General features: G+C 72.5%; 47 protein-coding genes, 1 tRNA gene and 1 pseudogene (2 of these 49 running past the window's edge). 14 read left to right on the top strand and 35 right to left on the bottom strand.

Annotated features, from left to right (window positions below):
• From GXW83_RS09780 to GXW83_RS09765, 4 genes and pseudogenes are all read right to left on the bottom strand, one after another.
• Nucleotides 1-5, bottom strand: the start of a protein-coding gene (locus GXW83_RS09780; RefSeq protein WP_182442685.1) for a hypothetical protein. 3976 nt of this gene lie to the left of the window's left edge; 5 of the gene's 3981 nt are visible here — the first part of the coding sequence; the start codon lies at nt 3-5; its stop codon lies off the left edge, out of view.
• Nucleotides 6-729: 724 nt separating this feature from the next.
• Nucleotides 730-1443, bottom strand: a complete 714-nt coding sequence (locus GXW83_RS09775; protein WP_182442684.1) for a 3'-5' exonuclease — start codon at nt 1441-1443, stop codon at nt 730-732.
• Between the two features lie 119 nt (nt 1444-1562).
• Nucleotides 1563-1868 (bottom strand): annotated as a pseudogene (locus tag GXW83_RS09770) (exonuclease domain-containing protein); the annotation flags it as partial.
• A gap of 120 nt (nt 1869-1988) precedes the next feature.
• A complete protein-coding gene (locus GXW83_RS09765; protein WP_370466623.1) occupies nt 1989-3239 on the bottom strand; it encodes an SAV2148 family HEPN domain-containing protein in 1251 nt (416 codons plus the stop codon).
• A 339-nt stretch (nt 3240-3578) separates the two neighbouring features.
• Here GXW83_RS09765 and glgX point away from each other — a divergent pair, with 339 nt between their 5' ends.
• From glgX to treZ, 3 genes are all read left to right on the top strand, one after another.
• Nucleotides 3579-5807: a glycogen debranching protein GlgX gene (gene glgX / locus GXW83_RS09760; RefSeq protein ID WP_182442681.1), complete on the top strand. Its 2229-nt coding sequence runs from the start codon at nt 3579-3581 to the stop codon at nt 5805-5807.
• A 32-nt stretch (nt 5808-5839) separates the two neighbouring features.
• Nucleotides 5840-8164 carry a malto-oligosyltrehalose synthase gene (gene treY, locus GXW83_RS09755; RefSeq protein ID WP_182442680.1) on the top strand — a complete coding sequence of 775 codons (2325 nt, stop codon included), beginning with the start codon at nt 5840-5842 and terminating at the stop codon, nt 8162-8164.
• Between the two features lie 94 nt (nt 8165-8258).
• Complete coding sequence (treZ, locus tag GXW83_RS09750; RefSeq protein WP_182442679.1) at nt 8259-10043, top strand: malto-oligosyltrehalose trehalohydrolase; 1785 nt, start codon at nt 8259-8261, stop codon at nt 10041-10043.
• A 35-nt stretch (nt 10044-10078) separates the two neighbouring features.
• On the opposite strand, the gene coaE is transcribed toward treZ, so the two are convergent.
• The 3 genes from coaE to rpsA form a co-directional block, all read right to left on the bottom strand.
• On the bottom strand, nt 10079-10678 hold the full coding sequence (coaE, locus tag GXW83_RS09745) for a dephospho-CoA kinase (protein WP_182442678.1): 600 nt from the start codon (nt 10676-10678) through the stop codon (nt 10079-10081).
• Nucleotides 10679-10700: 22 nt separating this feature from the next.
• Entirely contained in the window at nt 10701-12953 is a 2253-nt protein-coding gene (locus GXW83_RS09740; protein WP_182442677.1) for an MMPL family transporter, read from the bottom strand.
• Nucleotides 12954-13173: 220 nt separating this feature from the next.
• Nucleotides 13174-14694 carry a 30S ribosomal protein S1 gene (rpsA, locus tag GXW83_RS09735; protein WP_182442676.1) on the bottom strand — a complete coding sequence of 507 codons (1521 nt, stop codon included), beginning with the start codon at nt 14692-14694 and terminating at the stop codon, nt 13174-13176.
• Nucleotides 14695-15083: 389 nt separating this feature from the next.
• Here rpsA and GXW83_RS09730 point away from each other — a divergent pair, with 389 nt between their 5' ends.
• Nucleotides 15084-15926 (top strand): class I SAM-dependent methyltransferase, encoded by an 843-nt coding sequence (locus GXW83_RS09730; protein ID WP_182442675.1) that lies wholly within the window; start codon nt 15084-15086, stop codon nt 15924-15926.
• Between the two features lie 18 nt (nt 15927-15944).
• Here the strand turns inward: GXW83_RS09730 and polA are convergent, their stop codons facing one another.
• A complete protein-coding gene (gene polA, locus GXW83_RS09725) occupies nt 15945-18683 on the bottom strand; it encodes a DNA polymerase I (protein WP_182442674.1) in 2739 nt (912 codons plus the stop codon).
• Nucleotides 18684-18857: 174 nt separating this feature from the next.
• Between polA and GXW83_RS09720 the strand changes: the two genes are divergently transcribed.
• Entirely contained in the window at nt 18858-19322 is a 465-nt protein-coding gene (locus tag GXW83_RS09720) for a PaaI family thioesterase (protein ID WP_182442673.1), read from the top strand.
• Nucleotides 19323-19388: 66 nt separating this feature from the next.
• On the opposite strand, the gene GXW83_RS09715 is transcribed toward GXW83_RS09720, so the two are convergent.
• Complete coding sequence (locus GXW83_RS09715) at nt 19389-20066, bottom strand: ANTAR domain-containing response regulator (protein WP_182442672.1); 678 nt, start codon at nt 20064-20066, stop codon at nt 19389-19391.
• A gap of 92 nt (nt 20067-20158) precedes the next feature.
• Here GXW83_RS09715 and GXW83_RS09710 point away from each other — a divergent pair.
• From GXW83_RS09710 to GXW83_RS09700, 3 genes are all read left to right on the top strand, one after another.
• Nucleotides 20159-20242: transfer RNA gene (locus GXW83_RS09710), tRNA-Leu, on the top strand.
• A 527-nt stretch (nt 20243-20769) separates the two neighbouring features.
• A complete protein-coding gene (locus GXW83_RS09705; RefSeq protein WP_182442671.1) occupies nt 20770-22422 on the top strand; it encodes an APC family permease in 1653 nt (550 codons plus the stop codon).
• A 483-nt stretch (nt 22423-22905) separates the two neighbouring features.
• Nucleotides 22906-24549: an APC family permease gene (locus GXW83_RS09700; protein WP_182442670.1), complete on the top strand. Its 1644-nt coding sequence runs from the start codon at nt 22906-22908 to the stop codon at nt 24547-24549.
• A gap of 79 nt (nt 24550-24628) precedes the next feature.
• Here the strand turns inward: GXW83_RS09700 and pyk are convergent, their stop codons facing one another.
• Nucleotides 24629-26074, bottom strand: coding sequence for a pyruvate kinase (gene pyk / locus GXW83_RS09695; protein ID WP_182442669.1), 1446 nt, complete (start codon nt 26072-26074; stop codon nt 24629-24631).
• A 227-nt stretch (nt 26075-26301) separates the two neighbouring features.
• On the opposite strand from pyk, the gene GXW83_RS09690 reads away from it, so the two are divergent.
• The 3 genes from GXW83_RS09690 to GXW83_RS09680 all read left to right on the top strand — a co-directional run bounded on the left by GXW83_RS09690 (nt 26302) and on the right by GXW83_RS09680 (nt 30768).
• Nucleotides 26302-27525 (top strand): EfeM/EfeO family lipoprotein, encoded by a 1224-nt coding sequence (locus GXW83_RS09690; RefSeq protein WP_182442668.1) that lies wholly within the window; start codon nt 26302-26304, stop codon nt 27523-27525.
• On the top strand, nt 27522-28772 hold the full coding sequence (gene efeB / locus GXW83_RS09685) for an iron uptake transporter deferrochelatase/peroxidase subunit (RefSeq protein WP_182442667.1): 1251 nt from the start codon (nt 27522-27524) through the stop codon (nt 28770-28772). Before GXW83_RS09690 ends, efeB begins: the two co-directional genes overlap by 4 nt.
• 169 nt (nt 28773-28941) lie before the next feature.
• On the top strand, nt 28942-30768 hold the full coding sequence (locus GXW83_RS09680; protein ID WP_182442666.1) for a phospholipase C: 1827 nt from the start codon (nt 28942-28944) through the stop codon (nt 30766-30768).
• 267 nt (nt 30769-31035) lie between these two features.
• Here GXW83_RS09680 and GXW83_RS09675 read toward each other — a convergent pair whose 3' ends face one another.
• The 6 genes from GXW83_RS09675 to GXW83_RS09650 form a co-directional block, all read right to left on the bottom strand.
• Nucleotides 31036-32499, bottom strand: a complete 1464-nt coding sequence (locus tag GXW83_RS09675; protein ID WP_182442665.1) for a glutamate synthase subunit beta — start codon at nt 32497-32499, stop codon at nt 31036-31038.
• A complete protein-coding gene (gltB, locus tag GXW83_RS09670) occupies nt 32492-37096 on the bottom strand; it encodes a glutamate synthase large subunit (RefSeq protein WP_182442664.1) in 4605 nt (1534 codons plus the stop codon). The genes GXW83_RS09675 and gltB overlap by 8 nt, the downstream gene beginning before the upstream one ends.
• Nucleotides 37097-37458: 362 nt before the next feature.
• On the bottom strand, nt 37459-38181 hold the full coding sequence (locus GXW83_RS09665) for a VIT1/CCC1 transporter family protein (protein ID WP_225447459.1): 723 nt from the start codon (nt 38179-38181) through the stop codon (nt 37459-37461).
• 147 nt (nt 38182-38328) lie between these two features.
• Nucleotides 38329-39675: an acyltransferase gene (locus GXW83_RS09660; protein ID WP_182442663.1), complete on the bottom strand. Its 1347-nt coding sequence runs from the start codon at nt 39673-39675 to the stop codon at nt 38329-38331.
• 51 nt (nt 39676-39726) lie between these two features.
• Entirely contained in the window at nt 39727-40461 is a 735-nt protein-coding gene (locus tag GXW83_RS09655) for an ABC transporter ATP-binding protein (RefSeq protein WP_182442662.1), read from the bottom strand.
• Entirely contained in the window at nt 40458-41546 is a 1089-nt protein-coding gene (locus GXW83_RS09650; RefSeq protein WP_182442661.1) for an FtsX-like permease family protein, read from the bottom strand. Before GXW83_RS09650 ends, GXW83_RS09655 begins: the two co-directional genes overlap by 4 nt.
• A gap of 181 nt (nt 41547-41727) precedes the next feature.
• Here GXW83_RS09650 and GXW83_RS09645 point away from each other — a divergent pair, with 181 nt between their 5' ends.
• Both GXW83_RS09645 and GXW83_RS09640 read left to right on the top strand, forming a co-directional pair.
• Complete coding sequence (locus GXW83_RS09645; RefSeq protein ID WP_225446869.1) at nt 41728-42909, top strand: sensor histidine kinase; 1182 nt, start codon at nt 41728-41730, stop codon at nt 42907-42909.
• Nucleotides 42906-43550, top strand: a complete 645-nt coding sequence (locus GXW83_RS09640) for a response regulator transcription factor (RefSeq protein WP_182442660.1) — start codon at nt 42906-42908, stop codon at nt 43548-43550. The genes GXW83_RS09645 and GXW83_RS09640 overlap by 4 nt, the downstream gene beginning before the upstream one ends.
• A gap of 69 nt (nt 43551-43619) precedes the next feature.
• Here the strand turns inward: GXW83_RS09640 and GXW83_RS09635 are convergent, their stop codons facing one another.
• From GXW83_RS09635 to hisI, 12 genes are all read right to left on the bottom strand, one after another.
• Nucleotides 43620-44474 (bottom strand): thioredoxin domain-containing protein, encoded by an 855-nt coding sequence (locus GXW83_RS09635; protein ID WP_225446868.1) that lies wholly within the window; start codon nt 44472-44474, stop codon nt 43620-43622.
• Between the two features lie 51 nt (nt 44475-44525).
• Nucleotides 44526-45026, bottom strand: coding sequence for a MauE/DoxX family redox-associated membrane protein (locus GXW83_RS09630; RefSeq protein WP_225446867.1), 501 nt, complete (start codon nt 45024-45026; stop codon nt 44526-44528).
• Between the two features lie 70 nt (nt 45027-45096).
• The gene (locus GXW83_RS09625) at nt 45097-45912 is read right to left on the bottom strand and encodes a thioredoxin domain-containing protein (RefSeq protein ID WP_182442658.1); all 816 of its coding nucleotides are present in this window, start codon (nt 45910-45912) and stop codon (nt 45097-45099) included.
• 195 nt (nt 45913-46107) lie between these two features.
• A complete protein-coding gene (trpA, locus tag GXW83_RS09620) occupies nt 46108-46914 on the bottom strand; it encodes a tryptophan synthase subunit alpha (RefSeq protein ID WP_182442657.1) in 807 nt (268 codons plus the stop codon).
• Entirely contained in the window at nt 46914-48131 is a 1218-nt protein-coding gene (gene trpB / locus GXW83_RS09615; protein WP_182442656.1) for a tryptophan synthase subunit beta, read from the bottom strand. Before trpB ends, trpA begins: the two co-directional genes overlap by 1 nt.
• Before the next feature lie 49 nt (nt 48132-48180).
• Entirely contained in the window at nt 48181-48369 is a 189-nt protein-coding gene (gene trpM / locus GXW83_RS35310) for a tryptophan biosynthesis modulator TrpM (RefSeq protein ID WP_370466869.1), read from the bottom strand.
• A gap of 269 nt (nt 48370-48638) precedes the next feature.
• Nucleotides 48639-49448: an indole-3-glycerol phosphate synthase TrpC gene (trpC, locus tag GXW83_RS09605; RefSeq protein WP_182442655.1), complete on the bottom strand. Its 810-nt coding sequence runs from the start codon at nt 49446-49448 to the stop codon at nt 48639-48641.
• A 184-nt stretch (nt 49449-49632) separates the two neighbouring features.
• Nucleotides 49633-50046: a DUF2752 domain-containing protein gene (locus GXW83_RS09600; RefSeq protein WP_225446866.1), complete on the bottom strand. Its 414-nt coding sequence runs from the start codon at nt 50044-50046 to the stop codon at nt 49633-49635.
• Between the two features lie 8 nt (nt 50047-50054).
• A complete protein-coding gene (locus GXW83_RS09595; protein ID WP_182442654.1) occupies nt 50055-50303 on the bottom strand; it encodes an HGxxPAAW family protein in 249 nt (82 codons plus the stop codon).
• 93 nt (nt 50304-50396) lie between these two features.
• Complete coding sequence (locus tag GXW83_RS09590) at nt 50397-51083, bottom strand: TIGR02234 family membrane protein (protein WP_370466622.1); 687 nt, start codon at nt 51081-51083, stop codon at nt 50397-50399.
• Nucleotides 51080-52627 (bottom strand): anthranilate synthase component I, encoded by a 1548-nt coding sequence (locus tag GXW83_RS09585; protein WP_182442653.1) that lies wholly within the window; start codon nt 52625-52627, stop codon nt 51080-51082. The genes GXW83_RS09590 and GXW83_RS09585 overlap by 4 nt, the downstream gene beginning before the upstream one ends.
• A 40-nt stretch (nt 52628-52667) precedes the next feature.
• Complete coding sequence (gene hisI, locus GXW83_RS09580) at nt 52668-53063, bottom strand: phosphoribosyl-AMP cyclohydrolase (protein ID WP_182442652.1); 396 nt, start codon at nt 53061-53063, stop codon at nt 52668-52670.
• Between the two features lie 89 nt (nt 53064-53152).
• Here hisI and GXW83_RS09575 point away from each other — a divergent pair, with 89 nt between their 5' ends.
• Nucleotides 53153-53785 carry a TIGR03085 family metal-binding protein gene (locus GXW83_RS09575; protein WP_182442651.1) on the top strand — a complete coding sequence of 211 codons (633 nt, stop codon included), beginning with the start codon at nt 53153-53155 and terminating at the stop codon, nt 53783-53785.
• Between the two features lie 52 nt (nt 53786-53837).
• On the opposite strand, the gene hisF is transcribed toward GXW83_RS09575, so the two are convergent.
• The 7 genes in view from hisF to GXW83_RS09540 are tightly spaced (at most 41 nt apart) and all read right to left on the bottom strand, a layout consistent with a single transcriptional unit that may run on beyond the window.
• Complete coding sequence (gene hisF / locus GXW83_RS09570) at nt 53838-54608, bottom strand: imidazole glycerol phosphate synthase subunit HisF (RefSeq protein ID WP_182442650.1); 771 nt, start codon at nt 54606-54608, stop codon at nt 53838-53840.
• Nucleotides 54609-54621: 13 nt separating this feature from the next.
• The gene (locus GXW83_RS09565) at nt 54622-55059 is read right to left on the bottom strand and encodes a RidA family protein (RefSeq protein WP_182442649.1); all 438 of its coding nucleotides are present in this window, start codon (nt 55057-55059) and stop codon (nt 54622-54624) included.
• 16 nt (nt 55060-55075) lie between these two features.
• On the bottom strand, nt 55076-55819 hold the full coding sequence (priA, locus tag GXW83_RS09560; protein ID WP_182442648.1) for a bifunctional 1-(5-phosphoribosyl)-5-((5-phosphoribosylamino)methylideneamino)imidazole-4-carboxamide isomerase/phosphoribosylanthranilate isomerase PriA: 744 nt from the start codon (nt 55817-55819) through the stop codon (nt 55076-55078).
• Nucleotides 55816-56448: an imidazole glycerol phosphate synthase subunit HisH gene (gene hisH, locus GXW83_RS09555; RefSeq protein WP_182442647.1), complete on the bottom strand. Its 633-nt coding sequence runs from the start codon at nt 56446-56448 to the stop codon at nt 55816-55818. The genes priA and hisH overlap by 4 nt, the downstream gene beginning before the upstream one ends.
• 41 nt (nt 56449-56489) lie before the next feature.
• The gene (locus GXW83_RS09550) at nt 56490-56654 is read right to left on the bottom strand and encodes a hypothetical protein (protein WP_182447742.1); all 165 of its coding nucleotides are present in this window, start codon (nt 56652-56654) and stop codon (nt 56490-56492) included.
• Nucleotides 56655-56658: 4 nt separating this feature from the next.
• Nucleotides 56659-57252 (bottom strand): imidazoleglycerol-phosphate dehydratase HisB, encoded by a 594-nt coding sequence (gene hisB / locus GXW83_RS09545; protein ID WP_182442646.1) that lies wholly within the window; start codon nt 57250-57252, stop codon nt 56659-56661.
• Nucleotides 57249-57671 carry the end of a histidinol-phosphate transaminase gene (locus tag GXW83_RS09540; protein ID WP_182442645.1) on the bottom strand. 684 nt of this gene lie beyond the right edge of the window, so the window shows 423 of its 1107 coding nt (coding positions 685-1107); the start codon falls outside the window, past its right edge; it ends in the stop codon at nt 57249-57251. The genes hisB and GXW83_RS09540 overlap by 4 nt, the downstream gene beginning before the upstream one ends.

The following is a 57671-nucleotide window of genomic DNA, read 5'->3' as shown; positions in this document are numbered from 1 at the left end:
GCCATGAAAACACGTTATCACGGATTTCATGGTTTGACTGGAGGAGGCGGGTCGTGACGGTATGTGATCGCCTCCCGGCTTGCGTCCTGTGTCCGATACAACACCGCCAGACTTGACAGGGAAGACGTTTGCCTGGACAGCTGCATCGGCAAGGCAGCGCTCGTGGTACTCCGGCGGCACGACCGAGTGCCCGGAACGCGTTGCCGCTGCCCATACCCGGGGATCTGGATCGGAGAGCGGCGCGAGTTGGACGGCTATCGGTCGGTCCCAGCACACCTGGGCGACCATCGCACGCAGCTTCGGGTCCGAAGCACCTGCGAGTTCGGCAGGTGTCAGGTCGTAAGCATCTGCGAGATCTTCGATGCCCATGGTCGCCCCCGCTCCACCATGGTCCGGACAAAGGTCCGCGTGGGCATCGCGGATGGCCGCGTTGGGATGCTCGGCGATCCGGCGGCGCATCGCCGACGACACCCGCGGTCTGTGTATGAGGACAGCCGAGTCCCTACCACCGTGCGTCAGCAGGGCCTCGACCACCTGGTCGAGCAGCTGCCCCTTGCGCAGGGCCAGCCCGTGCCGACCCGCCTCGTGCGCGGCCAGACGCACCAAGACGTCCCCCGGGGCAGCGGGGTTCTACCCCAGGCCGGACAACCGCGGCTGCTTGAGATGGACCATGGCTTCACGCTACTCAGAAATCTGTGGCTCGGACGAAGAAGGGAGCCAGGCGATCAGTCACCTCTGCCGTGGAATAACAGGCCAAGCCTGCTCGACAACTGCCTCGGGCTTCCCAGTGCGCCGCAGGTACGCCTGCAAGGACGCGGACTGCTCGGCTGCGGCGCGCACCTGAAGATCATGTATGTCTGTCGACGCGATCAGCCCGACGGAGGGGTACTTCTCGCCCAAGCGTCGCGCCACGCGAGCCGCAGCCACCGCATCTGCGGTCGCGTTGTGCGCCTCTTTCAGTGAAACTCCATAGAGGGAACACAAGGCGTGAAGGGCCCGCGTGCCCTTCCGATACCGGTCCACGTGCTTGTCCAGCACCAACGGGTCGATCACAGGCGAAGGCGACGTGCCAAGCCGCTCACCGACCGACTTGACCTCGTACCGCCGGCATTCCCGATCCAGCAGCGACAGGTCGTACCGAGCATTCATGACGACCAGGGGTGTTACGGACCTCAAAACCTCGGCGACAGCGTCCGCGATCTCCTCGATCGCTCCAGCGGGCTCAGCCCCGTGCTCGCGGGCCCGGTCGGTCGAGATGCCATGGATCGCCGACGCCTGCTCAGGAATCGCTACCCCGGGGTTGAGTAGCCAGGTCCGCTCGTCGGATACCGATCCATACTCGTCCAGCCGAACAACGGCGGCGGTGACGATCCGATCGGTCTCGATGTCCGTACCCGTGGTTTCCAGGTCGAACGCCACCAAAGGCCCAGCGCTCCAGCTCATCACATGGCCCCCTGTCGGACCGCAGCAACCGATCCTCGGCCGGCGGCATCCAACCAGTCGGACCCTCCATCCCACTTCTTTACACGAGACACATGAGACGCCATCCGCGTGCGTGGATAAAAGGGCGCATTGAAGACGACCACCGGCACGCCCGCCCGCCAGTGGTAGCAGAGCGCCGCGGCGACCTCGTCGGCGACCTCGACGACGGGCCTGCCCTCGGCGACGGCGCGGGCGGTGGAGACGCCGTGGATGGCGGCGGCCTCCTCGGGGATGGGCACGCCGGGGTCGGCGAGCCAGCCGCGCTCGCGGACCACCTCACCGCCCTTGGCCTCCACCAGCGCCGCGGTGACGATACGGGACTCGGCCGGGTCGGTCCCCGTGGTCTCCAGGTCGAATCCGACCAGGGTTTCGTTCAGCCAGCTCATGTCGTGCGGTCCTCTCGTCCTGTTGCCGCACCATCATCGCCTGCACCACTGACAGCCCAGGGGGCGGCCCCGGGGCGGCAGCTGGGGCCGACGGAGGGCGGCTGAGGGCGGGGCGACCGTTCAGGACACCGGCCGGGAGTCGGACCAGACCCCCTCGAACTCCTCCTGGTAGACCTGGAACAGGCCCGGCTCGGGCGGCCGGCCGGAGAGGATCGGGCCGGGCGTGCCGCCGCGCACCACCAGCGCGGGCGACTCCATCCCCCGGGCCCGGCGCAGGTACGGCTGGACCACGCCGAGGCCGTCCGGGCCGTCACCGTCCACCAGATAGGCGGTGCAGCGCGGCAGTTCGTCGTAGACCCGGATCTCGAACGCCCCGGCGTCGCGCAGCCGGGCCCGGACCCGGCGGACGTGCATGATGTTGGTCTCCACCGACTTCGCCAGTTCGCCCCGGCCGATGCCCAGTTCGCGCTCCCGGCGGCGGACGGCGCTGCTGGCGGGGTTGAGGAAGAGCAGCCGGATGCGGCAGCCGGCGTCGGCCAGGCCGACCAGCCGCCTCCCGGTGAAATTCTGGCAGAGCAGGTTGAGGCTGATGCCGAGCGCGTCCAGCCGCCGGGCGCCCGCGAGCAGGTCCTCGACCGGCAGGTCGCGCTGGAGCCGGACCCGGTCCGCGTGCACGCCTATGACGTCGGCGTAGCGGTCGCCGACCAGTTCCTCCACCACGTCGACCGGCGCGCGCAGGCCGGGGGCGTCCGTGCCGCCGTCGAGCAGCGCCAGCAGCCGGGCCCCGGCGCGCTCGGCCTGGGCGAGGACGTTCTCCGACAGGGCGCGGTTGCGGGAGACGACGTGCCGGGCCACCTCCAGCTCGTCCAGGGCCAGTTCGACCTCGCGCCGGTCGGCCAGGAAGGGCTCGAAGCAGGGCCAGTGCTGGACCATCAGCTCGCGCAGCTGCGGCAGGGTGAGGAAGACCACCAGGCTGTCGTCGTCCGGGTCGAGCAGGTAGCCCTTGCGCCGGCTGACCTCGCGGACGGCCCCGGCGCGCTGGACCCACTCCTCCCCGGCGGGCCCGGCGGCGGCGATCACCCAGTCCTCGCCGTGCACCGGCTCGTAGACCGGGCGCAGCACCTCGGCGACGACCGAGCGCAGCCGCTGCTCGACCAGGTTGAGCCAGACGTAGGCGCGTCCGGCCCGGCGGACCCGGACCCGGGCCTCGTCCCAGGCGGCGGGCGGCCAGGCGAGGGAGGGTTCCAGCGGCCCCGGCTGGTGCGGCGCCGTCCGGCCGGGGCCGGTGCGGGCGACGAGCGTGGGGGCCTCGCCCCGCGCCGTGCCTCCTGCGGCACCGCCGTCGGGGACGACCATCCCGGACCTCACCATCCCTCGCGTGCTCGGTCTGACCCGCTGCTGCCGGAGCGGGGCGCGTCCACAACGTACCCTGTCGGGACGGAGCCGGTAGGCCATCCGGGTGACTCGGGACGATCAAGCGTACTTCGCTGCCACGCTGAGCGCAGCAGTTCGACACCGGGTGGCGGAGCGTCACCGTCCGTCTACCGGAGTTCCGTTCGGGCGACTCGCCGCGGAATCCGTCCGGGCCGCCCCCGGTGTGCGAGACGATGCAGGGGCGTGCGGTGCCGTCCGTGGACGGGAGACGGACATGGGCGACCCCGGGTCCGGGCATATGCATGGTTGAGCAGCTGACGGGAGTGGTGGAGGACGATGCAGGTCTGGCCGGGACATCCGTACCCCTTGGGAGCCACCTACGACGGCGCCGGTACCAACTTCGCCGTCTTCTCGGAGGTGGCCGAGCGGATAGAGCTGTGCCTGCTCGGCGACGACGGCTCCGAGACGTCCGTCGAGCTGCGGGAGAAGGACGCCTTCGTCCGCCACGTCTACCTGCCCGGCATCCAGCCCGGCCAGCGCTACGGCTTCCGGGTGCACGGCCCGTACAAGCCGCAGAACGGCGACCGCTGCAATGCCGCGAAGCTGCTGCTCGACCCCTACGCCAAGGCGATAAGCGGCAGCGTCGACTGGGACGAGTCCGTCTACGGCTACCACTTCGACGAGCCGGGCCGCCGCAACGACCTGGACTCCGCCCCGCACACCATGGCCTCGGTGGTGATCAACCCGTTCTTCGACTGGGGCAACGACCGGCCGCCGCGCACCGAGTACCACCACACGGTGATCTACGAGGCGCAGGTCAAGGGCCTGACGTACCTTCACCCGGGGATCCCGGAGGAGATCCGGGGCACCTACGCCGGGATCGCGCACCCGGCGGTGATCGAGCACCTGGCCAGGCTGGGGATCACCGCGCTGGAGCTGATGCCGGTGCACCAGTTCGTCCACGACCACCGGCTGGTGGACCTGGGCCTGAACAACTACTGGGGCTACAACACCATCGGCTTCTTCGCGCCGCACGGCGCGTACTCCGCCACCGGCGACCGCGGCCAGCAGGTGCAGGAGTTCAAGTCGATGGTGAAGGCGCTGCACGCGGCCGGGATCGAGGTGATCCTGGACGTCGTCTACAACCACACCGCCGAGGGCAACCACCTGGGCCCGACGCTGGCCTTCCGCGGCCTGGACAACTCCGCGTACTACCGGCTGGCCGAGGACCGCCGCTACTACGAGGACACCACCGGCACCGGCAACAGCCTGCTGATGCGCAGCCCGCACGTGCTCCAGCTGATCATGGACTCGCTGCGCTACTGGGTCACCGAGATGCACGTCGACGGCTTCCGGTTCGACCTGGCGGCGACCCTGGCCCGGCAGTTCCACGAGGTGGACCGGTTGTCCTCGTTCTTCGACCTGGTCCAGCAGGACCCGGTGGTCTCGCAGACCAAGCTGATCGCCGAGCCCTGGGACGTCGGCGAGGGCGGCTACCAGGTCGGCAACTTCCCGCCGCTGTGGACCGAGTGGAACGGCCAGTACCGGGACACCGTCCGCGACCTGTGGCGCGGCGAGAACGCGGCGCTGGCCGAGTTCGGCTCCCGGCTGACCGGCTCCTCCGACCTCTACCAGGACGACGGCCGCCGCCCGATCGCCTCCATCAACTTCGTCACCTGCCACGACGGCTTCACCCTGCGCGACCTGGTCTCGTACAACGACAAGCACAACGAGGCCAACGGCGAGGACAACCGCGACGGCGAGAGCCACAACCGCTCCTGGAACTGCGGGGTGGAGGGCGAGACCGACGATCCGCACGTGCTGGCGCTGCGGGCGCGCCAGCAGCGCAACTTCATCGCCACCCTGATGCTGTCCCAGGGCGTGCCCATGCTCTCCCACGGGGACGAGTTCGGCCGCACCCAGGGCGGCAACAACAACGCCTACTGCCAGGACAACGAGATCGCCTGGCTGCACTGGCCCGCCTTCGCCTCGCACAGCGCCTCCGCCCCGCACGCCTCGGCGCACACCTCCGCGCACGCCGCCTCGCACGTGGCCGCGCAGGGCGCACCGCAGGCCACCGCCCAGGCCCTGGACGACGACGACCCGGTGGCGCAGCTGCTGGAGTTCACCCGGCACATGGTGTGGCTGCGCCGCGACCACCCGGTGTTCCGGCGGCGGCGCTTCTTCCACGGCCGCCCGGTCTCCGGCACCCACGACGACCTCACCGACATCGCCTGGTTCACCGCCAGCGGCGAGGAGATGACCGAGGAGGACTGGCGGGCCTCGTTCGCCAAGTCGCTGATCGTCTTCCTCAACGGCTACGCCATCTCCGAGCCGGACACCCGGGGCGAGCGGATCACCGACGACTCCTTCCTGCTGCTGTTCAACGCGGGCTGGGAGCCGCTGGACTTCACCGTCCCGGTCAACCACGGCAAGGAGTGGCAGATGGTGGTGGACACCGCCCAGCCGTGGGCGATCGCCCCGGGCACCGGCCCGAAGGTCCGCGCGGGCGACGTACTGCACCTGACGGACCGCTCGATGATGGTTCTGCAGCGTCCGGCGTGACGGAGGCGGCGGCACGGGGTAGGGCTTACCCCATGACCGCCGCACCCGAGAACACACCGACGGCCACCTACCGGCTGCAGCTCCAGCCCGGCTTCGGCTTCGCCGAGGCCGCCTCGGCCGTGCCGTACCTGGCCCGGCTGGGCGTGTCCCACCTGCACCTGTCGCCGGTGCTGGAGGCCGTGCCGGGCTCCACCCACGGCTACGACGTGGTCGACCACGGCCGGATCAGCGAGCAGCTCGGCGGCGAGCCGGGGCTGCGGGCCCTGGCCGCGACCGCCCGGGCGCACGGGCTGGGCCTGATCGTGGACACCGTGCCCAACCACATGGCCGCGCCGGTGCCCGCCCACCTCAACCGCGCCTGGTGGGAGCTGCTGCGCGAGGGGCCGCAGTCGCCGTACGCCCGCTGGTTCGACATCGACTGGGCGGCGCAGGACGGCCGCGTGCTGCTGCCCGTCCTCGGCGGCCGGCTGGAGGAGGAGCTGCCGAAGCTGCGGGTCGAGGCCGAGGGACAGCCGGACGCGGCCCCGGTGCTGCGCTACTTCGACCACGCCTTCCCGCTGCGCCCCGGCACCGAGGCGCTGCCGCTGCCGGAGCTGCTGGAGCAGCAGTGGTACCGGCTGGCCTGGTGGCGGCAGGCCCGCACCGAGCTGAACTACCGGCGCTTCTTCACCGTCGCCGACCTGGTCGGGGTGCGGGTCGAGGACGAGGAGGTGTTCGCCGCCACCCACCGGCTGCTGCTGCGGCTGTACGCCGAGGGCGTCCTCCAGGGCTTCCGGGTGGACCACCCGGACGGCCTGGCCGACCCGCGCGGCTACCTGCGCCGGCTGGCCGAGGCGACCGGCGGCGGCTACGTGGTGGTGGAGAAGATCCTCACCGGCGACGAGGAGCTGCCCGAGGACTGGGCCTGCGCCGGGACCACCGGCTACGACGCGCTGCGCCGCGTCGACGCCGTGCTCACCGACCGGGCCGGGGCGCAGGCGGTGGCCCGCGTCTACGCCGACCACCTGGGCGAGGACGACCCCGGTGCGGACGCCAGCGCCCGGCAGGGCCGCAGCGACATGGTCGGCCCGCAGGGCGAGCTGGCCGCCGAGGTCAACCGGCTGGACCGGGTGGCCGCCGACACCCCGACGCCGCTCCCGCGCGCCGACATCGCCGCCACCCTGGCCGCGTACCCGGTGTACCGCCCCTACCCGGTGCCCGGCGAGCCCGACCGCCCCGAGGACGCCAAGCGGCTGGCCTCGGCGGCGGCCTCCCCCGAGGTGCTGGAGCTGGCCCTGGGCCGCCGGGGGCGCGGCCCGGCGCAGGACGAGTTCCGGGTCCGGCTGGCCCAGACCGCCTCCGCGGTGGCCGCCAAGGGCGTGGAGGACACCGCCTTCTACCGGCGCTACCCGCTGCTGTCGCTGAACGAGGTCGGCGGCGACCCGGCCCGGCCCGGCCTTGACCCGGCGGGCTTCCACGCCTACTGCGCCCGGATGCAGCAGCAGTGGCCGGCCACCATGACCGTGCTGTCCACCCACGACACCAAGCGCAGTGCCGACGCCCGGGCCCGGCTGGCGGTGCTGGCCGAGGTGCCCGAGCTGTGGCGGGCCGAGCTGGCCGACTGGACCGCGCTGGCCGCCGCCACCGCGCCGGACGGCGCACCGGCGCTTGACCCGCACACCGGCTACCTGCTGTGGCAGACCGCGCTGGCCGCCTGGCCGGTGGACGGCGACCGGCTGGCCGCCGCGGTGCTGAAGTCGGTCCGCGAGGCCAAGCTGCGCACCACCTGGACCGAGCCGGACACCGACTATGAGCAGGCCGTGGAGCGCGCGGCCCGGGCCGTCCCGGCCACCCCGGCGCTCGCCGCCAGGATCAGCGCCCTGGTCGAGCGCCTCGCGCCCTGCGAACGCGTCAACACGCTCTCCGGGACGCTGCTGCACCTCACCATGCCCGGCGTCCCCGACCTCTACCAGGGTAGCGAGTTCCCGCTGCACACCCTGGTGGACCCGGACAACCGGCGGATCGTGCGCTTCGGCGCCACCCCCGCGCCGGGCACCCTGGCCGCCGAGAAGCTGCACCTGACCAGGGTCGCCCTGGGCCTGCGGCGGGCCCTGCCGTTCGACGGCTACACCCCGCTGCCCGCCGACGAGCACCTGGTCGCGTACGCGCGCGGCGAGGACGTCGTGGCGGTGGCCACCCGGCTGCCGCACCGGCTGGAGCAGCGCGGCGGCTGGCAGGAGCGCACGCTGGAGCTGCCCGAGGGCAGCTGGACCGACGCCCTCACCGGCCGGGCGGGGCTCACCGGCAGCGCCGCACTGTCCGAGCTGCTGGCCGACCTGCCGGTCGCGCTGCTGGTCCGCGACCGGCCGCACGCCTGAGCAGCCGCACGCCTGAGCGGCCGTACCGTCCGCACGCCCGCCCGCACGTACCCGCGTCCACCCGCACCCCCGACCCGTACGGCAGGGAGCCCCGATGACCCCCCGTCACCCCGTCCGCCGATTCGAGCTGTGGGCCCCCGCGGCGCGCGACCGCGTCGAACTCGACGTGGACGGCGCCCGGCACGCCATGCGGCGCGACCCGGACCGGCCCGGCTGGTGGCTGGCCGACGCCCCGGCCGACCCGGGCGGCAGCCGCTACGGCTTCCGGCTGGACGACGATCCGGCGCTGCTGCCCGACCCGCGCTCGCCGCGCCAGCCGCAGGGCCCGGACGGCCCCTCGCAGCTGGTCGACCACGACGCCTTCACCTGGACCGCGCCCGCGCCCGTGGGCCGGCCGCCGCTCGGCGGGGCCGTCTACGAGCTGCACGTCGGCACCTTCACCCCCGAGGGCACCTTCGACGCCGCCGCCGCCCGCCTGGGCCACCTGGTCGACCTCGGCGTGGACACGGTCGAGCTGATGCCGGTCTGCCCCTTCCCCGGCGAGCACGGCTGGGGCTACGACGGGGTGTCGCTGTGGGCCGTGCACGAGCCCTACGGCGGCCCGGACGGGCTCAAGCGCTTCGTCGACGCCGCGCACCGGCACGGCCTGCGGGTGCTGCTCGACGTCGTGCACAACCACCTCGGCCCCTCCGGCAACTACCTGCCGCGCTTCGGCCCCTACTTCACCGAACGCCACCACACCCCCTGGGGCGCGGCGGTGAACCTGGACGCGCCGGGCTCGGACGAGGTCCGGGCCTACCTGATCGGCAGCGCCCTGGCCTGGCTGCGCGACTACCGGCTGGACGGGCTGCGGCTGGACGCCGTCCACGCCCTGGTGGACACCCGGGCCCTGCACTTCCTGGAGGAGCTGGCCGCCGCCGTGGACGGGTTGGCCGCCGCCACCGGCCGGACGCTGCCGCTGATCGGCGAGTCCGACCTGAACGACCCCCGGCTGACCACCCCGCGCGCGGAGGGCGGCCTGGGGCTGGCCGCCCAGTGGAGCGACGACTTCCACCACTGCCTGCACGCCGCGCTCACCGGCGAGGCCCAGGGCTACTACGCCGACTTCGCCGTCCGCCCGCTGCACGGCCTGGCCAAGACCCTCACTCGGGGCTGGTTCCACGACGGCACCTGGTCCTCGTTCCGCGAGCGCAGCCACGGCCGTCCGCTCGACCCCCGGCGCACCCCCGGCCATCGGCTGCTCGGCTACCTGCAGACCCACGACCAGGTCGGCAACCGCGCCACCGGCGACCGGATCTCGGCCGCGCTCGGGCCCGGGCCGCTGGCCGCCGGGGCGGCGCTGGTGCTGACCTCGCCGTTCACCCCGATGCTGTTCATGGGCGAGGAGTGGGGCGCGCGCACCCCCTGGCAGTACTTCACCGACCATCAGGACCCGGAGCTGGCCCGGGCGGTGCGCGAGGGCCGGCGCGGCGAGTTCGCCGACCACGGCTGGGCCCCCGAGGACGTCCCCGACCCGCAGGCGCGGGAGACCTTCCTGGCGTCCAAGCTCGACTGGGCGGAGCCCGGGCGCCCACCGCACGCGGCGCTGCTCGACTGGTACCGCACGCTGCTGGCGCTGCGCCGGGCACACCCCGCGCTGGCCGACCCGCAGCTGGCCGAGGTCGGCGTCGACTACGACGAGGACCAGCGCTGGCTGGTGCTGCACCGGGGCCGCTACCGGACGGCGGTCAACCTGGCCGACGCCGAGCGCACCGTCCCGCTGGGCGCGCCGCACCGGTCCACCCTGGCCGCGTTCGGCGCCCAGCCCACCGCCTCCGGCGAGCAGCTCACCCTGCCCCCTGGCTCAGCCGCCGTGCTCCTCACCGCAGCCCCGGCCTGACCGGCGGCCCGGGCCGGTCACCGGCCGACCGCCGGTCAGCCCGCGGCGCGCTCCCGCAGCTGCTGCCACAGGGCCCGCACCTGCGGCTCCAGCCGCTCGAGCGGGCCCTCGTTGTCCAGCACCACATCGGCCACGGCCAGCCGCTGCTCGCGGGAGGCCTGCGCGGCCAGCCGGGCCCGCGCCTCCCCCTCGGCCATGCCCCGCAGCCGCACCAGCCGGTCCACCCGGGTCGCGTCGGCCGCGTCCACCACCACGACCAGGTCGAACAGCGGGGCCAGGCCGTTCTCGGCCAGCAGCGGCACATCGTGCAGCACCACGTCCGCCGGGCCCGCCTGGGCCTCCAGCAGCGCCGAGCGCTCCCGCACCAGCGGGTGGACGATGGCGTTCAGCGCCGCCAGCCGGGCCGGGTCGGCGAAGACGATGCCGCCCAGCTTCGGGCGGTCCAGCGCGCCGTCCGGCAGCAGCACCTCCGGGCCGAACTCGGCCACCACCGCCGCCAGCCCGGGCGTCCCGGGGGCGACCACCTCGCGGGCGATCAGATCCGAGTCCACGACGACCGCGCCGTACGAGCCGAGCAGCCGCGAGACCTCGCTCTTGCCCGCCCCGATGCCACCTGTGAGTCCGACCTTCAGCATGGGCGCAGCATAGCCGCGCCGCTCAGGCGTCGGCCAAGGCGGGCCGGGCCACGGCGGGCTGGATCACGGCAGGCGGGGTCACGGCAGGCCCGGTCAGGGCAGGTGCGGCTGCGGACTCGGGTTCGCGCGGGGCGGGCAGCGGCGGGACGACCTCCAGCGGCGGCAGCGTCTGGTTGTCGTGCAGGCCCACCCGGGCGTGCAGCCGCCTCAGCCAGCCGGGGGCCCACCAGTTGCGGTTGCCGAAGAGGGTCATGGTGGCGGGCACCAGCAGCATCCGCACCAGCGTCGCGTCCACCAGCACCGCGACCGCCAGGGCCAGGCCGATCTCCTTGATGTCCAGCATGTCGCCGGTGGAGAAGCCCGCGAAGACGATGACCATCAGCAGCCCGGCCGAGGTGATGATCCGACCGCTGCGCTGCACCCCCAGCTCCACCGCCCGGCGACAGGGGTGCCCCTGCTCGTGCAGCTCCTTGATCCGGGAGAGCAGGAACACCTCGTAGTCCATCGACAGCCCGAACGCGAAGGCGAACACCAGCACCGGGATCCACGCCTCCAGGCCGCCGGTCGGCGAGAAGCCCAGCAGGCTGCTGAGCCAACCGTCCTGGAACACCAGCGTCAGCACCCCGAGCGAGGCCCCCAGCGACAGCATGTTCATCGCCAGCGCCTTCAGCGGCACCACCACCGAGCCGGTCATCAGGAACAGCAGCAGGAAGGTCGCCGCCGCCACCAGCCCCAGCGCCCACGGCCCCCGGGACGCCACCTCGTGCTTGAAGTCGACAACGGTGGCGGCGTCCCCGGTCACATAGGTGGTCAGCCCGTCCCGGTCGGCGCGCAGCTCCCGCACCACCTGCTGCGCGGTCGCGCCCTCGCCGCCGCCCCGGACGTCCACCCCGACGGCCACCAGCCGCCCGGTGGGCGCGGCGGTGGAGACCGCGGAGACGCCCGGCAGCTCGCGGATGTGCGCCGCGTACGCCTCGGCCTGGGCCCGGTCGCCCTGGACGGCCACGGTGATCGGCGACTGCTGCAGCGCCGGGAAGCGGCTGTCCAGGGCGTCGGCCACGGCCCGGCTGCTGAACGAGGTGGGCAGGACGTCCGCGTCGGCGTTCTGCGGGTGGGCGAAGGCGAACGGCGCGGCCATGGCCAGCAGCACCCCGGCGACGCCCAGCGCCACCGGCAGCGGCCGGCGCTGCACCCGCCGGACCGTCCGGGCGAACACCCCGTCGTCCTTCTCCGGCCGCAGCGGCGCCTTGATCTTCCCGCCGGCGAAGCCCAGCAGGGCCGGGACCAGGGTCAGCCCGGACAGCACGGTGATCACCACCACGCTCACCCCGGCCGCGCCCACCGCCCGGAAGATCGGGCTGACGAAGACGAACAGCCCGGACAGCGCGGCGGCCACGGTGAGCGCCGAGAAGGCGATGGTCCGCCCGGCGGTGGCGCTGGTGCGCTCGACCGCGGCGGCCATGTCCGCGCCGTGGCTGCGCTCCTCGCGGAAGCGGTTCACCATCAGGAGTGCGTAGTCGATGGACAGGCCGAGGCCCAGCACCGTGGCGATCGGCAGCACGCTGGTGTCGATCGGCATGATCCGGGTGAAGCCCAGCAGCGCCAGGAACGCCCCGCCGATGGAGGCGATCGCCCCGATCAGCGGCAGCCCGGCGGCCACGAAGCCGCCGAAGATCAGCACCATCACCAGCAGCGTCACCGGCAGCGTGATGAACTCGCCGCGCTCGGTGTCCTTCTCGGTCTGCTGCTGCACCTGCTGGGTGAGCACCTGCTCGCCGCCCAACTGCACGGTGGCGCCGGGGGCGTCGGCGGCGATCTCCTTCAGCCGCTGCGAGGCCGCGTCCAGGGTGCCGGTGCCGCTGCTGGTCAGATCCACCTGGATCAGCCCGGCCCGGCCGTCGGCGGACCGCAGTGCGGCGGCGCCGGAGGCGCTGTAGGCGTCGGTGACCGTGCCGACGCCGGGAATCCGGCCCAGGTCGGCTGCGGCGGCGGTGACCGCCGCCCGCACCTCCGGGTCGTCCACCGGCCTGCCCTGCACCAGCGCGGTGATGCCGCCGGAGGTCGGGTCGGCGGCGGCCAGCAGCGCCGAGCCGGTGGCCGACTCCGAGCCGGCCGCCTTGGGCGTGGGCGCGGCGGTGTCGAACACCCGGGTGCCGAAGACCAGTCCGGCCACCAGCAGCAGCGTCCACGCGCCGAGCACCCAGCGCCGGTGCCGGAAACTGAATCGCCCCACGGCGGCGAACGGGCCGCCGCAACGGGTGGAGGGTGCAGTCATGGGGCGTTACCTTGCAGCCGGAAACGGGACTGAAATCAACTTTGCCCGATTACCGCAGAATGGGAAGTTTAGTGATCTATGGGCTATGTCATACGGTCTCCGCTGAACAAAAGCCTGCTCACAGGAGCCCCGTCCCGGCAGACGAAAAGGACCCCCACCCGGTCACCCCGGGTGGGGGTCCTCTCAGTTACAGCCCGTCCAGACGCTCAGCGGCAAGCGCTCAGCTCTGGCCGCCCGCGAGCTTCTCGCGCAGCGCGGCGAGGGCCTCGTCGGTCGCCAGGGCGCCCGAGGTCTCGTCGCTGCTCGAGGAGTACGAGCCACCGGAGAGCGCACCCGCGCCACCGGCAGCGGCGGCGCCGGCCTCGGGAGCCGCACCCTCGCCGGCGGCCGCAGCCTCGGCGTCGGCCTCACGGCTCTTGATGACCTGGGCCTGGTGCTGCTCGAAGCGGGCCTGCGCCTCGGCGTACTGGCGCTCCCACTCCTCACGCTGCTTCTCGAAGCCGGGCAGCCAGTCGTTCGCCTCGGGGTCGAAGCCCTCCGGGTAGATGTAGTTGCCCGCGTCGTCGTACGAGGCGGCCATGCCGTAGAGGGTCGGGTCGAACTCGACCGAGGCCGGGTCCGCACCGAGCGACTCGTTGGCCTGCTTCAGCGAGAGGCTGATGCGGCGGCGCTCCAGGTCGATGTCGATGACCTTGACGAAGATCTCGTCGCCGACCTGGACGACCTGCTCCGGGATCTCGACGTGGCGCTCGGCCAGCTCGGAGATGTGGACCAGGCCCTCGATGCCCTCGTCGACGCGCACGAACGCACCGAACGGAACCAGCTTGGTGACCTTGCCGGGGACGACCTGGCCGATCTGGTGGGTCCGGGCGAACTGCTGCCACGGGTCCTCCTGGGTCGCCTTCAGCGACAGGGAGACGCGCTCGCGGTCCATGTCCACGTCGAGGACCTCGACGGTGACCTCCTGGCCGACCTCGACGACCTCGGACGGGTGGTCGATGTGCTTCCAGGACAGCTCGGAGACGTGCACCAGGCCGTCGACGCCGCCCAGGTCCACGAAGGCACCGAAGTTGACGATGGAGGAGACGACGCCGGAGCGCACCTGGCCCTTCTGCAGGGTGGTGAGGAAGGTCTGGCGGACCTCGCTCTGGGTCTGCTCCAGCCAGGCACGGCGGGACAGGACCACGTTGTTGCGGTTCTTGTCCAGCTCGATGATCTTGGCCTCGAGCTCCTTGCCCACGTAGGGCTGGAGGTCGCGGACACGGCGCATCTCGACCAGCGAGGCCGGCAGGAAGCCGCGGAGGCCGATGTCGAGGATGAGACCACCCTTGACGACCTCGATGACGGTACCGGTGACGATGCCGTCCTCTTCCTTGATCTTCTCGATCGTGCCCCAGGCGCGCTCGTACTGGGCGCGCTTCTTGGACAGGATGAGACGACCCTCCTTGTCCTCCTTCTGGAGAACAAGGGCCTCGATGCTGTCGCCGACCTTGACCACGTCATGCGGGTCGACGTCGTGCTTGATGGACAGCTCACGGGACGGAATGACGCCCTCGGTCTTGTAACCGATGTCGAGGAGGACCTCGTCACGGTCGACCTTCACGATGATGCCGTCGACGATGTCGCCATCGTTGAAGTACTTGATGGTCTCGTCGATCGCCGCAAGGAAAGCGTCTGCGTCGCCGATGTCGTTGACCGCCACCTGCGGGGTGGTGCGGGCCTCGATGCTGCTGGTCGTCATTAGGAAAAGGGCTCCGGTACGGACATGAAGTCGTAGGTACTACTACGCCGGGGACCCGTTATCGCTCCACCAAGGACCAGACAGGACAGAACCGGTGTATCGCCACTGTCAGGTCTCCTGGCAGCCGATACCCCGGGCAATGACTGTGGGGTCTTCAACAGATGCGAGCGCGACCTGCTCCGTCCGAGGCGCGCAGGCCCGCAGCGCAACTTGTAGCATACGGGGACAGCCATGCACGGTCAATGCTGGATGCCGCAGGTTGGGGAGGGTCACCGCAGACCGGCGCGAACCGGTCGGAAAGGGCCCTGCACCCGCTCCCGACAGCATGCGAGCACCCACCTCGACGGCGGCACCCGACGCTACTCGCCTAAGGTTACGCTACCCGCGAGATGACTGAGCACACCGCAGCCACCGACGCTGACGACGACGACACCGAGGCCGTGCGACGCCAGGCGGACACCGCCGAGAGCAGCCGGGCCAACCGCAGTTGGTGGGACCGCAACGCCGACGAGTACCAGGACGAGCACGGCGGATTCCTCGGCGACGCCCGGTTCACCTGGTGCCCCGAGGGCCTGGACGAGGCCGACGCCCGGCTCCTCGGCGACCCGGCCGACCTGCGCGGACGCCGGGTGCTGGAGATCGGCGCCGGGGCCGCCCAGTGCTCGCGCTGGCTGGCCGCGCGCGGGGCCCGCCCGGTCGCGCTCGACCTCTCCCACCGGCAGCTGCAGCACGCGCTGCGGATCGACCAGCACCTGGGACTGGTGCCGGTGCCGCTGGTGCAGGCCGACGCCACCGTCCTGCCCTTCGCCGACGGCGCGTTCGACCTCGCCTGCTCCGCCTACGGCGCGGTGCCCTTCGCCGCCGACACCGCGCGGCTGATGCGCGAGGTGCACCGGGTGCTGCGCCCGGGCGGGCGCTGGGTGTTCTCGGTGACCCACCCGGTCCGCTGGGCCTTTCCGGACGAGCCCGGCCCGGAGGGGCTGACGGCGGTCTCCTCCTACTTCGACCGCACCCCCTATGTGGAGGAGGACGAGCACGGCCGGGCCGTGTACGTCGAGCACCACCGCACCCTGGGCGACCGGGTGCGGGAGCTGACGGCGGCCGGCTTCCGCCTGCTCGACCTGGTCGAGCCGGAGTGGCCGCCGGGGCTCACCCAGGAGTGGGGCGGCTGGAGCCCGCTGCGCGGGCGGCACCTCCCGGGCACGGCGATCTTCGTCTGTGCCCGGGACTGATCCCCCGGGGGGCGCGGCTCAGTGGGCCGCGCTCTCCCAGTCCGCGCCGACACCCACCGACACGTCCAGCGGGGCGCGCAGCGGATAGGCGTCCGCCATCTCCCGGCGGACCAGCACCTCGACCCGCTCCCGCTCCCCCGGCGCCAGCTCCAGCACCACTTCGTCGTGGACCTGGAGCAGCATCCGCGAGGCCAGGCCCTCGGCGGTCAGCGCCGCCTGCACCTTCAGCATGGCGATCTTGACGATGTCCGCGGCCGAGCCCTGGATCGGCGCGTTCAGCGCCATCCGCTCGGCCATCTCCCGGCGCTGCCGGTTGTCGCTGGTCAGATCCGGCAGGTAGCGGCGGCGGCCGAGGACGGTCTCGGTGTAGCCGGTGTTCCTGGCCTCGTCCACGACCCGGCGCAGGTAGTCCCGCACCCCGCCGAAGCGCTCGAAGTAGGTGTCCATCAGCCGCCGGGCCTCGCCCGCCTCGATGCCCAGCTGCTGCGACAGGCCGAACGCCGAGAGCCCGTACGCCAGTCCGTACGACATGGCCTTGATCTTGCGCCGCATCTCCGCGTCGACCTGGGGGCGCTCCACGCCGAACACCTGCGCGCCGACGGTGGTGTGCAGGTCCTCGCCGCTGGCGAAGGCCGCCAACAGCGCCTCGTCGCCGGAGAGATGGGCCATGATCCGCAGCTCGATCTGGCTGTAGTCGGCGGTGAGCAGGGCGTCGAAGCCCGCGCCGACGACGAAGGCGCGGCGGATCATCCGGCCCTCCTCGGTGCGGACCGGGATGTTCTGCAGGTTGGGGTCGGTGGACGAGAGCCGGCCGGTCGCCGCCACCATCTGGTTGAAGGTGGTGTGGATCCGGCCGTCCGCCGCGACCGTCTTGATCAGGCCCTCGACGGTGGACCGCAGCCGGGTCTGGTCGCGGTGGCGCAGCAGGATCACCGGCAGCTCGTGCGTGGTCTGCGCGGCCAGCCACGCCAGCGCGTCCGCGTCGGTGGTGAAGCCGGTCTTGATCTTCTTGGTCCTGGGCAGGCCCAGCTCGACGAAGAGGATCTCCTGGAGCTGCTTGGGCGAGCCCAGGTTGAACTCGTGGCCGACCGCGGTGTGGGCCTCCTTGACCGCCTGCTGCACGGCGGCGCCGAACTGCACCTCCAGCTGGGTCAGCCACTCCAGGTCGGCCGCGATCCCGGCCCGCTCCATCCGGGCCAGCAGCGCCGAGATCGGCAGCTCCAGGTCCCGCATCAGCTCCAGCCCGCCGTCCTTGGCCAGCCGCTCCTCGAACACGTCGGACAGGTCGAGCACCGTCCTGGCGCGCACCATCAGCGCCTGTGCGGCGGCCACCGCCTCGTCCTCGGCGTCGTCGCCGAAGGCCAGTTGGCCGCCGTCGCCGGAGCCGGCCGGGTCGAGCTGCCGCCCGAGGTACTCCTCGGCCAGGACGTCCAGGCCGAAGGTGCGGCGGCCGGGCTTCTCCAGGTAGGCGGCCAGGGCGCTGTCGACGGCCACGCCCTCGATCTGCCAGCCGTGCTCGGCGAAGGCCCGCTGCACCTGCTTGGCGATGTGCAGCGCCTTGGGCCGCTCGGGGTCGGCCAGCCAGGCGGCGAAGGCCCGCTCGTCCGCCTCGGCCAGGGCGGAGGGGTCGGCCCAGGCCGCCGGGCCGCCCTCGGCGGCCAGCGCGAACGCGGTCACCTGGCCCTCGCCGCGGGCCCAGCTGTAGTCCGCCATCAGGCCGATCCGACCGGGCCCGGCGGCGTGCTCGGCCAGCCAGCCGGCCAGCGCGCCGTCGTCGGTCAGCAGTTCGCCGTCGACCTCCACGCCCGGACCGGCGGCGGGGGCGGCCTCCTCGGAGCCGCCCGCGCCCGGGTCGGCCGCGAACAGCCGGTCGCGCAGCGCCTGGTTGCGGAACTCCAGGGCCTCCAGCAGCACCAGGGTGGCGTCCCGGTCGTAGGGGCGGCGGTCCAGGTCGTCCAGGCCGAGCGGGAGTTCGACGTCGCGGACCAGCTCGGTCAGCTCGCGGTTGAGCTTCACCGCGTCCAGGCCGGCCCGCAGCTTCTCGCCGATCTTGCCCTTGACCTCGTCGGCGTGCTCGACCAGCTCGTGGAAGGAGCCGTACTGGCCGATCCACTTGGCCGCGGTCTTCTCGCCCACGCCGGGGATGCCGGGCAGGTTGTCGGAGGGGTCGCCGCGCAGCGCCGCCAGGTCCGGGTACTGCTCGGGCGTGACGCCGTACTTCTCGAACACCTTCTCCGGCGTGTAGCGGGTCATCTCGGAGACGCCCTTGGTCGGGTACAGCACCGTGACCTCGGGGCTGACCAGCTGCAGGGCGTCCCGGTCGCCGGTGAGGATCAGCACCTCGAAGCCCTCGGCCCGGGCGCGGGTGGCCAGGGTCGCAATGATGTCGTCGGCCTCGTACTCGGCCAGGCGCAGGTGCGGCACGCGCATGGCGTCCAGCAGCTCGCCGACCAGCTCGACCTGGCCGCGGAACTCCTCCGGCGAGGCGGAGCGGGTGGCCTTGTACTCCGGGTAGATCCCGGCCCGGAAGGTCTTCCGGGAGACGTCGAAGGCCACCGCGAAGTGGGTCGGCGCCTCGTCCCGCAGGATGTTGGCGAGCATCGACGCGAAGCCGTAGACGGCATTGGTCGGCTGGCCGGTGGAGGTGGCGAAGTTCTCGGCAGGGAACGCGTAGAACGCCCGGTAGGCCATGGAATGGCCGTCCAGGAGCAGCAGCCGGCGCCGCCCCTGCTTGCTCGTGCCCGTACTACCCGCCATAACCGCCACCGCTTCCGCCGCCTGAACACACAGCGCCCTGCGCTGCTACCGGACAAAATCCTAGGGCCCCGCACCGACAGCCCGGCTCCCTGACACCGGCCCGCCCCGGGCCGGGCCGTACGATCACAGGAAGATCAGCCCTCAGCGGCTGGGACTCCGACGCACAGGAGCAGCATGTCCGAGCAGCAGCCCGAACCCGGCATCAAACTGAACGTGCCCCAGGACGTCATCGACCGCTTCGCCAAGCTGGGCGTCCAACCCGCCACCTTCTCCGGCGGCGAGCTGGGCGACCGGCTCGGCATCCGGATCATCGAGGCGTCCCCGGAGCGCGTGGTCGGCACCATGCCGGTCGACGGCAACCAGCAGCCGTACGGGCTGCTGCACGGCGGCGCCTCGGCCGCGCTGGCGGAGACGCTGGGGTCGATCGGCGCGATGCTGCACGCCGGTCCGGGCCGCTACGCCGTGGGCGTGGACCTGAACGCGACCCACCACCGCTCGGCCACCTCGGGACTGGTCACCGGAGTGGCCACGGCCGTGTTCCGGGGCCGCACCGCGGCCACCTTCGAGGTGGCGATCACCGACGACCAGGGCCGCCGGATCACCAGCTGCCGGCTGACCTGCATGCTGCGCGACACCTGAGCGCACCCGGCCGGTGCGGGCGGGCGCGGGTGCGCCCCGGGCCCCGCCCGCACCACCATCGGCACATCAGTTCGAGGAGTCGCCCCCGGCCGCCTTCTTCTTGGCGTCCTGCGCGGCGCCCTCCTCGATGACCGCCTCGGCGACCGCCTTCATGGTCATCCGGCGGTCCATCGAGGTCTTCTGGATCCAGCGGAACGCGGCGGGCTCGGTCAGCCCGAACTTGGTCTGCAGCACGCTCTTGGCGCGGTCGACCAGCTTGCGGGTGTCCAGCCGCAGGCTCAGGTCGGCGATCTCCGCCTCCAGCGCGCGGATCTCGCTGTAGCGGGAGACCGCCATCTCGATGGCCGGCACCAGGTCGCTCTTGTTGAACGGCTTGACGATGTAGGCCATCGCCCCGGCGTCCCGGGCCCGGTCCACCAGCTCGCGCTGGGAGAAGGCGGTCAGCATCAGGGTCGGCGCGATGTGCGCCTCGTGGATCTGCTCGGCGGCGGAGAGGCCGTCCAGGATCGGCATCTTCACGTCGAGGATGACCAGGTCGGGGCGGAGCTCGGTGGCGAGCTTCACGGCCTCGGCGCCGTCCCCGGCCTCGCCGACGACGGTGTAGCCCTCCTCCTCCAGCATCTCCTTGAGGTCCAGGCGGATCAGCGCCTCGTCCTCGGCGATGACGACGCGGGTCGTCGTCGGCGGAACATGCTGCTCGGGCTGCTGGGGCTGCTCGGGCTGCTCGTCGTGGGCGGCGGTCACGGTGCTCCTCGTGTGGACGCGGCAGTTGCTCGCACGAGCCTACCCAGCTGCACGAATCGGCCCCGACACGGTACTCTGACCAAGCACATCCGGCCGGGTTGATGGAATCGGCAGACATGATCGCCTCAAAAGCGATTGCCTGAAAGGGCGTGCGGGTTCAAGTCCCGCACCCGGCACCCAGTTCTCCCTTGGTTTCCAAGGTCATCGCCGCTCTCGCGGCCCGCTGGCCGCTGTTTTCAGGGCCGCTCCCTTCCGCGACCCCTGCGCGCCCTCCCCGCGCGCCTTCCCGCGCACTCTCCCACGGCCGCCGTCCGGCCGCGACCGGTCGCGCCCGTCAATCACCCGTACGAATGACACGCGCCCGTATTCCGGGCAAACACGGCCGGGCCCGGCCGACCCATTCGGCCGATATTGATCCGACCATCATTCGATCACTATTTCTCCGAGCCCGAATCGGCGCCCGCCCCCGCCCCGCGCCCGGGCCTGCCCCAAACCGCCGACCTGACCGGCCGTCACCCCCGTTGCACCGGCGCTGACGTGCGCCGACGCGCCCCCGCCCGGCCACCCCCCGCTACCGCCAAGCGGGTGTGAACGCGCCCATTCGAACGCATCTATTCATCGTCAGAATCACCGCGCGCGAGTAATCTGCATCTCATTCCATGCAACTCTCAGCGATCTGCCATGAATTCGAGAGGCGCCCATCATGTCATCCACTGACCAGCTGTCCCCATCGGCCCTGCCCGGCCATAATCTCCGGCGGGAGATCGGCCTCATCGGACTGATGTGGGCGTCCGTCGGCTCGATCATCGGCTCGGGCTGGCTCTTCGGCGCGCAGAAGGCCGTCGTGGTCGCCGGGCCCTCGGCGCTCATCTCGTGGTGCATCGGAGCGGTGGCGATCATCCTGCTGGCACTGGTCCACGCGGAGCTGGGCGGCATGTTCCCGGTGGCCGGCGGCACCGCGCGCTACCCGCACTACACCTACGGCGGCCTGGCCGGGATGTCCTTCGGCTGGTTCTCCTGGCTGCAGGCGGCGACGGTGGCGCCGATCGAGGTCGAGGCCATGATCGGCTACGCCAAGCACTGGTCCTGGGCGGACGGCTTCCAGAACGCCGACGGCACCCTGACCGCCTCCGGCTTCATCGTCGCCGTGATCCTGATGGCCGTCTTCGTCGCCATCAACTTCCTCGGGGTGCGGCTGCTCGCCCGCACCAACAGCGCGGCGACCTGGTGGAAGATCGCCATCCCGCTGCTCACCATCTTCGTGCTGGCGATCACGCACTTCCACGGGACCAACTTCACCTCCCAGGGCTTCGCCCCGTTCGGCGCCAAGGGCATCCTGACCGCGATCAGCACCAGCGGCATCATCTTCGCCCTGCTCGGCTTCGAGCAGGCGATCCAGCTGTCCGGCGAGAGCCGCAACCCCAGGCGGGACATCCCCCGCGCCGTCCTCGGCTCGGTCACCCTGGGCTCCGCCATCTACATCGCCCTGCAGGTGGTGTACATCGCCGCGATGCCCCGCTCGGCCTTCGCGCACGGCTGGGGCAACCTCAACTACGCGGGCATCAGCGGTCCCTTCGCCGGCCTGGCCACCATCGTCAGCCTGGGCTGGCTGGCCTGGATCCTCTACGCGGACGCCATCATCTCGCCGGCCGGCACCGGCCTGATCTACACCACCTCCACCTCGCGCATCTCCTACGGCCTGAGCCGCAACGGCTACGCCCCGCAGCTGTTCGAGCAGACCGACCGGCGCGGCGTGCCGTGGTTCGGCCTGATCATGTCCTTCGTCACCGGCGTGCTGTGCTTCCTGCCGTTCCCCAGCTGGCAGCAGCTGGTCTCCTTCATCACCTCGGCCAGCGTGCTGATGTACGCCGGCGCCCCGCTCGCCTACGGCGTGCTGCGCACCAAGCTGCCCGACCGCGAGCGCCCGTACCGGCTGCCCGCCGGGCAGATCATCTCGCCGCTGTCCTTCGTCGTCGCCAGCCTGATCATCTACTGGGCCGGCTGGGACACCCTGTGGCGGCTGGGCATCGCCATCGTCCTCGGCTACGCGCTGCTGGGCTCCTACGCCTGGTACGCCAACTCCAAGGGGCTGCCCAACGCCCCGGAGATGAACTGGCGCTCCGCGCAGTGGCTGCCGGTGTACCTGGTCGGCATGGGCGTCATCTCCTGGCAGGGCAGCTTCTGCGAGACGGCCGGCTGCGGGGCCCGCGACAACCTGCCGCTGTGGTGGGACATCGGCGTGATCGCGGTGTTCTCGCTGGCCGTCTACTACTGGGCCCTGTCGGTCGGCCTGGGCCCGGAGGCGATCGAGCGGAACATCGCCGACGTCGAGGTCGTGGACGCGGGCGGCCACTGACACGACGTCAGCAGCACCCGGTAGACGACCGAGCCCGGTCGGCGGCGCAAGCCACCGGCCGGGCTCGGTCGTGTACTTGGTGATCATTCCGCGCAGCGCATGACCATGCAGGGCGGTGGCACGCGTTCGTACAGCCCCGAAGGCATAGCCGAACGCCCGCCCCGAACATTGCGACCAGATAGCCCCTGGAATGCCCGTACGTCAATACCGGGACCAAAACAATCGAAAGCTCAGAGATTCCTCAAGTCACAGAATGGGATCGATCGGGCTGCCAGGCTTGTCCGCCAAGGCGTCTACGAGGCCACCTAGATGGGCACTGACCTGCGCCGGGCGCCCGTCCTGAGATTTGTCTGTGTTACGGGGACGAAAAACGCCCGGGGAAATGTATCCATTCAGCATCGACGTCTATGCATGGAGACTAACTGCCCCTAGCCTGGGGCAACTCTCAACCTCCTGACCACACATTCGAGAGGTCAACTCAGCATGGCTACTGCAGACCAGCTGTCCCCGCCCACCGCATCTGGCCGCAATCTTCGGCGAGAGGTCGGCCTGATTGGGCTGCTCTGGGCGTCCGAAGGCTCGATCATCGGCTCCGGATGGCTCTTCGGCGCGAAGAATGCCCTGATCACGGCCGGTCCTGCCGCCCTGATCTCCTGGGGCATAGCCGCGGTCATCATCATCATCCTCGCGCTGGTCCACGCCGAACTCGGCGGGATGTTCCCGATCTCGGGTGGTACCGCCCGGTTCCCGCACTACTCCTTCGGCGGTGCAGCGGGCGCCTCATTCGGCTGGTTCTCCTGGCTGCAGGCAGCCTCGGTGGCTCCGGTCGAGGTCGAAGCCATGATCCAGTACGCGCAGCACTGGCACTGGGCTGACAGTTGGATGCACGTCAAGGGCGGCACCAACGTCCTGACCGGGCTCGGCATCGTGATAGCCGTCGTACTGATGGCGATCTTTGTCTCCATCAACTTCCTCGGCATCCGGATGCTGGCGCGCGTCAACACTGTGGCGACCTGGTGGAAGGTGGGTGCGCCGCTGCTTGCCATCCTCGTGCTGGCGATCAGTAACTTCCACGGCGGCAACTTCACCGCCGGCGGCGGCTTCATGCCCTTCGGCTTCAAGTCCGTCCTGCTGGCGATCCCCGGCAGCGGCATCGTGTTCTCGCTGCTCGGCTTCGAGCAGGCGATCCAGCTCGCCGGTGAGTCGTCTAACCCGAAGCGTGACATTCCGCGGGCGACCATCCTGTCCATCCTGATCGGCGCCGCGATCTACATCCTGGTCCAGGTCGTCTACATCGCGGCTCTGCCCGCTGCCACCTTCGTCAAGGGCTGGGCGAACCTGAGCTACGCCAACGACGCTGCCCCGATGGCCGGTCTGGCCACCCTGGTCGGCATCGGCTGGCTCGCCTTCATCCTCTACGCCGACGCGGTCATCTCCCCCGGTGGCACCGCGCTGATCTACTCGACCTCGACCTCCCGCGTGTCCTACGGCCTCAGCCGCAACGGCTACTTCCCCGAGGTGTTCGAGCGCACTGACCGCCGGGGCGTGCCGTGGTTCGGCATGATCATGGCCTTCGTCGCCGGATGTATCTTCTTCCTCCCGTTCCCGAGCTGGCAGCAGCTGGTCAACCTGATCACCTCCGCGAGCGTGCTGATGTACGCCGGCGCTCCGCTCGCCTTCGGCGCGTTCCGCAACCGGCTGCCGGAGCACTCGCGGGCCTACACCCTGCGCTTTGGCACGGTGGTCGCACCGATCGCCTTCATCCTCGCCAACCTGATCATCATGTGGTCGGGCTGGACCACCGTCTACAAGCTGGGCATCGCGATCCTGATCGGCTACGTGCTGCTCGCCATCACGCAGGTGTTCAAGCTGAACCCGATCAAGCCGCAGCTCGACTTCAAGGCCGCGCAGTGGCTCCTGCCCTACCTGCTCGGCATCGGCCTGATCACCTACCTGGGCAGCTTCGGGCCGAGGACGTCCCCGGTCCTCCACTTCGGCTGGGACATGGGCGTCGTCGCCGTGTTCAGCCTCGCCATCTACTACTGGGCGATGGCGGTCGCACTGCCGACCGAGCGCATCCAGGCCATGATCGACGAGGTCGTCGTCATCGAGGAGTCGGGCCACTGACCTCCCGATGCTCAGACGGCTGAGCCCGACCGGTGTGCCTACCGGTCGGGCTCGGTTCGTGTGCGGCTCCCGCGTGGGGTCAGTGGGCGGCCGGCGTGGACGAGTCGTCCTGGCCGACGTGGTGCACCCGGACCAGGTTGGTCGAGCCCTCGCGGCCGGGCGGCGAGCCGGCCGTGATCACCACGCGGTCGCCCGGCTCGCAGCGGCCGAGCTCCAGCAGCGCGGCGTCGACCTGGGCGACCATCTCGTCGGTGGTGTCGACCAGCGGGCCCATGAACGTCTCCACGCCCCAGCTCAGCGAGAGCTGGCTGCGGACGGCCGGTTCGTAGGTGAAGGCCAGCACCGGGATCGGCGAGCGGTAGCGCGACAGCCGCCGCGCGGTGTCGCCGGACTGGGTGAAGGCCACCAGGTACCTGGCGTCCAGGAAGTCGCCGATCTCGGCGGCCGCCCGGGCCACCGCGCCGCCCTGGGTGCGCGGCTTGTTGCTCTCGGTGAGCGGGGGCAGCCCCGCGCCGATGATGTCCTCCTCGGCCGCGCAAACGATGCGGGCCATGGTCCGCACCGTCTCCACCGGGTACTTGCCGACGCTGGTCTCACCGGAGAGCATCACCGCGTCCGCCCCGTCCAGGACGGCGTTGGCGACGTCGGAGGCCTCGGCGCGGGTCGGCCGGGAGGCGCTGATCATCGAGTCCAGCATCTGGGTGGCGACGATCACCGGCTTGGCGTTGCGGCGGCAGAGCTTGATGGCGCGCTTCTGGACCAGCGGCACCTGCTCCAGCGGCATCTCCACGCCGAGGTCGCCGCGGGCGACCATGACACCGTCGAAGGCGTCCACGATGCCCTCGAGGTTCTGCACCGCCTGCGGCTTCTCCACCTTGGCGATGACCGGGACGTAGCGTCCCGCCTTGGCCATGACGTCGTGGACGTCCTTGATGTCGTCCGCGCTGCGGACGAAGGAGAGCGCGATCATGTCGGCTCCCACACGGAGCCCCCAGCGCAGGTCGGCGACGTCCTTGTCGCTGAGCGCGGGGACACTGACAGCCACTCCGGGCAGGTTGAGGCCCTTGTGGTCGGAGACCATGCCGCCCTCGACGACGGCGCACTCCACCCGGGTGCCGTCGACGCCGACGACCTCCAGGGCGACCCTGCCGTCGTCCACCAGGATGCGCTCACCGGGGCTGACGTCGCCGCACAGCCCCTTGTAGGTGGTGCCGCAGCAGTGGCGGTCGCCGGGGACGTCCTCGGTGGTGATGGTGAAGCGGTCGCCGCGTTCCAGCAGGACCGGACCCTCGGCGAAGGTCTCCAGGCGGATCTTGGGGCCCTGCAGGTCGACGAGGACGCCGACGCTGCGGCCGGTCTCGTCGGCGGCCTTGCGGACCCGGCGGTAGCGTTCCTCGTGTTCGGCGTAGGAGCCGTGGCTGAGGTTGAGGCGGGCCACGTCCATACCGGCGTCGACCAGAGCCTTGATCTGGTCGTACGAGTCGGTGGCGGGGCCTAGCGTACAGACGATTTTTGCTCGGCGCATGACTCCGAGCGTAGGTCTTACCGGCCGGTAGTGACGAGGCCCTCCAGGGTCGCCGAGTGTACGCACGGCGAAGACCGGTGGAACTTCTCCGCGCGGCCCGCCGGGCGGCGCGCAGATGAACTCCCGTGGAACTCAAGGGGTTGAGCCGGATCTCGGGTTCCGGCGCTGGTGAGGCTTGCCTAACATCAGTCCCCGGTATCACTACGGAGCAGCAGGCGGGGTGCGGTGTGACGGAGTCCGAGGAGCCCGGGGAGCCCGGAGGGCGGCCGCGATGGCGGCGTCCCTGGCTGGTGGCCGGGGCCGCGGCGGCGGTGGTCGCGCTGGGGGCCGGGGCGGTGGCCTACGCGCACGGGTCCTCCCCGGCGAAGCCCGCCGCGCCGCAGGACGGCTACCCCGGGCTGCCGCACACCACGGTGGACATCGCGTCCGACACCTGCGGCCGGGGCTGGACCGCCCCGCACACCGGGCTGCAGGTGTTCGACCTGGTCGGTACCGGTCCGGTGGCCGCCGACGCCTATCTGGAGACGGCGGCGGGCGCGGTCGTCGGCGAGGTGGAGAGCCTGTCGCCGGGCACGACCCGGCCGTTCGTGGTGCGGCTGGCCGCGGGCAGCTACACCTTCCAGTGCCTGCCGCAGGACGAGGCCGCGGTCAAGGGCCCGGTGGTGAAGGTGGCCGGCAGCGGCGGCGGCTCGCCCGCGGTGGTGCCGGTGACCCAGCAGGACCTGATCCCGCCGACGCTGGCCTACGAGCACTGGGTGTCCACCCAACTCCCGGGCCTGGTACGGGATGTGGACACACTGCAGGCCGCGGTGGCGCACGGCGACCTGGCCGCGGCGCGCACCGACTGGCTGCCGGCGCACCTCGACTACGAGCGGCTGGGCGCGGCCTACGACGCCTTCGGCCCACTGGACGGCAGCATCAACGGCACCACCCAGGGCCTGCCCGACGGGCTGACCGACCCCGGCTTCACCGGCTTCCACCGGCTGGAGTACGGGCTGTGGCACGGGCAGTCGGCGAGCGCGCTGGCACCGGTCGCGGCCACGCTCGGCAAGGACGTCCGGGCGCTCCAGGCGAAGTGGCCGACCGAGCAGATGGATCCGCTGCTGCTGGGGCTGCGGGCGCACGAGATCGTGGAGAACGCCGTCCAGTTCGAGCTGACCGGGCGGACCGACTACGGCAGCGGCTCCAACCTGGCGACGGTGGGGGCCAACCTGCAGGGCACGCAGGAGGCGCTGACGCTGCTGAAGCCGCTGCTGTCGACCAGGATGACGACGCTGCCGCAGATCAACGCGGACATGGCCGCCGCCGAGGCGGAGCTGGCCGGTCTGGGCGGGGCGCCGCTGGGGTCGCTGCCGACCACCCGGCGGGAGCAGCTGAACGCGGTGTTCGGGCAGCTGGTGGACGATCTGGCACCGGTCGCGGCCGTGTGCGACGTACGGAGGACCTCATGACGGGCAGGGGTGGACAGGTGGACCGGCGGTCGGTGCTGCGCGGTGCGCTGGCGGCGGGAGCGGTGGGCGCGGCGACCGGCGCGGCGGTGGCCTCCTCCGCCGCGTCGGCGGCGGCCTCGGCGCCCGCGGCCGACTCCGGCCCGGCGGCGTCCTACCCGTTCGAGGGGGTGCACCAGGCCGGGGTGCTGACCGAGAAGCAGCGCTGCGCCGCCTTCGTCTCGTTCGACGTGACCGCGGCGGACCGGGCGGGCCTGTCGGAGCTGCTGGGTACGCTGACGCAGCGGCTGCGCTTCCTGACGGCGGGCGGGGTGCCGGAGCCGCTGGGGATCAGCGCGCCGCCGTCGGATTCCGGGGTGCTCGGGCCGGAGGTCCCGGCCGACGGGCTGACCGCGACGGTCGCGGTGGGCTCGTCGCTGTTCGACGGGCGCTTCGGCCTGGCGGCGCGCAAGCCGCTGCGGCTGAAGCCGATGACCTCCTTCCCGGACGACGACCTGGATCCGGCCTGGTGCCAGGGCGACCTGATGCTGCAGCTGTGCGCGAACAACGCGGACACGGTCGCGCACGCGCTGCGGGACCTGGCCATGCACACCCGCGGCGGGATGCAGGTGCGCTGGCGGATCGACGGCTTCAACTCGCCGCCGCGCCCCAGCGGCACCCCGCGCAACCTGCTGGGTTTCCGGGACGGCACGGCCAACCCGCCGGTGGACGACGCCCGGACGATGGACCAGGTGGTCTGGGTGGGCCCGGGGCAGGGCGAGCCGGCCTGGGCGGTGAACGGCTCGTACCTGGCGGTGCGGGTGATCCGGATGCGGGTGGAGTTCTGGGACCGGGTGTCGCTGAACGAGCAGGAGCGGATGATCGGGCGGCAGCGCTCCTCCGGCGCTCCGCTGGACGGCCAGCTGGAGACCGACGCGCCGCAGTACACCGCCGACCCCATGGGCGACGTCATCCCGCTGGACAGCCACATGCGGCTGGCGAATCCGCGCACCCCGGGATCGGACGGGTTGCGGATGCTGCGGCGCGGATACAACTACGACCTGGGGACGGACAGCAACGGCAACCTCGACATGGGCCTGGTGTTCTGCGCGTACCAGCAGGATCTGGACCGTCAGTTCATAGCGGTGCAGAACCGGTTGGCGGGCGAGCCGTTGATCGACTACATCTCGCCGTACGGCGGCGGGTACTTCTTCGTCCTGCCGGGTGTACGGAATGCCCGGGATTGGCTGGGGAGTTCACTGTTGGTGTGAGTCTGCAGGTTCTTCTCACCCGCCGTTCACGCTCCCTTCATCATCAGGCTCCGCGCGGGTCGTGCCGGGGCCCGAGGATGCGGGACGTGAGCGGCGGGTCGAGAGGTCGGCCGCTCTCCCCATCAAGCACTGGTGTGCCTGTTCCACTCGGTCCTGCGGAGGGCTCGGTATGTCGACATTTTCTGGTGGTGCCCGGTACGGGCGGCGTCTCGCCGCCCTGGCCGGCGCGGCGGCGCTGATCGCGGCGGCGGGGGCCTCCCCGGCGTGGGCGGGCAGCGGCCACGGCGGCCATGGTCACGCTGGTCGGACGAGCACGGCGACTCCGATCAAGCACCTGGTGGTCGTCTACGGCGAGAACATCTCCTTCGACCACTACTTCGGGACGTACCCGAAGGCGGCCAACACCGACGGCACGCCGTTCACCGCCGCCAAGAACACACCGAAGCGGATCACCACCGAGGCCAACGCCGGCCTGCTGACCAAGAACCCGAACCTGTACGCCCCGCAGCGGCTGTCCCCCTCGGAGGCGGTGACCTGCGACCAGAACCACAACTACAACCCGGAGCAGCTGGCGTACGACAGCGGCAAGGCCGACCTGTTCGTGCAGAACACCTCCCGCGACACCTGCTCGGGCGGCCTGTACGAGGCCCCGGGCCTGGCGATGGACTACTACGACGGCAACACCGTCACCGCGCTGTGGAACTACGCGCAGAACTACGTGCTGTCGGACAACTCCTTCGACGCCACCTACGGCCCGTCCACCCCGGGCGCGCTGAACCTGGTCTCCGGCCAGACCCACGGCGTGGTCTCGGACACCGGCACCGGCAGCACCACCGACCCGGTGCGGACCACCACCCCGGTCACCTCGGTCGTCCAGTCGCCGAACGCGCAGGGCGTGGGCACCATCAACGGTGACACCGACCCGGCCTACGACGACTGCTCCGACAAGGACCACACCAGCACCTCGGCGCTGGCCGAGATGACCGGCAAGAACGTCGGCGACCTGCTCAACGCCAAGGACGTGACCTGGGGCTGGTTCGAGGGCGGCTTCACCCCGAGCACCCCGTACGCCGGCGCCGGCACCTACGCCAAGTGCGCGGGCACCACCCACGCGAACGTCCTGGGCGAGGCGTCCGAGGACTACGTCCCGCACCACGACCCGTTCCAGTACTACGCCTCGACGGCCAACCCGCACCACCTGGCGCCGACCAGCCTCGCCGAGGTCGGCCACAACGGCCAGGCCAACCACCAGTACGACATGTCGTACTTCGACCAGGCGGTGGCCGCCGACGACCTGCCTGCGGTCAGCTTCCTCAAGGCCCCCTCCTACGAGGACGGCCACGCGGCCTCGTCCGACCCGATCGACGAGCAGAACTTCCTGATCAAGGAGATCAACGAGCTGCAGAAGTCGCCGGAGTGGTCCTCGACCGCCGTGGTCCTGGCCTACGACGACTCGGACGGCTGGTACGACCACGTCTACCACGCGCCGACCAACGGCTCGACCGACTCCACCCAGGACGCCGCCGCCTGCCAGGCCGGTCCGTCCGCCGCCGCCGGCTACCTGGACCGTTGCGGCCCGGGCCCGCGCCAGCCGCTGCTGGTCATCTCGCCCTACTCGCGCACCAACTACATCGACGACAAGTTCACCACCCAGGCGTCGATCACCGCGTTCATCGAGAGCAACTGGCGCACCGGCCACATCGGCGCCGGCTCCTTCGACACCACCTCGGGCTCGCTGTTCTCGGCCTTCGACTTCCAGCACCCGAACGACAAGCAGGTGCTGCTCAACGCCAACGGCTCGGTCGCCTCGGTCCGGCCGATCACCGTGTTCGACAACCAGGACACCGTGGCCAGCCTGCCGCTGCAGAACACCGCCTCGGCCACCAGCTCCTCCAACTCGGTGGAGCTGTCCGGCGCCCTGGGCGCGGCCGCGCTCGCGGCGATCGGCACCGGCTACTGGGTGGCCCGCCGCAACCGCCGCCGCCAGGTCGCCTGAACGGCGTCGTCCGACCGGCTCGCCTGACCGTCAGGCAGCGCACCAGGGGCCCGCGCCCGGGATTCGTCCCGGGGGCGGGTCCCTTCGGCGTACGGCCGGGCGTCCGCCGCGCGGGCGGGCCCGGACATGAAGCAGCACCTGCCTCTCACCTTGGTCGGGGACGAGAGGCAGGTGCTCATTGTTCTCCGCGGCGATCCGGCGGCGCTGGCGGGGACGCGGTAACGCAGCCTTCCGGGCTGCTCCCTCTACTGTGCCACAGGTGGCACGTCACACGGTGAGGGGGCGGTCCGTCGGGCGGATCGGGGCGGGCAGCGTCGAGGCGCGCCCGGAGAGGTAGCTGTCGACGGCCTTGGCGGCGGAGCGGCCCTCGGCGATGGCCCAGACGATCAGCGACTGGCCGCGCCCGGCGTCCCCGGCCACGAAGACGCCGTCGACGTTGGTGCCGAAGCGGTCGTCGCGGCCGACGTTGCCCCGGGCGTCGAGGTCCACGCCGAGCTGCTCGACCAGGCCGTTCCTGGTGTCGGTGCCGGTGAAGCCCATGGCCAGGGTGACCAGTTGGGCCGGGATGGCGCGCTCGGTGCCGGGGACCGGCTCGAACCGGCCGTCCTTGAACTCCACCTCGACCAGGTGCAGCTCCTGGACGTTGCCGTCCTCGTCGCCGGTGAAGCGGGTGGTGTTGACCGCGTAGACGCGCTCGCCGCCCTCCTCGTGCGCGGAGGTGACCTTGTAGACCATGGGCATGCTCGGCCAGGGCTGGTGCGCCGGGCGGTCGTCGCTGGGCCGGGGCATGATCTCCAGCTGGGTGACCGAGGCCGCGCCCTGCCGCAGGGCGGTGCCCAGGCAGTCCGCGCCGGTGTCGCCGCCGCCGATGACGATGACGTGCTTGCCGGCGGCGCTGATCGGCGACTCGACGTAGTCGCCCTCCTGCACCTTGTTGGACAGCGGCAGGTACTCCATGGCCTGGTGGATGCCGCGCAGCTCGCGGCCGGGCACCGGCAGGTCGCGGGCGGTGGTGGCGCCGGCCGCGATGACGACCGCGTCGAAGCGGTCCCGCAGCTGGCGGCCGGTGATGTCCACACCGGCCTCGACCCCGGTGCGGAACCGGGTGCCCTCGGCGCGCATCTGCTCCACCCGCCGGTTGACGTGCCGCTTCTCCATCTTGAACTCGGGGATGCCGTAGCGCAGCAGGCCGCCGACGCGGTCGGCGCGCTCGTACACCACCACGGTGTGGCCGGCCCGGGTGAGCTGCTGGGCGGCGGCGAGCCCGGCCGGGCCGGAGCCGACGACGGCGACGGTCTTGCCGGAGAGCCGGTCCGGCGGCTGCGGGGCGACCCCGCCGTTGTCCCACGCCTTGTCGATGATGGTGACCTCGACGTTCTTGATGGTCACCGGGTCCTGGTTGATGCCGAGGACGCAGGCCGACTCGCACGGCGCCGGGCACAGCCGCCCGGTGAACTCCGGGAAGTTGTTGGTGGCGTGCAGGCGCTCGATGGCGCCCTTCCAGTCGTCCCGGTAGGCGAGGTCGTTCCACTCGGGGATGAGGTTCCCCAGCGGACAGCCGTTGTGGCAGAACGGGATGCCGCAGTCCATGCAGCGGCCGGCCTGCTTGGTGATGATGGGCAGGAGGCTGCGTTCGACGTAGACCTCGTTCCAGTCCCTGATCCGGACGTCCACGGGGCGGCGGTCGGCGAGCTGCTTGGGCGTCGTCAGGAAGCCCTTGGGGTCAGCCATGGTTGGCGGCCTCCATCATCTTCGCAGTGGTGTCGGACTCGGAGAGTCCGTCTCGCTCGGCGGCGTCCTTGGCGGCGAGCACGGCCTTGTAGTCACGGGGCATGATCTTGGAGAAGCGGGAGAGCCCGCTGCCCCAGTCGGCGAGGAGTTCGGCGGCCACGGTGGAGCCGGTCTCCTCGTAGTGCTGCTGGACGGTCTCGCGCAGCCACTCGCGGTCGGTCGCGTCGGGGGCCTCGATGCCCACCATGCCGGTGTTGACGTTGTTGGGTCGCAGGTCGAGCACGTAGCCGATGCCGCCGGACATGCCGGCCGCCAGGTTGCGCCCGGTGGCGCCGAGGACGACCACCCGGCCGCCGGTCATGTACTCCAGGCCGTGGTCGCCCACGCCCTCGACGACCAGGGTGGCACCGGAGTTGCGCACCGCGAACCGCTCGCCGGCCTTGCCGCGCAGGTGGATGCGACCGGAGGTGGCGCCGTAGCCGATGGTGTTGCCGGCGATGACGTGGTTCTGGGCGTCGGCGCCGATCGCGGCCGCCTCCCGGGAGGGGCGGACCACCAGCACGCCGCCGGACAGGCCCTTGCCGACGTAGTCGTTGGCGTCGCCCTCCAGCCGCAGGGTGATGCCGCGCGGCACGAACGCGCCGAACGACTGCCCGGCGGAGCCGGTGAAGGTGACGTCGATGGTGCCCTCGGGCAGGCCCTCGCCCCGGTACCGCTTGGTCACCTCGTGGCCGAGCATGGTGCCGACAGTGCGGTTGACGTTGCGGATCGGCAGCTGGATGCGGACCGCCTCGCCGTGCTCCAGGGCCTCCTGGCTCAGCTCGATCAGCTGGTTGTCCAGGGCCTTGTCCAGGCCGTGGTCCTGGGCGGTGGTCCGGTGCAGCGAAGCGCCCTCGGGCAGTGCCGGGACGTGCAGCAGCGGGGCGATGTCCAGCCCGTTGGCCTTCCAGTGGTCCACGGCCTTGGCGGCGTCGATCAGCTCGGCGTGGCCGACGGCCTCCTCGATGCTGCGGAAGCCCAGCTCGGCGAGGAGCTCGCGGACCTCCTCGGCGATGAACTCGAAGAAGTTGACGACGAACTCGGGCTTGCCGCTGAAACGTTCCCGCAGCACCGGGTTCTGGGTGGCGACGCCGACCGGGCAGGTGTCCAGGTGGCAGACGCGCATCATGATGCAGCCGGAGACCACCAGCGGCGCGGTGGCGAAGCCGAACTCCTCCGCGCCCAGCAGCGCGGCGATGACGACGTCCCGGCCGGTCTTCAGCTGGCCGTCGGTCTGCACCACGATCCGGTCGCGCAGGCCGTTGAGCAGCAAAGTCTGCTGGGTCTCGGCCAGGCCCAGCTCCCACGGGCCGCCGGCGTGCTTGAGGCTGGTGAGCGGGGAGGCGCCGGTGCCGCCGTCGTGCCCGGAGACCAGGACGACGTCCGCGTGGGCCTTGCTGACGCCCGCCGCGACCGTGCCCACGCCGACCTCGGAGACCAGCTTCACGTGGATGCGGGCGGCCGGGTTGGCGTTCTTCAGGTCGTGGATGAGCTGGGCGAGGTCCTCGATGGAGTAGATGTCGTGGTGCGGCGGCGGCGAGATCAGGCCGACGCCGGGGGTGCTGTGCCGGGTCCGGGCCACCCACGGGTAGACCTTGTGGCCGGGCAGCTGCCCGCCCTCGCCGGGCTTGGCGCCCTGGGCCATCTTGATCTGGATGTCGTCGGCGTTGACCAGGTACTCGCTGGTGACGCCGAAGCGTCCGGAGGCGACCTGCTTGATCGCGGAGCGGCGCTCCGGGTCGTGCAGCCGCTCCGGGTCCTCGCCGCCCTCACCGGTGTTGGACTTGCCGCCGATGCGGTTCATGGCGATGGCCAGGGTCTCGTGCGCCTCCATGGAGATGGAGCCGTAGGACATGGCCCCGGTGGAGAAGCGCTTGACGATCTCGCTGACCGGCTCGACCTCGTCCAGGGGGACCGGCTCGCGGCCCTCGGCGTTGAAGCCGAACAGCCCGCGCAGCGTCATCAGCCGCTCGGCCTGCTCGTTCACCCGGGAGGTGTACTGCTTGAAGATGTCGTACCGCTTGGTGCGGGTGGAGTGCTGCAGCCGGAACACCGTGTCCGGGTCGAACAGGTGCGGCTCGCCCTCGCGGCGCCACTGGTACTCGCCGCCGATCTCCAGTCGGCGGTGGGCCGGGGAGATGCCGGAGACCGGGTACGCCTGGGCGTGGCGGGCGGCGGTCTCCTGGGCGATCTGGTCCAGGGTGATGCCGCCGAGCTTGGTGGTGGTGCCGGTGAAGTAGCTGTCCACCAGCTCCTGCGACAGCCCGATCGCCTCGAAGACCTGCGCGCCCCGGTAGGAGGCGACGGTGGAGATGCCCATCTTGGACATGACCTTGAGGACGCCCTTGCCGAGCGCGTAGATCAGGTTGCGGATGGCCTTCTCGGGCTCGGTGCCCTGGATGAAGGTGTTCTGCGCGACCAGGTCCTCGACCGACTCCATGGCCAGGTACGGGTTGACCGCGCCCGCGCCGTAGCCGACCAGCAGCGCGACGTGGTGCACCTCGCGGACGTCTCCGGCCTCCACGATCAGGCCGACGTGGGTGCGCTGCTTGGTGCGGATCAGGTGGTGGTGCACGGCGGCGGTGAGCAGCAGCGAGGGGATCGGCGCGTGCTCGGCGTCGGAGTGCCGGTCGGAGAGGACGATGATGCGGGCGCCCTCGGCGATGGCGGCGTCGGCCTCGTCGGCGATCTCCGCGAGCCGGGCGGCCAGCGCGGGGCCGCCTCCGGCGACCTTGTACAGGCCGGAGAGGGTGACCGCCTTCAGGCCGGGCAGGTCGCCGTCCTGGTTGATGTGGACCAGCTTGGCCAGCTCGTCGTTGTCTATCACCGGGAAGGGGATGGTGACGGAGCGACAGGAGGCCGCCTCGGCGTGCAGCAGGTTGCCCTCGGGACCGAGGTTGCTGGACAGCGAGGTGATCAGCTCCTCGCGGATGGCGTCCAGCGGCGGGTTGGTGACCTGGGCGAACAGCTGGGTGAAGTAGTCGAAGAGCAGCCGGGGCTTCTCGGAGAGCGCGGCGATGGGTGAGTCGGTGCCCATGGAGCCCAGCGGCTCGCCGCCGGTCCTGGCCATCGGCGCGAGGATGATCCGCAGCTCCTCCTCGGTGTAGCCGAAGGTCTGCTGACGGCGGGTCACCGAGGCGTGGGTGTGGGCGATGTGCTCGCGCTCGGGCAGGGCGTCCAGGGTGATCGAGCCGGCGTGCAGCCACTCCTGGTAGGGGTTCTCGGCGGCGAGGGCGGACTTGATCTCCTCGTCCTCGACGATGCGGCCCTCGGCGGTGTCGATCAGGAACATCCGGCCGGGCTGCAGCCGACCCTTGCGGACCACCTGGTCCTGCGGGATGTCCAGCACGCCGACCTCGGAGGCCAGCACGACCAGGCCGTCCTCGGTGACCCAGTAGCGGGCCGGGCGCAGGCCGTTGCGGTCCAGCACGGCGCCGATCCGGGTGCCGTCGGAGAAGGTGACGCAGGCCGGGCCGTCCCAGGGCTCCATCAGGTTGGAGTTGAACTGGTAGAAGGCGCGGCGGGCCGGGTCCATGGTGGTGTGGTTCTCCCACGCCTCCGGGATCATCATCAGCACCGCGTGCGGCAGGCTGCGGCCGCCGAGGTGGAGCAGTTCCAGCACCTCGTCGAAGGAGGCGGTGTCGGAGTGGTCCGGGGTGCAGATCGGGAAGATCCGGTTGAGGTCGCCGGGGATGGCGTCGGTGGCCAGCTGCGACTCCCGGGCCGTCATCCAGTTGCGGTTGCCCTTGACCGTGTTGATCTCGCCGTTGTGGGCGATGAAGCGGTACGGGTGGGCCAGCGGCCAGCTGGGGAAGGTGTTGGTGGAGAAGCGGGAGTGGACCAGGCCGATCGCGGTGGTGTAGCTGCGGTCGGACAGGTCGGGGAAGAACGGCTCCAGCTGCCCGGTGGTGAGCATGCCCTTGTAGACCAGGGTGCGCGCGGACAGCGAGGGGAAGTAGACGCCGCTCTCGCGTTCGGCGCGCTTGCGCAGCACGAAGGCGATCCGGTCCAGCTCCAGGCCGGTGCGCAGGCCGGCGCTGTCGCTGACGAACAGCTGGCGGAAGCGCGGCATGACCGAGCGGGCGGTGTCGCCGAGCAGGTCCGGGCTGGTCGGGACGTCGCGCCAGCCGAGGACGGTGAGGCCCTCCTCGGCGGCGATCGCGTCGATGGTGGCGACGGCGGCGGCGTCGGCCGCGTCGTCGTCGGGGAGGAAGGCGATGCCGACCGCGTAGGCGCCGGCCGCGGGCAGCTCGAAGCCGGCGCGGGCGCGCAGGAAGGCGTCCGGGATCTGGGTGAGGATGCCCGCGCCGTCACCGGAGTCGGCCTCGGCGCCGGTGGCGCCGCGGTGCTCCAGGTTGCGCAGCACGGTGAGCGCCTGCTCGACGATGCGGTGCTCGGCCTTGCCGGTGAGGGTTGCGACGAAGCCGACACCGCAGGCGTCGTGTTCGTTGCCCGAGTCGTAGAGGCCCTGCGGGGCGGGGCGCCCGTCGGCCAGGGCCTGGTAGGGGCGGGGGGCCCTGTCGTTCTGATGAGCAGAGCGCGGGGACGCAGACAGCATCGGCTCTCCCGTCGTGTCGTCGTGTTCGGCATGGTCGCAATTCACATGCGCATCCGGGACGACGCTGGCCCTCTGCGGTGTCGTGCAGGTTACATGATGCCCGAGATTCCACTAAGTGGATTCCAGAGTCCATCATGTGGACTTAGCCAGCAGGTCAGGCCCTGTTTGAGGCCATGCTCGGCAATCTCGAAACACGGCCCCCCTCGGTGTTCGAGAGCCGGGTGTGTTGTCGCAAGTGTGCCCGAACGACCCGGAGCCGAAACAGTGGGTTTACCTGATCACACGGTGTGAGTAACACCACCTGGACAGCGTCGACGACGCCGCTGCCGACCTCCTGCTGACCCGCCGCACACCCCCTGCGGTCAGCCCAGGTGCGCACCGATCAGCTGCCCCAGGACGAAGGTCACCCCGGCCGCGACGCTGCCCAGCGCCAGCTGCCGCAGACCGCTGAACCACCAGCTGCGCGCGGTGACCCGGCTGACCACGGCGCCGCAGCCGAACAGCCCGAGCAGCGCCAGCCCCAGCGAGGGCAGCAGGCTGGTGGTGCCCAGCAGGTACGGCAGCAGCGGCAGCAGCGCGCCCAGCGCGAAGGCCGCAAAGGACGAGCCGGCCGCCAGCAGCGGCGAGGGCAGATCCGCCGGGTCGATGCCCAGTTCCTCGCGGGCGTGCACCTCCAGCGCCCGCTCCGGGTCGGCGGTCAGCTGCTGCGCCACCTCGAACGCCAGCTTGGGCTCCACGCCGCGTTCGACGTACAGCTGGGCCAGCTCGGCCAGCTCCTCGTTGGGGTGACGGCGCAGCTCCAGCCGCTCCACCTCCAGTTCGGCCTGGACCAGCTCCCGCTGGGAGGCGACCGAGGTGTACTCCCCCGCCGCCATCGAGCAGGCCCCGGCGACCAGCCCGGCCAGCCCTGTCAGCACGATCGCCCGGTGCCCGGCGTCGCCGCCGACCACGCCCGCCATCAGCGCGAAGTTCGACACCAGCCCGTCCATCGCACCGAAGACCGCCGGGCGCAGCCAGCCGCCGCTGACGTCGCGGTGCGTGTGGGCGTACGCCTCGGCGGTGGCCGCTATGGAGTCGGCGGTCACCGTGGGGCGCGGGTCGGCGGCGGCGGAAGAGGCGGAGGAGTACGGCACTGTCGTGGTCACACTGCCGAAGTTAACGCGTTCGCTGATGCCGTGCCAGCAAGGCAGTACTGCCTAACCACCCCATCTGACCTGCAAGGTTAGCCTTTCCTATGCTCCTGCGCGGACCTCGCGGCGGCCCTTCAGCAGGCGGCGGCCGAGCCGCTGCCCGGGCAGTTCCACCCACCGGTGCAGCGCGTTGGCCAGCGCCAGCAGCACCACCAGGAACAGGGCCGTGCAGCCGAATTCGGCGGGCAGGTCGCGGTACGGGGCCCAGCCGATGTCCGTCAGCAGCCACTGCACGGCGTGCAGCAGCGGGACGTGCAGCAGGTACACCGCGTAGCTGATCGCGCCCAGCCGGCTCAGCCAGGCCGGGGTCCGCCGCCTGCGCAGCAGCATGCCCGCGCCGAACACCAGCCAGGCCGCCGCGAAGGCGGTGCACCAGCTGAAGGCGGACGTGGTCCAGATCAGGTTCAGCCGGGTGCCCGCGTACCGGTCCCCGGCCAGCAGCCCGGCCGTGAAGACGAAGGCGCAGCAGGCGACCGCGTACCGGCGGCGGATCTGCCCGCGCTCGGCCCGCTGGATGGCGGTGCCGGTGAACATGGTGGCCAGGATCATCGTGCTCTCGAACGCCGCCGAGCGGCCGTCCACCAGCACCAGCACCAGCCCGAGCAGTCCGAGCGCGGCCACGCCGCAGCGCACCGCCGCCCGGCGGCCGCTCAGGATGCAGGCCAGGGCGGCGACCACGGTCGCGGCGGCCACCGCGACCGTCCGCTCGGTGGCCGGAAGCGACGGCACCAGCAGCCCCACCGGCAGCAGCCCGCCGGCGAACAGCGCCGCCGCCGCGAAGCCGGACGCCGCCGGCGCGCTGCGCCGGTGCCAGCCGCACAGGAACAGGGCCGAGACCAGGAAGTAGAAGACCATCTCGTAGCAGAGGGTCCAGGCGACGTCGAGGCCGTTGGGCACGCCGAGGAGGTCCTGCAGCAGGATGCCGTCGGCCGCCAGGGACAGCCAGGGGTGCTGGAACACGGCGGTGCCGACTCCGGCGTGGGCGCGCGGCAGGAGCAGCAGGGCAGCGGCGAACACCACCAGGTAGAGCGGGTAGATCCGGAAGATCCGCCCGGCCCAGAAGGCCCGCAGATCGCCCCGGCGCTCCAGCGAGGCGGGCACGATGTACCCGCTTATCAGGAAGAACAGGAAGACCCCGAAGATCCCCGCGTCCAGGTACTGGTGGCTGTGCCGGTAGGCGTCGTCGAACAGGGTGGGCCCGGCGTGCTGGAAGACGACGGCCAGGGCCGCGATCCCGCGCAGCGCGTCGAGCCAGCCCAGCCGGGCGGCGGCGGGCCGGGCGGCAGCGGCCGCAGCGGCGGTCCCGTCGGCGGTCCCGTCGGCGGCGGGCGGCTGGACGGCGGGCTGGCCCTGGGCGGGGACGGTTTGCCTGACTCTTACCTGAATCACGCGAGGAGCCTAAGCCCTGCTTCTGAGGGATTCCTGAATCCGGTAGGAACATCACACGGAATCGGGGAACCGTGCGGCCGGTTCCAGACGTCCGTCCTGCATCGACAGCACCCGGTCGGCCCGGTCCAGCAGCGCGCGGTCGTGCGTGACCAGGAGCGTCGCAGTCGTGTGCTCCCGGGTGGCGTCGGCGAGCAGGGCCATGATCCGGGCGCCGCGCTCGTGGTCCAGCGCCGAGGTGGGCTCGTCCACCAGCAGCACCGTCGGGCGGGAGTAGAGCGCCCGGGCGATGTTGACGCGCTGGCGTTCGCCGCCGGAGAGCTGGTGCGGCCGGCGCTGCTGGACCCGGCCGGCCAGCCCGACCGAGTCCAGCAGCCGCTCGGCGCGGGCCCGGGCGGCGCGCCGGTCGCCGCCGGAGAGGTGGGCGACCACCAGCAGTTGCTCCACCGCGGTGAGCGAGGCCAGCAGGTTGGACTGCTGGAACACCACGCCGATGTGCTTCCGTCGCAGAGCGGTGCTCTGCTTCGCGGACAGTGCTCCGGTCTCCTGGCCGCCGACCAGCACCTGACCCGAGTCGGGGCGCAGCAGCGTGGCCGCCACCGCCAACAGGCTGGACTTGCCCGAGCCGGAGGGGCCGACCACGGCGGTCAGCTCGCCGGGGGCGACCGCCAGCCCCACCCGGTCCAGGGCGGTGATCCGGCTGCCGCCGTCCGGATAGCTGAGCACGACATCGCGCAGCACCAGCCCGGCGGCGGGGTCGGCGGCGGCGGGGCGAGTGCGGTCGGTCATCGGTTGGCTCCCAGCGCGGTCAGCGGATCGACGGAGGTGATGCGGCGGACGGCCAGCGCGGCCCCGGCCAGGCCCAGCCCGACCATGGCCAGGACCGGCACGGCCGCGGTGGCGGGCGTCAGCGCGAACGGCGGACCGCCGCCGCCCGCCGGGCCGCCCCCGGCCAGCGCGCCGCCCGCCAGCCCGGCCGCCGCGCCGCCGAGCGTGCCCAGCGCCAGCAGCACCAGGGCCTGGCCGAGGGCGTCCCGGACCAGGTAGCCGCCGGACGCGCCCAGCGCCTTGAGGACGGCGATGTCGGCCCGGCGCTGCACCGTCCACACCGTGAAGAAGGCCCCGACGACCAGGGCGCTGACCGCGAACAGGAAGCCCTGGATCAGCTGCAGGCTGCCCTGTTCGGCGGAGTAGCCGTCGATCCCGGCCAGGGCGGCGGAGCGGGAGACCGCGTCGGTGCCGACCGCCCGGTCCAGCGCGGCGGTGTCCGCGCTGCCCGCGCTGACCGCCAGCACGCTGGGCTGCGCGGCCCCGCTGAGCTGCTGCCAGGTGGGCTCGGTGGTCCACACCGTGGGCGCGTGGGCGTAGGAGCGGTCGGCGGTGATGCCGGAGACCAGCAGCGTCCGGGCGCCGACGGTGACCGTGCTGCCGACGGCGATCCCGTCGGCGGCGGCGGTGGCACGGCCGACCGCGACCTGCCCCTCCCCCGGCGCGCTGCCGGAGAGCAGCGGCGGCAGCAGCCGGGCGGCCGTCCCCAGGACGCTCACCGAGGCCGCCGCGCCCGCGCTGGTCATCCTGGACATGGCGACGCCCAGCGGCTCGACCGACCGCACCCCCGGCGCGGACCGCCAGGCGGCCAGCTGGGCCGGGCTGATGCCGCTGTCGCTGAAGGACACCTCGGGCACCGCCCCGGCCGGGGCGCCGAAGACGATGCCGGGCACCGGCAGCCCGGCCACGGCCGAGGTGGACCCGGCGGCCAGTCCCCCGGTGAGGCCGTAGAGGAACACCACCAGCATGGTGATCAGCGCGACCACGGCTCCCATCAGGGCGAACCTCCCCCGGGCGAAGCGGATGTCACGCAGGGCGACGAACACGGTGGATCCTCCGGTGGTGGGGTCAGGACGCGGGGTCGGACGCCGGGGGTCGGGCGTCCGGTCTCCACCGTGCCCGGGCGGCGACCGGCGGCCATCGGGGAGAGGGCTGGTCCCGGATCAATCGAACGGTTGATGCCGCCGGGCGCCCCGCCCCGGCCGCCCGGCCGTAGGCTCGACGGTTGTGAGCAGCACCGAAGCCCCCTCCTCCGCCCATCCGCCGACGCTGCGGCTGCTGCGCATGACGCTGCACGCCATGTTCTACGCGCTGCTGGCAGCCGGCCTGAGCGGCGGCGTCCACCCCGCCGACCTGGTCGTCGGGGTGCTGCTGGCGCTGGCCTACGCAGCGGGCGGCCTGCCGGCGGTGCGGGCGCGGCGGCCCGTCACCTGGCTGTGGCTGGCGGCGGTGACCGTGCTGTGGGTGGCGCTGGCCGCGCTCGACCCGGCCGCCGGGTACGTGGCGTTCCCGCTGTTCCTGCTCTACCTGCACCTGCTGCCGCCGCGCTGGTCGCTCCCGGCGGTGGCCGCGCTCACCGGCGTGGTGGTGGCGGCGCAGTCCACCACCCCCGGCGGGCTGACCCCGGCGAAGGTGATAGGGCCGAGCGTGGGCGCGGTGGTGGCGGTGCTCACCGCCTACGGCTACGCGGCGCTCTACCGGGAGAGCAGCACCCGGCAGCGGCTGATCGACGACCTGGTGCGGACCAGGGACCGGCTGGCCGAGAGCCAGCGCGAGGCCGGACGGCTGGCCGAGCGGCAGCGGCTGGCCCGGGAGATCCACGACACCCTGGCCCAGGGCCTGTCCAGCATCGTGCTGCTGGCCCGCTCCGCCGAGAGCGCGCTGCCGCCCGGCGGGGCGTCCGCCGCCGCCCGGGAGCGGATCCGCGAGATCGGCGGCACCGCCGCGGACAACCTGGCCGAGGCGCGGCGCTTCGTGGAGGCGCTCACTCCCCCCTCGCTGCGGGACGCGACGCTGCCCGAGGCGCTGCGCCGGATCGCCGACGGCGTCGGCCCGGTGCCCGAGGTGGAGCTGCGGATCGACGGCGAGCCCGGGCCGCTGCCGGTGGAGACCGAGGTGGCGCTGGTGCGGCTGACCCAGGAGGCGCTGGCCAACGTCCAGCGGCACGCCGCCGCCGACCGGGTCGCGGTCACCCTGTCCTACCTGGACGACCAGGTGGCCCTGGACGTCTACGACGACGGCCGCGGCTTCGACCCGGAGGCCGCCCCGGCGGTCGGGCGCCCGCGCTTCGGGCTGCACGGGATGCGCGAGCGCATCGCCGAGCTGGGCGGGGACTTCGCCATCGAGTCGGCGCCGGGCGAGGGCACCGCCGTGGCCGCCGCCCTGCCGCGCGGCGGGGCCGTCCGGTGATCCGGGTGCTGCTGGTGGACGACCACCCGGTGGTGCGCCGGGGGCTGCGCGCGCTGCTGGAGGAGCTGCCGGAGCTGGAGCCGGTCGGCGAGGCGGCCGACGGCGACGAGGCGCTGCGGCTGCTGAACCGGCTCCGGCAGGCGGGCGGGCCGCGCCCGGACGTGGTGCTGATGGACCTGCAGATGGGCGCGGGGATGAACGGGGTGGAGGCCACCCGCCGGATCACCGCCCTGCCCGATCCGCCCTCGGTGCTGGTGCTCACCGTCTACAGCACCGACGCCGACATCCTGGCGGCGGTGGAGGCCGGGGCCACCGGCTACCTGCTCAAGGACGCCCCGCCGGAGGAGCTGGCCGCTGCGGTCCGGGCCGCCGCGCGCGGCGAGACGGTGCTCGCGCCGCCGGTCGCGGCCCGGCTGATGGGGCGGGTGCGGGCCGGGCGTCCGGCGCTGTCGCCGCGCGAGACGGAGATCCTGGAGCTGCTGGCCGAGGGCCTGGCCAACCGGCAGATCTCCAAGCGGCTGTTCATCAGCGAGGCCACGGTCAAGACCCATCTGGTGCACGTCTACGACAAGTTGGGCGTGGACAGCCGGACCGCCGCGGTGGCCGCCGCCATCAGCTCCGGCCTGCTGCGCAGCCGTTGAGCCAGGCCGGACGCGCGGACGCCGCGCCCCGGGCAGGGGGGCGCGGCGTCGGCGGGGTCGGCCGGCCGGTCAGCCGGTGCTTCCGGCGGCGGTGGGCGAGGCCAGCGCGGAGGCGCCGGCAGGGGTCAGCGTGCCCAGCGGCTTGCCCTTGTTCGCGGCGTCCACCATGGTCACCAGGGTCTGCGGGGTCAGCCCGGTGCCGTTGTAACTCGGGTACGCGGAGGTGCCGTTGAGCAGGATCGTGGGCGTGGAGGTGAAGCCGGACTTGTCGAAGTCGGTCTCCACCGCCGTCACCCAGGGGCCGTAGCTGTTGTGGTCGACGCAGGACTCGAAGGCCGGGGTGTCCAGGCCGGGCACCTGCTTGGCCAGGGTGATCAGCTTGGACCGGTCGGCCCAGGCGTCCACGGTCTCGTCCGGCTGGTTGGCGTAGAGCACGTCGTGGTACGGGTGGAACCGGCCGACGTTCTGCGCGCAACCCAGCGCGTTGGCGGCGTTCTTGGAGCCGTTGCCCTGGTCGTGCCGGTCGATGAAGGACACCACGTGGTAGTGGATCTGCACCTTGCCCGCGCCCAGCAGCTGGTTCACCGTGGTGTGGAACGCCTTCTCGAACTCGCCGCAGGCGGGGCAGCGGGGGTCCTCGTAGATGGTCAGCGTCGAGGGGGCGTTGACCGCGCCGACCGGGACCACCAGGTTGTTGCCGCCGGTCGTGCCCGCCGGAGCCTGCGAGGCGGTGTAGGAGCTGGAGTTGCTGCTCATCACCAGGATCCCGACGACCACCGCCACCACCAGCACCACGACTGCCGCGCCGATGACGCCGAGCTTTCTCAGCCGCTTCTCTCTGGCCTGCCGGGCGGCCCGCTCCTCCTGCATCCGTTCACGCGCGCTGCGCTTGGCTTCGCCGTTCTTCTGACTCATTGTGCTCATATCTACCAACTGCGAGGGGACGGGGTGTGCCGACGGGACCGTCGGCGGCGCTCAGTCGGCGGCGAGCCACCTGTCGAGCGACAACTTGCTGGCGGGCCGCCACAGCAGCCAGGCCGTGAGCAGGAGGAAGCCTGTGTCCCGCAGGATCTCCTGGAGGTACTCGGTCTTGGACGCGGCCACCGCGCCGCCGCCGCCGAAGCAGCCGCAGTCGATGGCGATGCCGCGCGCCCACACCGAGGCGATGCTGGAGATGTAGACCAGCAGCAGCACGCCGGAGACGAAGGCGGCGATCCGGGTGCCGAGGCCGACCAGCAGCAGCAGCGCCACCGCGATCTCCAGGAACGGCAGCCCGTAGCCGAAGGGCTTCACCAGCGACTCCGGCAGGATGCGGTAGGCCCGGACGGCCTGGGCGGCGGTCTCCGGGTCGGTCACCTTGGCCAGCCCGGCCCAGGCCCAGACCACGGCCAGGCCGAGCCGGACGGCGGTGCCGATCCAGTCGCGCACCTGCGGCGTCAGCGTCCGGGCGAGCGGCCCGCCCTCGGTTGGCCGCACCGCCGGCTCCCCTTCCGTACCGCTGCGCTGACGAGTGATCATCTGACATCCCCTCCCGGTGATGTGTGCTTCAGCCCCGCTCTGCGGCACTGCGGACCAACGACTGTAGCGCCGCGGGGTCGGTGAGCAGCTGCGGTCGCGCGCCCAGGTCGACCTCCCGGCCGTCCAGCAGCATCGAGGGGGTGCCGAAGTGCACGCCCGCCCGGTCGTACGCCTGTTGCGCCCGGACGACCCACTGCCGGTACCACAGCCGGTGCACCTCGCTGTCGAAGGCGGCGGAGCGCAACCCGGGCACGGCCGAGGCCAGTTCGAGCAGCCGCCCCTCGGTGAAGCCGTCGACGTCCTCCGGCGGCTGGTTGGCGAAGAGCAGCGCGTGGTAGAGCGGGAACCGGCCGTGGGCCAGGGCGGCGCGGGCGGCGTTGGTGGCCAGCTGGGCGCCGGGGCCGGGGAGCCGCTCGTCCAGCGAGGACTCCAGCACGTAGCGGATCAGCACCCGGTGGGCGGCGGCCAGATCGGCCAGGGTCCGGCCCTGGGCGCTCTCGAAGCCCTGGGTGGTGCTGCAGCGGAAGTCCTCGAACAGCGTCAGCACGGCCGGGGCGTCGCGGTAGCCGACCTCGACGGCGGATCCGTCGGCGCTGAGCACGGCGGGCAGGCCGAGCAGGGCGGCCCGCTGCGGCACGTCCGCGACCGGGCTCTCCCAGGCGTCGACGTCGGCGGCCGGGCCGGGCGCGGCGAGCGGGCCGGAGGCCGGGGCGGTGAAGGCGGCCCGCTGGACGCCGCCCTCGGCGAGGGCGCGGCCGACGCTGGACTCACCGCCCACGGCGGCGGCGAGCGCCACGACGGCGACGGCGACGCGGACCACCTGGGCACGGTGCACTGCGACCACAGCGGGACCTCCTCAGCTCGCGGTCGTGCGCACGCTCGGCATGCGCGCACGAGTGGCGTCGTCATGCGCCACCTGCCGGATCATCAACGAGGAGGAGTGCCGCTCGGGCACGCGCCACGCGGCGGCTCACCTGAACGGGTTACCGCGCGACGGATTCGCCCGCCCCCGCGCGGGGCGGGGGCGGGCGAAGGCGGTTCAGCGGGTGCGTACGCCCTTGGCCAGCTCGGCGGCCAGCTCGCGGACGGCCGCGTAGCCGGCGTCCTCGGTGGGCGCGTCCAGCAGCCGCTGGACGAAGGCGGAGCCGACGATCACGCCGTCCGCGAAGGCCGCGACCTCGGCCGCCTGGGCGGCGGTGGAGACGCCCAGGCCGACGCAGACCGGGGTGTCGGTGGTCGCCCTGACCCGCTTGACCAGGTCCTCGGCCAGCTCGCCGACCTGGTTGCGGGTGCCGGTGACGCCCATGACGGCGGCCGCGTAGACGAAGCCGGTGCCCTGGGCGGTGATGGTGCCCAGGCGCTCGTCCCGGCTGGACGGCGCGACCACGAAGACCGAGGCCAGGCCGTGCTCCCCGGCGGCGGCCAGCCAGGGACCGGCCTCCTCCACCGGCAGGTCCGGCAGGATGCAGCCGGCCCCGCCCGCGGCGGCCAGGTCGGCCGCGAAGCGCGCGGCGCCGTAGCGGTCCACCGGGTTCCAGTAGGTCATCACCAGCACCGGCACGGCCGGGTTGGCCGTGGTGACCTCGCGGACGGTCGCCAGCACGTCCCTGGTGCGGACGCCGTTGTGCAGGGCGATGTCGTCGGCGGTCTGGATGGTGGGCCCGTCCAGGACCGGGTCGCTGTGCGGCAGCCCGATCTCCACCACGTCGCAGCCGCCGTCGATCAGCGCCTGCACCGCCCGGGCCGCGCCGGGGATGGTGGGGAAGCCCGCCGGAAGGTAGCCGACCAGGGCCGCCCGCTGCTCCGCCCGGGCGGCCGCCAGCACGCTGTTGAGCTGCTCGTTCATCAGTTCTGCCCCGCCTCGTCGAGCAGGCCGAAGTACTCGGCGGCCGTGTGCATGTCCTTGTCCCCGCGCCCCGAGAGGCTGACCAGGATCACCGCGTCCGGGCCCAGCTCGCGGCCCAGCTCCAGCGCCCCGGCGAGGGCGTGCGCGCTCTCGATCGCGGGGATGATGCCCTCGGTGCGGGACAGCAGCCGCAGCGCCGACATGGCGGCGGCGTCGGTGCAGGGCCGGTACTCGGCCCGGCCGGCGTCCTTGAGGTAGGCGTGCTCCGGGCCGACGCCCGGGTAGTCCAGGCCCGCCGAGATGGAGTGGCTCTCGATGGTCTGGCCGTCCTCGTCCTGCAGGACGTAGGTGCGCGAGCCGTGCAGCACGCCCGGATCGCCCTTGGTGAGGGTCGCCGCGTGGCGCGGGGTGTCCGCGCCCTCGCCTGCAGCCTCCATGCCGATCAGCCGCACCCCGGCGTCCGGGATGAAGTCGTAGAAGATGCCCATCGCGTTGGAGCCGCCGCCGACGCAGGCCACCACGGCGTCGGGCAGCCGCCCGACCCGGTCCAGGACCTGCGCCCTGGCCTCGATGCCGATCACCCGGTGGAAGTCGCGGACCATCATCGGGAACGGGTGCGGCCCGGCGACCGTGCCGAACAGGTAGTGGGTGGAGTCGACATTGGCGACCCAGTCCCGGAAGGCCTCGTTGATGGCGTCCTTGAGGGTGCGGCTGCCGGAGGTCACCGGGACGACCTCGGCGCCGAGCATCCGCATCCGGGCCACGTTCAGGGCCTGCCGGACGGTGTCGACCTCGCCCATGTAGATGGTGCAGTCCAGGCCGAACAGGGCGGCGGCGGTGGCCGTGGCCACGCCGTGCTGTCCGGCGCCGGTCTCGGCGATCAGCCGGGTCTTGCCCATCCGGCGGGTCAGCAGGGCCTGCCCCAGCACATTGTTGATCTTGTGCGAGCCGGTGTGGTTCAGGTCCTCGCGCTTCAGCAGCACCCGGGCGCCGCCGGCCTCGGCGGAGAACCGGTGGACGTCGGTGAGCGGGCTGGGCCGCCCGGTGTAGTCCTTCAGCAGGCCCGACAACTCGGCGGCGAAGGCCGGATCGGCCTTGGCCTTCTCGTACTCGTCGGCGACCTGCTCGACGGCGGCGACCAGCGCCTCCGGGATGAAGCGCCCGCCGTACGCGCCGAAGTACCCGCGCGCGTCGGGGGTGATGTCGTGGGACGACATGTGATGGTTCCTCAGGGATGAGATCCGGTCAGGGGAATAGCGTGCAGCCTCAGCGGCCGGCGACGCTTCGCCATCGGCGTCCCTGCACCTGCCCGGGCTCGGCCCCGATCACATACCGCACCCGGCGGCCCAGCACCCGCCGCGCAGGCGCGCGGCAGCCCCGCTGGAGGACGTAGCCGATGCGCACCGGAGGGTGGGGGTCGGGTGCGAGGAACGAGTACCCGGCACCCGCCCGCAGGGCAGCGGCGGCGGCGTCCGACCCTCGACGCAGCAGGACGTAGCCGATGCGCACCGGAGGGTGGGGGTCGGGTGCGAGGAACGAGTACCCGGCACCCGCCCGCAGGGCAGCGGCGGCGGCGTCCGACCCTCGACGCAGCAGGACGTAGCCGATGCGCACCGGAGGGTGGGGGTCGTAGCCGATTCGCACCGGACGCCGCAGGGCGCAGCCGACGTGCACCGGAGGGTGGGCGTCGGAACGGGGGCGGGGGGTGGGGGTCATCGCGGGGGTCAGCCCCGCCCGTGCCGGATCGCCGGGTGGGCGCCGGCGGCGACCAGGTCGGCGACGGCGGCGCGCGGGTCGCGGCCGGTCACCAGGGTCTCGCCGACCAGGACGGCGTTGGCGCCCTCGTTGGCGTAGGCGATCAAGTCGTGCGGGCCGCGCACGCCCGACTCGGCGACCTTGACCACGTGGTCCGGGATGGAGGGCGCGACGTTGGCGAAGGTGTCCCGGTCGACCTCGAGGGTCTTCAGGTTGCGGGCGTTGACGCCGATGATCCTGGCCCCGGCATCCACCGCCCGGGCCACCTCCTCCTCGTCGTGCACCTCGACCAGCGGGGTCAGCCCGATCGACTCGGCCCGCTCGATCAGCGACACCAGCGCGGGCTGCTCCAGCGCGGCGACGATCAGCAGCGCCAGGTCCGCGCCGTACGCCCGGGCCTCCCACAGTTGGTAGGCGGTGACGATGAAGTCCTTGCGCAGCAGCGGGGTGTCCACGGCCGCGCGGACCGCCTTGAGGTCGGCCAGCGAGCCGCCGAAGCGGCGCTGCTCGGTGAGGACCGAGATGGCGGCCGCGCCGCCCGCCGCGTAGTCCGCCGCCAGCGAGGCCGGGTCGGCGATCGCGGCCAGCGCGCCCTTGGACGGGCTGGAGCGCTTGACCTCGCAGATCACCCGGACGCCCTCGCCGCGCAGTGCGGCGACCCCGTCCTTGGCCTGCGGTGCGCGCACCGCCATCGCCTTGAGGTCGTCCAGCGACACCCGGCTCTGCCGCTCGGCGAGGTCCTCACGGACGCCGGCGATGATCTCGTCGAGCACGCTCACGGGGCGCCCCCTTCTCGGGTGTACGGGTCGGCCGCCCGTTGACGGCCAGTGTCGATGCTAACGGCAGCGGCATTTGCTTTCGTTATCAGCAGCCGCCCGGTCTCGCCTGCCGGACACCGGGCGGGCCCGGCGCCGGACGCGGAGCAGCAGGTCGGGGCAGTCGCGGGCAGTTCGGGGGCGCGGCTCAGGGTGCCAGGAAGGCCCCGGCGGGCAGGTTCCGCAGGACGGTGAAGGCCAGCACCACCGCCGGCGCCCCGAGGGCCCAGGCCAGGCCCGGGCCGGGCAGCCGCAGCACGGTCCGCAGCCCGCGCGCCGAGCGGTACGTCCAGTGCGCCCAGACCAGCACCGCCGCCGTGCAGGCGAGCACGGCCAGGACGTTGTCGTGCACGGCCGTGGCCAGGTCTCCCCTGGTCAGCGCGTGGACGCAGCGCAGGCCGCCGCAGCCGGGACACCACCACCCGGTGGCCCGCAGGAACGGGCAGACCGGGTAGTGACCAGGCCGGCCGGGGTCGACCACCCCGACGTACGCCGTGGCCGAGGCGACCGCGGCGAAGGCCGCGGCCGGTCCGACCAGGCCGCGCGCCGCCGGTGAGGGCACCGGGGTGGTCAGACGCCGGAGCCGATCGGGGTCTGGTTCGAGGGGGCGGCGGTGTGGCTGCTGCCGGCCTTCTTGCCGAACCCGGCCATCGACATGACCTTGCCGACCACCGCGCCGAGGGCCGCGACGACCAGGCCCACAGCGACCAGCACGGGGCTGGGGACGACCATGGCCACAGCGGCGATGATGAAGCCGATGAACGAGACCCCGACACCGGTCCAGGCGGCGGTGGTGTGTCCGTGGGCGCTACCCGACATTACTGCTCCTTGGTTCTCTGGATGGCTCTCGTGGCCATTCTTCCGCATGCCGATCGGCGGTACCGGGCGGGGTGGCCGCGGGGCCGCGGGGGGCTACGCGGTCGGGTCCTCGCCCCGGTCGAGCGCCTTCCACAGGTCGGCCGGGGTGTGGTCCGGCCGGTTCGCGGCCGCGGCGGTGCCCGCCCCGACCCTACGGCGCTCGGGGGCCTCGTAGCGCGAGGACATGCCGGGCCAGTCCCGCCCGCGGGCGATCACCAGCAGCCCGGCGAGCAGCAGCAGCACCCCGCCGGCCGCCCCGGCCCACGGCCAGGCCGCGTGCGTGACATGCCCGGCGGTGGCCGTGCTGAGGCCCACGGCGGCGGCGGCCCGGCGGTCCAGGGCGGCGCTGCCGGTGGCGGCGCCGACGCAGGCGGCGACCACGGCGGCGCCGGCCAGCGCCAGCAGCCCGCCGACCAGGCGGCGGGCGTTGCCGCGCACCGCGAAGACGGCCACCGCGGAGGCCAGGGCGACCAGCGCCAGTGCGCTGGGCAGGCCGGTGGTCTGCGAGCCGGTGGCGCTGACGTGCAGCACCGAGCTCTGGAAGGCGACCTCGCCGCGGGCCCAGGTGCGTCCGGCGGCGAGCAGCACCACCGCCGCCCCGACCACCGCGAACAGCAGCATCAGCGCCAGGCTGCGGCGGTCCGGCGCGGGCCGGGCGTCGGCGGCGGTCGGCGGCACGGACGCGGCGGTCCCGCCGGTCTCGTCCTGCTGTTCGGTTCGGGGCTGCGGCAGAGCGGTCACCCTTCCAGTCTGCCCTGTGCCCGCTCGGCGGCCGGACGCAGGGTGCTCGCGGTGGCGACCGCGCGCAGCACCGCGGCGGCCTTGTTGCGGCACTCGGCGTCCTCGTTCTCCGGGACGGAGTCGGCCACGACGCCCGCACCGGCCTGCACGTACGCCACCTTGTCGCGGATCAGCGCGGTGCGGATGGCGATGGCGGTGTCGGCGTCCCCGGCGAAGTCGAGGTAGCCGACGCAGCCGCCGTACAGGCCGCGCCGGGTGGGCTCCAGCTCCTCGATGATCTGCATGGCGCGCGGCTTGGGCGCGCCGGAGAGCGTCCCGGCCGGGAAGCAGGCGGTGAGCACGTCGAAGGCGGTGCGGTCGTCGGCGACCCGGCCGGTGACGGTGGAGACGATGTGCATCACGTGGCTGTAGCGCTCGACGGTCATGAACTCGACCACCTCGACGCTGCCGGGCGCGCAGACCCGGCCCAGGTCGTTGCGGCCGAGGTCGACCAGCATCAGGTGCTCGGCCCGCTCCTTGGGGTCGGCCAGCAGCTCGGCGGCCAGGTCGGCGTCCTGCTCGGGGGTGGCGCCGCGCGGGCGGGTGCCGGCGATGGGGTGCACCATGGCCCGGCCGTCCTCGACCTTGACCAGGGCCTCCGGGCTGGAGCCGACCACGTCGAAGTCCTCGAACCGCAGCAGGTACATGTACGGGCTGGGGTTGGTGGCGCGCAGCACCCGGTAGACGTCCAGGGCGTCGGCCGGGCAGGGGGCCTGGAACCGCTGCGAGGGCACCACCTGGAACGCCTCACCGGCCCGGATGCGCTCCTTGACCGTCTCCACCGCGGCCCGGTAGGGCGCTCCGCCGAAGGGCGAGACCGCCTCCACCGAGGCGACCGGGGTGAAAGCGGCGGCCCCGGCGTCCACCGGGCGGGCCAGGTCGGCGGTCATGGCGTCGAGCCGGGCGACGGCGTCGGCGTAGGCGGCGTCCACGCCGGTGGGCCGGTCGTCCTGGTTGACCGCGTTGGCGATCAGCAGCACCGTGGCGTCGGTGTGGTCGAGCACCGCCAGGTCGGTGGCGAGCAGCATGGTCAGCTCGGGCAGGCCCAGGTCGTCCGGGGCGAGCTGCGGGAGCTTCTCCAGCCGGCGGACCACGTCGTAGCCCAGGTAGCCGACCATGCCGCCGGTGAACGGCGGCAGGTGCGAACTGCCGTGCAGGTCGCGGGGGGTGTGCAGGGCCTCGACGGTGGCCCGGAGCACCTGCAGCGGGTCGCCGTCGACGGGGATGCCGACCGGCGGCTTGCCGAGCCAGCGGGCGCCGCCCTCGGCGTCGGCGGTGAGCACGGCGGCGCTGCGGACCCCGACGAAGGAGTAGCGCGACCAGGAGCGGCCCTGCTCGGCGGACTCCAGCAGGAAGGTGTTGGGGCGCCCGGCGGCCAGCTTGCGGTACAGCGCCACGGGGGTGTCGCCGTCCGCCAGCAGTCGCCGGGTGACCGGGATGACCCGGCGGTCGACGGCGAGCTTGCGGAAGGTCTCAAGGTCGGGGGTGATCATGCCGGTGGTCATGGTCCTGGAGTCTAGACGGCGGACCCGCGGCTGGTGGGGGCTATTCGGCGGCGCTGCCGGACAGCGGCAGCGCGCCCGCGTCGAAGCAGGTCCGGTCGCCGGTGTGGCAGGCCGCGCCGACCTGGTCCACCTTGACCAGCACGGTGTCCGCGTCGCAGTCCAGCGCGACCGACTTGACCAGTTGCAGGTGGCCGGAGGTGTCGCCCTTGACCCAGTACTCGCTGCGGCTGCGGGACCAGTAGGTGCAGCGGCCGGTGGTGAGCGTGCGGTGCAGGGCCTCGTCATCCATCCAGCCCATCATCAGCACCTCCCCGGTGTCGTACTGCTGCGCGATGGCGGGCACCAGGCCGTGGGCGTCGCGCTTGAGGCGGGCGGCGACGGCCGGGTCGAGCGCGGTGCTGCCGGGGGCTGCGGGAAGGGCGGGGGCTGCGGGCATGCCCCCATTGTGCCAAGCCGTCCGACACCGGGCGCACGACGCGGCGCAGGACCGGCCGCCGGGCCCGCGCCGAGTCGTACGCTGGCTCCATGTCGAACTACGCGCGACGCGAACGCCTGCTGCTCGTCGATCTGTTGGAGGCCGTCGGCCCCGACGCGCCCACCCTGTGCACCGGGTGGAGGACCAGGGACCTGGCCGCGCACCTGGTACTGCGCGAGCGCCGCCCGGACGCGGCCGGGGGCGTGTTCATCAAGGCGCTGGCCGGGCGGCTGGCCAGGGTCCACGACGAGTACGCCGCCAAGCCCTACCCGGAGCTGCTGGAGCTGTTCCGCAGCGGCCCGCCGAAGGTGTCGCTGTTCGGCATCCCCGGCGCGGACGAGGCAGCCAACACCGTGGAGTACTACGTGCACGGCGAGGACGTCCGCCGCGCCCAGGAGGACGCCCAGCCGCGGGTGCTCGACCCGGACTTCGCCGAGCTGCTGTGGAAGCGGCTGGCCCGGATGGCGCCGCTGTCCGGCCGCCGCTCCCCGGCCGGCCTGGTGCTGCGCCGCCCGGACGGGCAGACCGCAGTGGCCCGCAAGGGCGCGCCGGTGGTGACGGTCACCGGCGAGCCGGGCGAGCTGCTGCTGTTCGCCACGGGGCGGCAGGCGCACGCGCTGGTGCAGGTGGAGGGCGATCCGGAGGCGGTGGCCCAGGTGCAGAAGGCGGAGCTGGGCATGTGACGCCCGGCGGCCGGGGCCCGCGTCTGCGGCGGCCTGCGCGGCCGGGCGGCCGTCAGCGGACCGGGTGCCCGGCCTCCCGCAGCGCCTGCTTGACCTCGCCGATGCGCAGCTCGCCGAAGTGGAAGACGCTGGCGGCCAGCACCGCGTCGGCTCCCGCCGCGACGGCCGGGGCGAAGTCGGCCAGCCGGCCCGCCCCGCCGCTGGCGATCACCGGCACCGCCACCCGGGCCCGGACCGCGCGCAGCAGCTCCAGGTCGTAGCCGTCCTTGGTGCCGTCGGCGTCCATGGAGTTCAGCAGGATCTCCCCGGCGCCCAACGCGGCCGCCCGCTCGGCCCACTCGACCGCATCCAGGCCGGTGCCGCGGCGGCCGCCGTGGGTGGTGACCTCGAAGCCGGAGGCGGTGGCGGCGCCGTCCCTGGTGCGGCGGGCGTCGATGGACAGCACCAGCACCTGGCGGCCGAAGCGCTCGGCGATCTCCCGGACCAGCTCCGGGCGGGTGACGGCGGCGGTGTTGACGCCGACCTTGTCCGCCCCGGCCCGCAGCAGCCGGTCGACGTCCTCCACCTCGCGGATGCCGCCGCCGACGGTCAGCGGGATGAAGACCTGCTCGGCGGTGCGGCGCACCACGTCGTACGTGGTCTCCCGGTCGCCGGAGGAGGCGGTGATGTCCAGGAAGGTCAGCTCGTCGGCGCCCTCGGCGTCGTAGAGCCGGGCCATCTCGACCGGGTCGCCGGCGTCGCGGAGGTTCTCGAAGTTGACGCCCTTGACGACGCGCCCGGCGTCGACGTCCAGGCAGGGGATGACACGAACGGCCAGCGTCATGCGGGGGTTGCTCCTAGTCTGCGGCCGCGCTCGCGGCCTTGCGGTACGCCTCGACCTCGACCTCCACGGCCATCCGGGAGTCGAGCAGGGCACTGACGACGACCATGGTGGCGGCGGGCCGCACCGCGCCGAACAGCTCCTTGTGGACCCGGCCGACGTCGTCGACGTCCCGGGCGTGCGTGACGTACATCCGGGTGCGGACCACGTCGGCGGCGGTCAGGCCGAAGCCGGCCAGGGCGTCCAGGGCCACGCCGAAGGCGGTGCGGGCCTGGTCGTGCGGGGAGCCCTCGAAGAGGATCCGCCCGTCGTCCCAGGCGGTGCAGCCGGAGACGAACACGAAGTCCCCGACGGCGACGGCACGGGAGAACCCGAACTGCTCCTCCCACGGACTCTGCCCGTTGACCCTTACCAGGGAGGCGTCCTGACGCTCTGTCGCTCGACGGTCGGTCATGCCGGGTTCATCTCCTTCAGGACACTGCTGCCAGCGCCTCTTCGAGGGTGAAAGCCTGTGCGTACAGGGCCTTGCCCACGATCGCGCCGTCGACACCCTGCGGGACCAGGGTGGCGATGTCCCGCAGGTCCTGGAGCGAGGACACGCCGCCGCTGGCGACGACCGCCCGGTCGGTGGCGGCGCAGACGTTGCGCAGCAGCTCCAGGTTGGGGCCGGCCAGGGTGCCGTCCTTGTCGACGTCGGTGACCACGTAGCGGGCGCAGCCCTCGGCGTCCAGCCGGGCCAGGGCCTCGTACAGGTCGCCGCCCTCGCTGGTCCAGCCGCGTCCGCGCAGGGTGGTGCCGACGACGTCGAGGCCGACCGCGATCCGGTCGCCGTACTCGGCGATGGCCTGGGCGACCCACTCCGGGGACTCCAGCGCGGCGGTGCCGAGGTTGACCCGGGCGCAGCCGGTGGCCAGGGCGGCCCGCAGCGAGTCGTCGTCGCGGATGCCGCCGGAGAGCTCCACCTTGACGTCGAGCCGGCCGGTGACCTCGGCCAGCAGGGCCCGGTTGTCGCCGGTGCCGAAGGCGGCGTCGAGGTCGACCAGGTGGATCCACTCGGCCCCGGCGCTCTGCCAGGCCAGGGCGGCGGCGAGCGGCTCGCCGTACGAGGTCTCGGAGCCGGAGGCGCCCTTGACCAGGCGGACGGCCTGGCCGTCGCGGACGTCGACGGCGGGCAGCAGGACGAGGCGGTCGGTGCCCGCGGGGTGCGTGCTCACAGCGTGGAGATCCAGTTCTTCAGCAGGGTCGCGCCGGCGTCGCCGGACTTCTCGGGGTGGAACTGCGTCGCGGACAGCGGGCCGTTCTCGACCGCGGCCACGAAGGGTTCGCCGTGCTCGGCCCAGGTCACCCGCGGCGGCCGGAGCTGCTCGATCGGCGGAAGCTCCCAGTGCCGGACGGCGTAGGAGTGGACGAAGTAGAAGCGGGCGTCGTCGTCCAGGCCGGCGAACAGGGCGCTGCCGTCGGCGGCCCGGACGGTGTTCCAGCCCATGTGCGGAACGATCGGGGCCTGCAGCGGCTCGACCGTGCCGGGCCACTCGTCGCAGCCCTCGGTCTCGACGCCGTGCTCGACGCCGCGGGCGAACAGGATCTGCATGCCGACGCAGATGCCGAGCACCGGGCGGCCGCCGGAGAGCCGGCGGCCGATGACCCGGTCGCCGCGGACCGCGCGCAGGCCCTCCATGCAGGCGGCGAACGCGCCGACGCCGGGCACCAGCAGGCCGTCGGCGTCCAGCGCGGTGCGGAAGTCGGAGGTCACCTCGACGTCGGCGCCGACCCGTTCCAGCGCCCGCTGGGCGGAGCGGAGGTTGCCGGAGCCGTAGTCGAGGACGACCACGTGCTTCGTCATGGCGGGTCCTTAGGGGGTGAAGGGGGGTCGTGGACGGCGGTTCAGGTGAGCTTCAGGACCCCGGTGGCGAAGCACATCAGGCCGGCCAGGGCCAGCAGCACGACCATGCTCATGGAGAGCTTCTGCTTCCAGAACGAGTACGCGCCGCCCATCAGGAAGAGGCCGGCGAAGATCAGTATGTAGACGAAGCCGTTCATGTGGCTCATGGCTTTACAGGGCGCCCTTGGTCGACGGGAGGATCCCGGCCGCTCGCGGGTCCAGCTCGCTGGCGTACCGCAGCGCCCGGGCGAGCGCCTTGAACTGGCACTCGACAATGTGGTGGGCATTGCGTCCATACGGTACGTGGACGTGCACGGCGATCTGCGCCTGGGCTACGAACGACTCCAGTATGTGCCGGGTCATGGTGGTGTCGTAGCTGCCGATCATCGGCGCCATGCCCTCGGGCTCGGTGTGCACCAGGTAGGGGCGGCCGGAGAGGTCGACGGTGACCTGGGCGAGCGACTCGTCCAGCGGGACGGTGCAGTTGCCGAAGCGGTAGATGCCGACCTTGTCGCCGAGCGCCTGCCGGAAGGCGGCGCCCAGGGCCAGGGCGGTGTCCTCGATGGTGTGGTGGGTGTCGATGTGCAGGTCGCCGTCGGTCTTGACGGTGAGGTCGAACAGGCCGTGGCGGCCGAGCTGGTCCAGCATGTGGTCGTAGAAGCCGACGCCGGTGCTGATGTCCGTCCGCCCCTGCCCGTCGAGGTCGATCTCGACCTTGACGGAGGTCTCCTTGGTGGTGCGCTCGACGCGCCCGACGCGGGTCATGAGGGCTGGGACTCCTTGAGCGTGGTGCGGAGGGCGTTCAGGAAGGCGTCGTTCTCGGCGGGTGTCCCGGTGGTGACCCGGAGCCGGCCGGGGATGCCGTTGTCGCGGACGAGCACGCCCTGGTCGAGCAGCGCCTGCCAGACGCCGTGGACCGAGTCGAAGCGGCCGAACTGGACGAAGTTGGCGTCGGAGTCGGTGACCTCCAGGCCCATCGCCCGCAGCTCGGCGACCAGCCGGTCCCGCTCGGACTTCAGCCGGTCCACGTAGCCGAGCAGGGTGTCGGTGAACTCCAGCGCGGCCAGCGCGGCGGCCTGGGTGACCGAGGACAGGTGGTAGGGCAGCCGGACCAGCTGGACGGCGTCCACCACGGCCGGGTCGGCGGCCAGGTAGCCGAGCCGCAGCCCGGCCGCGCCGAACGC

This window comes from Streptacidiphilus sp. PB12-B1b (genome assembly GCF_014084125.1).
Classification (GTDB): Bacteria; Actinomycetota; Actinomycetes; order Streptomycetales; family Streptomycetaceae; genus Streptacidiphilus.
The sequence above is the reverse complement of the archived record's forward strand: the minus strand, read 5'-3'. Positions and strand labels throughout refer to the sequence as shown.

Coding starts and splice junctions, on each gene's coding strand:
- GXW83_RS09775 (WP_182442684.1), bottom strand. CDS start 1,443: ATGAGCTGGAGCGCTGGGCCTTTGGTGGCGTTCGACCTGGAAACCACG.
- GXW83_RS09765 (WP_370466623.1), bottom strand. CDS start 3,239: ATGGTGAGGTCCGGGATGGTCGTCCCCGACGGCGGTGCCGCAGGAGGC.
- glgX (WP_182442681.1), top strand. CDS start 3,579: ATGCAGGTCTGGCCGGGACATCCGTACCCCTTGGGAGCCACCTACGAC.
- treY (WP_182442680.1), top strand. CDS start 5,840: ATGACCGCCGCACCCGAGAACACACCGACGGCCACCTACCGGCTGCAG.
- treZ (WP_182442679.1), top strand. CDS start 8,259: ATGACCCCCCGTCACCCCGTCCGCCGATTCGAGCTGTGGGCCCCCGCG.
- coaE (WP_182442678.1), bottom strand. CDS start 10,678: ATGCTGAAGGTCGGACTCACAGGTGGCATCGGGGCGGGCAAGAGCGAG.
- GXW83_RS09740 (WP_182442677.1), bottom strand. CDS start 12,953: ATGACTGCACCCTCCACCCGTTGCGGCGGCCCGTTCGCCGCCGTGGGG.
- rpsA (WP_182442676.1), bottom strand. CDS start 14,694: ATGACGACCAGCAGCATCGAGGCCCGCACCACCCCGCAGGTGGCGGTC.
- GXW83_RS09730 (WP_182442675.1), top strand. CDS start 15,084: ATGACTGAGCACACCGCAGCCACCGACGCTGACGACGACGACACCGAG.
- polA (WP_182442674.1), bottom strand. CDS start 18,683: ATGGCGGGTAGTACGGGCACGAGCAAGCAGGGGCGGCGCCGGCTGCTG.
- GXW83_RS09720 (WP_182442673.1), top strand. CDS start 18,858: ATGTCCGAGCAGCAGCCCGAACCCGGCATCAAACTGAACGTGCCCCAG.
- GXW83_RS09705 (WP_182442671.1), top strand. CDS start 20,770: ATGTCATCCACTGACCAGCTGTCCCCATCGGCCCTGCCCGGCCATAAT.
- GXW83_RS09700 (WP_182442670.1), top strand. CDS start 22,906: ATGGCTACTGCAGACCAGCTGTCCCCGCCCACCGCATCTGGCCGCAAT.
- pyk (WP_182442669.1), bottom strand. CDS start 26,074: ATGCGCCGAGCAAAAATCGTCTGTACGCTAGGCCCCGCCACCGACTCG.
- efeB (WP_182442667.1), top strand. CDS start 27,522: ATGACGGGCAGGGGTGGACAGGTGGACCGGCGGTCGGTGCTGCGCGGT.
- GXW83_RS09680 (WP_182442666.1), top strand. CDS start 28,942: ATGTCGACATTTTCTGGTGGTGCCCGGTACGGGCGGCGTCTCGCCGCC.
- GXW83_RS09675 (WP_182442665.1), bottom strand. CDS start 32,499: ATGGCTGACCCCAAGGGCTTCCTGACGACGCCCAAGCAGCTCGCCGAC.
- gltB (WP_182442664.1), bottom strand. CDS start 37,096: ATGCTGTCTGCGTCCCCGCGCTCTGCTCATCAGAACGACAGGGCCCCC.
- GXW83_RS09655 (WP_182442662.1), bottom strand. CDS start 40,461: ATGACCGACCGCACTCGCCCCGCCGCCGCCGACCCCGCCGCCGGGCTG.
- GXW83_RS09635 (WP_225446868.1), bottom strand. CDS start 44,474: ATGAGCACAATGAGTCAGAAGAACGGCGAAGCCAAGCGCAGCGCGCGT.
- trpA (WP_182442657.1), bottom strand. CDS start 46,914: ATGAACGAGCAGCTCAACAGCGTGCTGGCGGCCGCCCGGGCGGAGCAG.
- trpB (WP_182442656.1), bottom strand. CDS start 48,131: ATGTCGTCCCACGACATCACCCCCGACGCGCGCGGGTACTTCGGCGCG.
- GXW83_RS09595 (WP_182442654.1), bottom strand. CDS start 50,303: ATGTCGGGTAGCGCCCACGGACACACCACCGCCGCCTGGACCGGTGTC.
- GXW83_RS09585 (WP_182442653.1), bottom strand. CDS start 52,627: ATGACCACCGGCATGATCACCCCCGACCTTGAGACCTTCCGCAAGCTC.
- hisI (WP_182442652.1), bottom strand. CDS start 53,063: ATGCCCGCAGCCCCCGCCCTTCCCGCAGCCCCCGGCAGCACCGCGCTC.
- GXW83_RS09575 (WP_182442651.1), top strand. CDS start 53,153: ATGTCGAACTACGCGCGACGCGAACGCCTGCTGCTCGTCGATCTGTTG.
- hisF (WP_182442650.1), bottom strand. CDS start 54,608: ATGACGCTGGCCGTTCGTGTCATCCCCTGCCTGGACGTCGACGCCGGG.
- GXW83_RS09565 (WP_182442649.1), bottom strand. CDS start 55,059: ATGACCGACCGTCGAGCGACAGAGCGTCAGGACGCCTCCCTGGTAAGG.
- hisH (WP_182442647.1), bottom strand. CDS start 56,448: ATGACGAAGCACGTGGTCGTCCTCGACTACGGCTCCGGCAACCTCCGC.
- GXW83_RS09550 (WP_182447742.1), bottom strand. CDS start 56,654: ATGAGCCACATGAACGGCTTCGTCTACATACTGATCTTCGCCGGCCTC.
- hisB (WP_182442646.1), bottom strand. CDS start 57,252: ATGACCCGCGTCGGGCGCGTCGAGCGCACCACCAAGGAGACCTCCGTC.